This is a genomic window from Microbacterium sp. 67-17 (assembly GCF_001898325.1).
GTDB lineage: Bacteria > Actinomycetota > Actinomycetes > Actinomycetales > Microbacteriaceae > Microbacterium > Microbacterium schleiferi.
In genome coordinates this window covers 57113-114783 of the sequence record NZ_MKTR01000034.1, presented here as the reverse complement: position 1 = coordinate 114783, position 57671 = coordinate 57113, and the positions used below count along the sequence as shown (strand labels likewise).

At 66.1% G+C, this 57671-nt stretch carries 54 protein-coding genes and 3 tRNA genes (2 of these 57 running past the window's edge); 27 read left to right on the top strand and 30 right to left on the bottom strand.

The window, feature by feature from the left end:
* Positions 1–1846, top strand: the 3' portion of a protein-coding gene (locus BGO47_RS13685) for a penicillin acylase family protein (RefSeq protein ID WP_292712738.1). Its footprint begins 746 nt before the window's first position; only the last 1846 of its 2592 coding nucleotides appear in the window; the start codon falls outside the window, past its left edge; it ends in the stop codon at positions 1844–1846.
* Between the two features lie 27 nt (positions 1847–1873).
* On the opposite strand, the gene mnhG is transcribed toward BGO47_RS13685, so the two are convergent.
* The 7 genes from mnhG to BGO47_RS13650 all read right to left on the bottom strand — a co-directional run bounded on the left by mnhG (position 1874) and on the right by BGO47_RS13650 (position 9245).
* Positions 1874–2260, bottom strand: coding sequence for a monovalent cation/H(+) antiporter subunit G (gene mnhG / locus BGO47_RS13680; protein ID WP_292712736.1), 387 nt, complete (start codon positions 2258–2260; stop codon positions 1874–1876).
* A complete protein-coding gene (locus tag BGO47_RS13675; RefSeq protein WP_292712735.1) occupies positions 2257–2532 on the bottom strand; it encodes a monovalent cation/H+ antiporter complex subunit F in 276 nt (91 codons plus the stop codon). The genes mnhG and BGO47_RS13675 overlap by 4 nt, the downstream gene beginning before the upstream one ends.
* Positions 2529–3104, bottom strand: a complete 576-nt coding sequence (locus BGO47_RS13670) for a Na+/H+ antiporter subunit E (RefSeq protein WP_292712733.1) — start codon at positions 3102–3104, stop codon at positions 2529–2531. Before BGO47_RS13670 ends, BGO47_RS13675 begins: the two co-directional genes overlap by 4 nt.
* The gene (locus BGO47_RS13665) at positions 3101–4675 is read right to left on the bottom strand and encodes a Na+/H+ antiporter subunit D (RefSeq protein WP_292712731.1); all 1575 of its coding nucleotides are present in this window, start codon (positions 4673–4675) and stop codon (positions 3101–3103) included. Before BGO47_RS13665 ends, BGO47_RS13670 begins: the two co-directional genes overlap by 4 nt.
* Positions 4672–5139: a Na(+)/H(+) antiporter subunit C gene (locus BGO47_RS13660; RefSeq protein ID WP_292712729.1), complete on the bottom strand. Its 468-nt coding sequence runs from the start codon at positions 5137–5139 to the stop codon at positions 4672–4674. The genes BGO47_RS13665 and BGO47_RS13660 overlap by 4 nt, the downstream gene beginning before the upstream one ends.
* Positions 5136–8054 carry a Na+/H+ antiporter subunit A gene (locus BGO47_RS13655; RefSeq protein ID WP_292712727.1) on the bottom strand — a complete coding sequence of 973 codons (2919 nt, stop codon included), beginning with the start codon at positions 8052–8054 and terminating at the stop codon, positions 5136–5138. The genes BGO47_RS13660 and BGO47_RS13655 overlap by 4 nt, the downstream gene beginning before the upstream one ends.
* A gap of 108 nt (positions 8055–8162) precedes the next feature.
* Positions 8163–9245, bottom strand: coding sequence for a LacI family DNA-binding transcriptional regulator (locus tag BGO47_RS13650; RefSeq protein ID WP_292712726.1), 1083 nt, complete (start codon positions 9243–9245; stop codon positions 8163–8165).
* Between the two features lie 79 nt (positions 9246–9324).
* Between BGO47_RS13650 and BGO47_RS13645 the strand changes: the two genes are divergently transcribed.
* Genes BGO47_RS13645 through BGO47_RS13630 form a run of 4 tightly spaced genes read left to right on the top strand, consistent with a single transcriptional unit; the run spans position 9325 to position 14138 of the window.
* Positions 9325–10599, top strand: a complete 1275-nt coding sequence (locus tag BGO47_RS13645) for an MFS transporter (RefSeq protein WP_292712725.1) — start codon at positions 9325–9327, stop codon at positions 10597–10599.
* Between the two features lie 19 nt (positions 10600–10618).
* Positions 10619–11314, top strand: coding sequence for an endonuclease NucS (gene nucS, locus BGO47_RS13640; RefSeq protein ID WP_292712724.1), 696 nt, complete (start codon positions 10619–10621; stop codon positions 11312–11314).
* 49 nt (positions 11315–11363) lie between these two features.
* A complete protein-coding gene (locus BGO47_RS13635; protein ID WP_292712723.1) occupies positions 11364–12035 on the top strand; it encodes an HAD hydrolase-like protein in 672 nt (223 codons plus the stop codon).
* Between the two features lie 18 nt (positions 12036–12053).
* The gene (locus tag BGO47_RS13630; RefSeq protein WP_292712721.1) at positions 12054–14138 is read left to right on the top strand and encodes a DUF2156 domain-containing protein; all 2085 of its coding nucleotides are present in this window, start codon (positions 12054–12056) and stop codon (positions 14136–14138) included.
* A gap of 167 nt (positions 14139–14305) precedes the next feature.
* Here the strand turns inward: BGO47_RS13630 and BGO47_RS13625 are convergent, their stop codons facing one another.
* Both BGO47_RS13625 and BGO47_RS13620 read right to left on the bottom strand, forming a co-directional pair.
* Complete coding sequence (locus tag BGO47_RS13625) at positions 14306–14878, bottom strand: hypothetical protein (RefSeq protein ID WP_292712719.1); 573 nt, start codon at positions 14876–14878, stop codon at positions 14306–14308.
* A 56-nt stretch (positions 14879–14934) separates the two neighbouring features.
* Positions 14935–15018, bottom strand: a tRNA-Leu gene (locus BGO47_RS13620).
* A 151-nt stretch (positions 15019–15169) separates the two neighbouring features.
* Here BGO47_RS13620 and BGO47_RS13615 point away from each other — a divergent pair.
* The 7 genes from BGO47_RS13615 to pknB all read left to right on the top strand — a co-directional run bounded on the left by BGO47_RS13615 (position 15170) and on the right by pknB (position 24012).
* Positions 15170–15907: a DUF3662 and FHA domain-containing protein gene (locus BGO47_RS13615; protein ID WP_292712717.1), complete on the top strand. Its 738-nt coding sequence runs from the start codon at positions 15170–15172 to the stop codon at positions 15905–15907.
* On the top strand, positions 15904–16422 hold the full coding sequence (locus tag BGO47_RS13610; RefSeq protein WP_292712715.1) for an FHA domain-containing protein: 519 nt from the start codon (positions 15904–15906) through the stop codon (positions 16420–16422). Before BGO47_RS13615 ends, BGO47_RS13610 begins: the two co-directional genes overlap by 4 nt.
* Positions 16423–16435: 13 nt before the next feature.
* Positions 16436–17677, top strand: coding sequence for a PP2C family serine/threonine-protein phosphatase (locus tag BGO47_RS13605; protein WP_292712712.1), 1242 nt, complete (start codon positions 16436–16438; stop codon positions 17675–17677).
* 10 nt (positions 17678–17687) lie between these two features.
* The gene (locus tag BGO47_RS13600) at positions 17688–19076 is read left to right on the top strand and encodes an FtsW/RodA/SpoVE family cell cycle protein (protein WP_292713180.1); all 1389 of its coding nucleotides are present in this window, start codon (positions 17688–17690) and stop codon (positions 19074–19076) included.
* 16 nt (positions 19077–19092) lie between these two features.
* On the top strand, positions 19093–20547 hold the full coding sequence (locus tag BGO47_RS13595) for a penicillin-binding transpeptidase domain-containing protein (RefSeq protein ID WP_292712711.1): 1455 nt from the start codon (positions 19093–19095) through the stop codon (positions 20545–20547).
* Positions 20544–22247, top strand: a complete 1704-nt coding sequence (locus BGO47_RS13590; protein WP_292712709.1) for a serine/threonine-protein kinase — start codon at positions 20544–20546, stop codon at positions 22245–22247. Before BGO47_RS13595 ends, BGO47_RS13590 begins: the two co-directional genes overlap by 4 nt.
* Before the next feature lie 64 nt (positions 22248–22311).
* A complete protein-coding gene (gene pknB / locus BGO47_RS13585; protein ID WP_292712707.1) occupies positions 22312–24012 on the top strand; it encodes a Stk1 family PASTA domain-containing Ser/Thr kinase in 1701 nt (566 codons plus the stop codon).
* A 121-nt stretch (positions 24013–24133) separates the two neighbouring features.
* On the opposite strand, the gene BGO47_RS13580 is transcribed toward pknB, so the two are convergent.
* From BGO47_RS13580 to BGO47_RS13570, 3 genes are read right to left on the bottom strand one after another with little or no spacing between them, the layout of a single operon-like run.
* Positions 24134–24796: a gamma-glutamyl-gamma-aminobutyrate hydrolase family protein gene (locus tag BGO47_RS13580; RefSeq protein ID WP_292712706.1), complete on the bottom strand. Its 663-nt coding sequence runs from the start codon at positions 24794–24796 to the stop codon at positions 24134–24136.
* Positions 24793–24948, bottom strand: coding sequence for a hypothetical protein (locus BGO47_RS13575; protein ID WP_292712704.1), 156 nt, complete (start codon positions 24946–24948; stop codon positions 24793–24795). Before BGO47_RS13575 ends, BGO47_RS13580 begins: the two co-directional genes overlap by 4 nt.
* On the bottom strand, positions 24948–25745 hold the full coding sequence (locus BGO47_RS13570) for a class E sortase (protein ID WP_292712702.1): 798 nt from the start codon (positions 25743–25745) through the stop codon (positions 24948–24950). Before BGO47_RS13570 ends, BGO47_RS13575 begins: the two co-directional genes overlap by 1 nt.
* Before the next feature lie 114 nt (positions 25746–25859).
* Between BGO47_RS13570 and BGO47_RS13565 the strand changes: the two genes are divergently transcribed.
* Positions 25860–26099, top strand: a complete 240-nt coding sequence (locus tag BGO47_RS13565; protein WP_292712700.1) for a cell division protein CrgA — start codon at positions 25860–25862, stop codon at positions 26097–26099.
* 72 nt (positions 26100–26171) lie between these two features.
* On the opposite strand, the gene BGO47_RS13560 is transcribed toward BGO47_RS13565, so the two are convergent.
* Positions 26172–27038, bottom strand: a complete 867-nt coding sequence (locus tag BGO47_RS13560) for a rhomboid family intramembrane serine protease (RefSeq protein WP_292712698.1) — start codon at positions 27036–27038, stop codon at positions 26172–26174.
* 18 nt (positions 27039–27056) lie between these two features.
* On the bottom strand, positions 27057–27629 hold the full coding sequence (locus tag BGO47_RS13555) for a peptidylprolyl isomerase (RefSeq protein WP_292712696.1): 573 nt from the start codon (positions 27627–27629) through the stop codon (positions 27057–27059).
* Between the two features lie 94 nt (positions 27630–27723).
* On the opposite strand from BGO47_RS13555, the gene BGO47_RS13550 reads away from it, so the two are divergent.
* Complete coding sequence (locus tag BGO47_RS13550) at positions 27724–28308, top strand: DNA helicase (RefSeq protein WP_292712694.1); 585 nt, start codon at positions 27724–27726, stop codon at positions 28306–28308.
* 62 nt (positions 28309–28370) lie between these two features.
* Here the strand turns inward: BGO47_RS13550 and BGO47_RS13545 are convergent, their stop codons facing one another.
* Positions 28371–28808 carry an NUDIX hydrolase gene (locus BGO47_RS13545; RefSeq protein ID WP_292712692.1) on the bottom strand — a complete coding sequence of 146 codons (438 nt, stop codon included), beginning with the start codon at positions 28806–28808 and terminating at the stop codon, positions 28371–28373.
* 4 nt (positions 28809–28812) lie between these two features.
* Positions 28813–30168, bottom strand: coding sequence for an NtaA/DmoA family FMN-dependent monooxygenase (locus tag BGO47_RS13540; protein WP_292712690.1), 1356 nt, complete (start codon positions 30166–30168; stop codon positions 28813–28815).
* Between the two features lie 243 nt (positions 30169–30411).
* On the opposite strand from BGO47_RS13540, the gene BGO47_RS13535 reads away from it, so the two are divergent.
* On the top strand, positions 30412–31788 hold the full coding sequence (locus BGO47_RS13535) for an SIR2 family protein (protein WP_292712688.1): 1377 nt from the start codon (positions 30412–30414) through the stop codon (positions 31786–31788).
* A gap of 402 nt (positions 31789–32190) precedes the next feature.
* Here BGO47_RS13535 and BGO47_RS13530 read toward each other — a convergent pair.
* Positions 32191–32263, bottom strand: a tRNA-Ala gene (locus tag BGO47_RS13530).
* Between the two features lie 10 nt (positions 32264–32273).
* A tRNA-Ile gene (locus BGO47_RS13525) sits at positions 32274–32347 on the bottom strand.
* Between the two features lie 145 nt (positions 32348–32492).
* On the opposite strand from BGO47_RS13525, the gene BGO47_RS13520 reads away from it, so the two are divergent.
* A complete protein-coding gene (locus BGO47_RS13520; RefSeq protein WP_292712687.1) occupies positions 32493–33206 on the top strand; it encodes a VIT family protein in 714 nt (237 codons plus the stop codon).
* A 40-nt stretch (positions 33207–33246) separates the two neighbouring features.
* Here the strand turns inward: BGO47_RS13520 and BGO47_RS13515 are convergent, their stop codons facing one another.
* The 7 genes from BGO47_RS13515 to dnaA all read right to left on the bottom strand — a co-directional run bounded on the left by BGO47_RS13515 (position 33247) and on the right by dnaA (position 43089).
* Complete coding sequence (locus BGO47_RS13515) at positions 33247–33648, bottom strand: DUF3566 domain-containing protein (RefSeq protein WP_292712685.1); 402 nt, start codon at positions 33646–33648, stop codon at positions 33247–33249.
* On the bottom strand, positions 33645–36212 hold the full coding sequence (gyrA, locus tag BGO47_RS13510; protein WP_292712683.1) for a DNA gyrase subunit A: 2568 nt from the start codon (positions 36210–36212) through the stop codon (positions 33645–33647). Before gyrA ends, BGO47_RS13515 begins: the two co-directional genes overlap by 4 nt.
* 38 nt (positions 36213–36250) lie before the next feature.
* The gene (gyrB, locus tag BGO47_RS13505) at positions 36251–38290 is read right to left on the bottom strand and encodes a DNA topoisomerase (ATP-hydrolyzing) subunit B (protein WP_292712682.1); all 2040 of its coding nucleotides are present in this window, start codon (positions 38288–38290) and stop codon (positions 36251–36253) included.
* Positions 38291–38411: 121 nt separating this feature from the next.
* Positions 38412–38909 carry a DciA family protein gene (locus BGO47_RS13500; protein WP_292712680.1) on the bottom strand — a complete coding sequence of 166 codons (498 nt, stop codon included), beginning with the start codon at positions 38907–38909 and terminating at the stop codon, positions 38412–38414.
* A complete protein-coding gene (gene recF, locus BGO47_RS13495; protein WP_292712678.1) occupies positions 38906–40075 on the bottom strand; it encodes a DNA replication/repair protein RecF in 1170 nt (389 codons plus the stop codon). The genes BGO47_RS13500 and recF overlap by 4 nt, the downstream gene beginning before the upstream one ends.
* Positions 40076–40121: 46 nt before the next feature.
* The gene (dnaN, locus tag BGO47_RS13490) at positions 40122–41273 is read right to left on the bottom strand and encodes a DNA polymerase III subunit beta (RefSeq protein WP_292712676.1); all 1152 of its coding nucleotides are present in this window, start codon (positions 41271–41273) and stop codon (positions 40122–40124) included.
* A gap of 451 nt (positions 41274–41724) precedes the next feature.
* Positions 41725–43089 carry a chromosomal replication initiator protein DnaA gene (gene dnaA, locus BGO47_RS13485; protein WP_292713179.1) on the bottom strand — a complete coding sequence of 455 codons (1365 nt, stop codon included), beginning with the start codon at positions 43087–43089 and terminating at the stop codon, positions 41725–41727.
* Positions 43090–43439: 350 nt separating this feature from the next.
* Between dnaA and rpmH the strand changes: the two genes are divergently transcribed.
* The 9 genes from rpmH to BGO47_RS13440 all read left to right on the top strand — a co-directional run bounded on the left by rpmH (position 43440) and on the right by BGO47_RS13440 (position 49028).
* Positions 43440–43577 (top strand): 50S ribosomal protein L34, encoded by a 138-nt coding sequence (rpmH, locus tag BGO47_RS13480; RefSeq protein WP_193597422.1) that lies wholly within the window; start codon positions 43440–43442, stop codon positions 43575–43577.
* Positions 43525–43920 carry a ribonuclease P protein component gene (gene rnpA, locus BGO47_RS13475; protein WP_344678532.1) on the top strand — a complete coding sequence of 132 codons (396 nt, stop codon included), beginning with the start codon at positions 43525–43527 and terminating at the stop codon, positions 43918–43920. The genes rpmH and rnpA overlap by 53 nt, the downstream gene beginning before the upstream one ends.
* On the top strand, positions 43917–44267 hold the full coding sequence (yidD, locus tag BGO47_RS13470) for a membrane protein insertion efficiency factor YidD (protein WP_292712671.1): 351 nt from the start codon (positions 43917–43919) through the stop codon (positions 44265–44267). The genes rnpA and yidD overlap by 4 nt, the downstream gene beginning before the upstream one ends.
* Positions 44268–44273: 6 nt before the next feature.
* Positions 44274–45431: a membrane protein insertase YidC gene (yidC, locus tag BGO47_RS13465; protein WP_292713177.1), complete on the top strand. Its 1158-nt coding sequence runs from the start codon at positions 44274–44276 to the stop codon at positions 45429–45431.
* A gap of 15 nt (positions 45432–45446) precedes the next feature.
* Entirely contained in the window at positions 45447–45959 is a 513-nt protein-coding gene (locus BGO47_RS13460; RefSeq protein ID WP_292712669.1) for a R3H domain-containing nucleic acid-binding protein, read from the top strand.
* A gap of 24 nt (positions 45960–45983) precedes the next feature.
* Entirely contained in the window at positions 45984–46610 is a 627-nt protein-coding gene (gene rsmG / locus BGO47_RS13455) for a 16S rRNA (guanine(527)-N(7))-methyltransferase RsmG (RefSeq protein ID WP_292712667.1), read from the top strand.
* 130 nt (positions 46611–46740) lie between these two features.
* A complete protein-coding gene (locus tag BGO47_RS13450) occupies positions 46741–47712 on the top strand; it encodes an AAA family ATPase (protein WP_292712665.1) in 972 nt (323 codons plus the stop codon).
* Positions 47712–48641, top strand: a complete 930-nt coding sequence (locus BGO47_RS13445; protein ID WP_292712663.1) for a ParB/RepB/Spo0J family partition protein — start codon at positions 47712–47714, stop codon at positions 48639–48641. Before BGO47_RS13450 ends, BGO47_RS13445 begins: the two co-directional genes overlap by 1 nt.
* Before the next feature lie 48 nt (positions 48642–48689).
* Positions 48690–49028 carry a tryptophan synthase subunit alpha gene (locus BGO47_RS13440; RefSeq protein ID WP_292712661.1) on the top strand — a complete coding sequence of 113 codons (339 nt, stop codon included), beginning with the start codon at positions 48690–48692 and terminating at the stop codon, positions 49026–49028.
* A gap of 102 nt (positions 49029–49130) precedes the next feature.
* On the opposite strand, the gene trxA is transcribed toward BGO47_RS13440, so the two are convergent.
* From trxA to BGO47_RS13420, 4 genes are all read right to left on the bottom strand, one after another.
* The gene (trxA, locus tag BGO47_RS13435) at positions 49131–49454 is read right to left on the bottom strand and encodes a thioredoxin (protein WP_292712659.1); all 324 of its coding nucleotides are present in this window, start codon (positions 49452–49454) and stop codon (positions 49131–49133) included.
* Between the two features lie 64 nt (positions 49455–49518).
* A complete protein-coding gene (trxB, locus tag BGO47_RS13430) occupies positions 49519–50502 on the bottom strand; it encodes a thioredoxin-disulfide reductase (protein ID WP_292712658.1) in 984 nt (327 codons plus the stop codon).
* Between the two features lie 106 nt (positions 50503–50608).
* A complete protein-coding gene (gene murJ / locus BGO47_RS13425) occupies positions 50609–52207 on the bottom strand; it encodes a murein biosynthesis integral membrane protein MurJ (protein ID WP_292712656.1) in 1599 nt (532 codons plus the stop codon).
* On the bottom strand, positions 52204–54396 hold the full coding sequence (locus tag BGO47_RS13420; RefSeq protein WP_292712654.1) for a DUF6049 family protein: 2193 nt from the start codon (positions 54394–54396) through the stop codon (positions 52204–52206). The genes murJ and BGO47_RS13420 overlap by 4 nt, the downstream gene beginning before the upstream one ends.
* Positions 54397–54495: 99 nt before the next feature.
* Here BGO47_RS13420 and BGO47_RS13415 point away from each other — a divergent pair, with 99 nt between their 5' ends.
* Positions 54496–56046 carry a methyltransferase gene (locus BGO47_RS13415; RefSeq protein ID WP_292712653.1) on the top strand — a complete coding sequence of 517 codons (1551 nt, stop codon included), beginning with the start codon at positions 54496–54498 and terminating at the stop codon, positions 56044–56046.
* A gap of 54 nt (positions 56047–56100) precedes the next feature.
* Complete coding sequence (locus BGO47_RS13410; RefSeq protein ID WP_292712651.1) at positions 56101–57543, top strand: CCA tRNA nucleotidyltransferase; 1443 nt, start codon at positions 56101–56103, stop codon at positions 57541–57543.
* A 97-nt stretch (positions 57544–57640) separates the two neighbouring features.
* Here BGO47_RS13410 and cofD read toward each other — a convergent pair whose 3' ends face one another.
* On the bottom strand, positions 57641–57671 hold the 3' end of the coding sequence (gene cofD / locus BGO47_RS13405) for a 2-phospho-L-lactate transferase (RefSeq protein ID WP_292712649.1). Its footprint extends 980 nt past the window's final position; 31 of the gene's 1011 nt are visible here — the last part of the coding sequence; its start codon lies off the right edge, out of view; its stop codon occupies positions 57641–57643.

The window sequence follows — 57671 nt, the reverse complement described above, 5'->3', positions numbered from 1 at the left end:
GCCGCAGATCACCGACGTTCCGGCGGCTACCGAGCCAGCGCAAGCAGCTGCGGCCGGCATCCGCTGGAGCGAGGTGTCAGACGTCGTGAGCGCCGTCTCGACGCTGATCGGTGATGCGGGCGAGGGTATCGGTTCGAACTCCTGGGTCGTGGCGGGCCACTACACCGACACCGGGATGCCGCTGCTGGCCAACGACCCCCACCTCGGAGCCTCCCTACCGAGCGTCTGGTACCAGACCGGTCTGCGCTGCTCCGCCCCAAGCGACACGTGTCCGTTCGATGTCAGCGGCTTCAGCTTCTCGGGCGTGCCCGGCATCATCATCGGGCACAACGCGTCGATCGCCTGGGGTTTCACCAACCTCACGACAGATGTCGTCGACCTCTACATCGAGAAGCTCGACGGCGACCAGTACTGGCGAGACGGCGGGCTCGTCGACCTCGACACCCGCACCGAGACGCTGAAGGTGGCCGGGGGCGAGGACGTCGAGCTGACGATCCGCTCGACGGTGCACGGCCCGATCATTTCGGGTCTGACCCCGGACTTCGACGCGATCGCCGCCGACCCCGTGGTCGGCACAGCAGGCGCCGCAGCCACCCCGGCGGCTGAGCCCGACGGCGAGACCGCCGTCAGCATCCAGTGGACCGCACTGCAGCCGGGAACGACGGCTACTGCGATCTTCGAGCTGAACGCTGCCACGGATTTCACCGGCTTCCGCGCAGCCGCCGAGAAGTTCGTCGTGCCGGCCCAGAACCTCATCTACGCGGATATCGCCGGCAACATCGGCTACCAGACGCCGGGGCAGCTTCCGATTCGCGGCGCCGGCGACGGGTCGATGCCCCAGCCCGGGTGGGACTCGGCCTACGACTGGCAGGGTTACATCCCGTTCGCTGACCTGCCGGTGGCCTACAACCCGGACGCAGGCTACATCGTGACCGCAAACAACGCGATCGTCGACCAGAACTACCCCTACTTCCTCACGCGGGACTGGGACGACGGATGGCGCGCAGCCCGCATCGATGAACTGCTGCAGCGAGCCATCGCCGAGGGGCCCGTCACCGCCGAGGTGATGCGCGGCATCCAGGCCGACAACCAGTCCGAGATCGGCAAGACGCTCATCACTGCCTTCGAGAACCTTCGCACTGGTGACGAGGCAACGGATGCCGCACTCGACCTGCTGCGGCAGTGGGACGCCCAGAACGACGCCGACTCGTCGGCCGCCGCCTTCGCGAACGTCGTGTGGGACGAGCTTGCGCAGAACCTGTTCACCCGGGGACGCTCCGCGCCCGTGCCCCTGACGAGCCAGTCGCGGCAGTTCCTGGTGGTGCAGAACCTGCTCGCTGAGCCCGGCTCTGCCTGGTGGACGAACACGGAGATCGGCGTGTCGGGCCAGCGAGAGATGCTGGAAACCAGCGCACGAAGCGCCACCGAGATCCTCACCAGGGCGCAGGGATCGAATCCCCTGCAGTGGCGGTGGGGCACCCTGCACGCGATCACACTCACCCATGAGACGTTCGGAACTTCGGATATCGCGCCGATCGAAGCGCTGTTCAACCGCGGTCCGTTCCCGGTGGGTGGCGGCTCCTCGGTGGTCAATGCGACGGGATGGCCGCTCGGTGAGGGCTTCGCGACGACGACGGTGCCGTCGATGCGAATGGTCGTCGATCTGAGTGATTTCGACGCGTCAGGCTGGAATCACCTGACCGGCGCCAGCGGTCACGCGTTCCACGAGAACTACACCGACCAGACAGCAACGTGGCAGGCGGCGGGACTCTCGCCCTGGGCTTTCTCTCCGGATGCCGTGACCGCTGCCACCGAGCACACCCTCACTCTCGAACCGGCGAACTGACCCTCAGCCGAACCGGTGAACTCGGCCTCACCCGGGATCAGCGCCCGTCTCGGGGCGGGAGGTCTCGATCTCGGCGTCGGCGAGTTCGTCGACGACGAGGTCATCGACGTCCATCGTGCGGTTGCGGTAAGCCTGGCGCCCCACCATATGAGCGGCAAGCGGCGATGCCGCGAGCTGGATCAGGATGATCGGCACGATGAACGCGACCACTGCCCAACTGCGCTGCGCAAGGGCGATCGCGAGACAGATCAGAATGACACCCAGGACCTGGGGCTTGGTCGCGGCATGAAGACGGCTCGGGACGTCGCGGAACCTCGCGAGTCCGATCGCTGCCGTCAGGCACAGCACTGCGCCGATCAGGATCAGCACGAGGGCCGTCCCGTCAAGAAGTGCCGCGATCTCAGCATCCGTCATTTCGTCACGTCCTTTCGGGCGACGAACCGAGCGATCGCGATCGATCCGAAGATGCCGACCGCCGCGATGATGAGCAAGACGGGCAGCGTGCGGGTGTGGTGTCCGATCACCATGTCAGCGCCGAGGATGCAGACGACCTCGGTCAGCAGCACATCGGACGCGACAGCGCGGTCGAGGATCGAGGGGCCCGCGACGATGCGCCAGAGCGTGATGAGCGCCGCTGCTGTAAACGCGACATAGATGGCGATGATCAGGATCGTCGAAACCGTCATGACACCTCCGCTTCCTGGGCCTGCCGCAGTCGCTGCAGCTGCTCGCGCGACCCGAACGCCCGGGTCAGGCGCGCCTCCCACAGGAGCGTCTCACGCCGATTGGCTTCGATCTCCTTCTCGCCGCGCACGCCGATGATGTGCAGGTAGAGGATGCGGCGATCGCGGTCGGCATCCAGCACGAGCGAGCCGGGAATTAGCGAGCAGGTGATCGCGGTGTGAGCCATCAGCAGGTCATCGTCGGTACGCAGCTGCACGCCGATCACTGCAGTGCCGGGCTGTCGACGCAGGTCGAGCACCTGCCACGCGACACTCAGCGAGCCGCGCACCAGCCCCCCGAGGAAGGTGACGACAAATACCAGCGCGTACCAGAGGTTCAGCCGCCGCGACAGCTCGACCACCGGCAGGTGGAAGACGGTAGTGACCGCGATGGCGGCGACAAGCCCGGTGAGGAAGGCGAGCACTGTGAACTGTCCCCACAGCAGCATCCACAGCACCGTCAGCCACAACAGGACGGGAAGCTGTCGCCAGATGGCCGTGAAGAAGCCGACGGGCTCGGGGAAGCGATCTGTCACGGCTGCACCTCCCCGCTCATGTCGACCGATTCATCGAGCTGGACGACGGTGATCGGCTCCAGCAGCGCGCCGCCCACACGAGCGCAGATCTCATACAGCGGCCCCGCAAAGACGGTCAGTGCGACGCTGACCGCGACCATCCCCGCGGTGGCTGCCGTCATGATGCGCGGAATCACGCGGCGTTCGGTGATCGTCGTCGCTGCGGGAGCAGCCTGCAGGTAAGCCGTGCGCTGTGAGGTCTCGCTGGAATCGTCATCCTCTCGCCAGAACGAGAGGTTCCACGCTCGCATGAGCGCATACAGGGTGAGCAGGCTCGTCGCGATACCGGCGACGATCAGGGTCATCATCAACGGTGTGCCGACGGCAGCGCCCGCATCGAACAACGCGTACTTGCCGATGAAGCCCGAGAAGGGCGGCAGACCCCCGAGGTTCACCGCCGGGATGAAGTACAGCAGCGCGATGACGGGGGCTGCTCGCATGAGCCCCTTGACCTTGAGGATCGAGGTGCTGCCGGCCCGGCGCTCGACCAGGCCCACCGCGAGGAAGAGCGTGGTCTGCACCACGATGTGGTGGACCATGTAGTAGATGGTCGCCCCGATCGCCGCGGGTGTCGCGATCGCGATCCCGAAGATCATGTACCCGACGTGGCTGACCAGGGTGAACGACAGGATCCGCTTGAGTTCAGCCTGCGCGACGGCGCCCAGGATGCCGATCACCATCGTCGCGAGCGCGGCGATGAGCAGGATCGTATTGAGGTCGTTCTCGAGGAAGATCTGGGTCTCGGTGCGGATGATCGCATAGACGCCGACCTTCGTCAGCAGGCCCGCGAACACAGCAGTCACCGGCGCAGGAGCCGTCGGATAGGAGTCGGGGAGCCAGAACGACACCGGGAAGACCGCTGCCTTGATCGCGAAGGCAAGAAGCAGCATGACGTGCAGCACGTACTGCGTCTCCTGCGGCAGCTGCGTCATCCGGTCCGCGAGCTGGACCATGTTGACCGTGCCTGTCGCGCCGTAGATCATCGCGATCGCCGAGAGGAACAGGATCGACGAGACCAGGGAGACGACGATGTACGTAATGCCCGCACGGATGCGTTGCTCACTGTTTCCGAGGGTGATGAGCACGTACGACGCGACGAGCAGGATCTCGAAGCCGACGTAGAGGTTGAACAGGTCGCCCGCGGTGAAGGCGACGAAGATGCCCGCCGCGAGGATGAGGTACGTCGGGTGGAAGATCGAGACCGGGGTGTCGTCGTCGCCGTCCGCGGCTCCCTGCCCGATCGAGAACAGGAGCACGGCAAGTAGCACGACGCTGGAGACCATGACGAGCAGCGCGGCAAGGCGATCGACATAGAGCACGATCCCGAACGGGACGGGCCAGCCTCCCACCGACACCGCGAAGGGGAGGTTCGACGCGTCGACGGCGACCAGCAGCACTGTCGCGATCGCGAGGGTCAGGACGAGAGTGACGACCGAAACGCCCACCTGAACTCGACGGTGGCGGCCGGCGATGAGGGCGATAGCTGCACCCAGCAGGGGCAGGGTGACCAGAAGCGGAACGAGGGCGGTCATGAACCTGATCCCTTCGTCCGGTCGTCTGCGGCTTCGGATGCGAGGAAGTCGCTTGTCGCGTCGTCGTCTTCGGGTTCGATCTCCTGATCCATCTCGTCGTCGGCTCGCATGCCGCGCTCGCGCAGCGCGACATCCGCTTCGTCTTCGTCGAACGTGTCGGCCTGACCCAGCTGCCAAGAGCGGTAGATCAGTGCGAGAAGGAATGCCGAGATCGCGAAGGTGATCACGATCGCGGTCAACGTCAGCGCCTGGGGGAGGGGATCTGACATCTCCTGGGGTTCACCGTCGCCGTAGAACGGCGCGATACCGGGCCGCCCCATCCCGACCAACAGCAAGAGGTTGGCGGCATTGCCGAGCAGGAGGAAGCCGATGAGCACCCGCGTGAGGCTGCGCTCGAGCATCGCGTACACCCCGGCGGCGAAGAGCACCGCCATGATGACGATCAGAACGATCGAGACGTTCACGATCGGCTCCCCCCCTCACGCGCAGCTACCGAATCCACGGCGGCATTCGCCTGACGGTCGACCTCGGCGCCGAGACTGCGCAGGACATCCAGCACCAGTCCGATCACGACCAGGTAGACACCGACGTCGAAGATCGTCGAGGTGACGAACTCGATGTGCCCGAGCACGGGGATCTCGGCCTCGAAGATCGCACGCGTCAGCGGCTCGACACCGAAAGCGAGCGGGATAATGGCGCAGGCTACGGCGATGCCCATGCCGATCCCGAGGAAGCGCCCGGCATCTGTCGGCGCAGCTGCGCCGAGTTCGTAGCGACCACCCGCGATGTAGCGCATCACCAGGGCCATACCGGCAACGAGACCCGCTGCGAACCCACCACCGGGAAGGTTGTGCCCGGCGAACAACAGATACAGCGACACGATGATGATCGAGTGGAAGAGGATCCGCACCACGATCTCGAGCAGGATCGAGCGATTCTCGGGGCGCACGCGCTGACCTCCGACGAGCCACGCGGTGCGGCTAGGAGCACCTTCCACGTCCGCCTCGGTCAGCGGCGTGCGGCGACGCACCGCGCGCTGGGCACGCTGGATGATCGGCGCCGTGATCTGCGGCAGCGTCTCAGAGCGATTCGTGACGAAGACGAGGGATGCGACACCGGTGGCGGCGAGCACGACGACCGAGAGTTCACCCATCGTGTCCCAGCCACGCAGGTCGACAAGCGCGACGTTGACGACGTTCTTGCCGTGCCCGATCTCGTAGGCAAGTCCCGGGAAGGCCAGCGAAATGGGCACATCGACGCGGGCACCCGTCGCCACGATGGCGACACCGGCCATCGTGAGTCCCACGAGCACGGCCAATATTGCGCGCCCCACGGCAAACGACGAACCGTTATGGGCGCCCAGGCGCGACGGGATGCGGCGCAGCACGAGCGCAAAAGCCACCAGTGTGACCGTCTCGACGAGGATCTGGGTGAGGGCGAGATCGGGTGCACCGCTGGTTGCGAAGAGCACGACCATACCGAGGCCGGTGACCGAGACGAGCACGACACCCGTATAGCGCTTGCGGGCACGGACGGCGATGACTCCTGCCGCGATCATCACCGGAGCAACAGCGAGCTGCACGGGCGTGTGGAAGGCGTCGAGGTCTGCCTGCCAGTCGGATGAGGCCAACAACGCGGTTCCCTCGCCTGCCACGAGCACGAGGAAGATCGTGGCGACATAGACCGGCAGCGATCCGCGCTGGACGAGCGTGGTCGTCAGCACCGAGAGCCGCTCGATCATGCGCAGCGACCCGTTGTAGGCATCCACTGCCGTGAAGGGAAGAACGCGCCGGCGTCCGACTCCCCGCGCCGTGAAAACAAAGAGGACGGCACCGAGCGCGATCGTGCCGAGCGAGATCCACAGGGCAGGTTCGAACCCATGCCACAGCGATAGGTACGCGGGGTGCTCCGGTGTGGGGACGCCGGGGCTGGCCGCGGGGGCGAGATCGGCGTACCGTGCGAAAGCCACATCCAAAAGCGGTGCCGAGAAGCCTGCAGCGAGGCTCAGGACGGCCAGCACCACGGGCGCCGAGGCGAATCCGGCTGACGGAGCCGGCCACGATACCCGAGCAATGTCGCGCTTGGTCCAGAAGGCACCCCAGACGAAACGGATGCCGTAGGCCGCGGTCAGCACCGAGCCGAGAACGACGGCCAGCAGCGCCACAAGACCCCATGCGGAGCCGCCGAGCGCCTCGTAGAGGAGTGCCGCGAGCGCGCCTTCCTTCGCCACGAACCCGACGGTGGGGATGATTCCGACCATCGACGCGATCGACACGATCGCGGCGGTGGCAAGGACCGGCGCCTGGCGCCCGAGTCCGCTGATCTCGCGAAGATCGCGGGTTGAAAGTTGGTGGTCGATGATGCCGACGATGAGAAACAGCGCGGACTTGAAGAGGGCATGACTGAGCAACAGTGCAAGCCCCGCCAGGGCGGCATCCTGCGTGCCATACCCGAGCACGACCATGAGGAAGCCGAGCTGACTGACAGTTCCGTAGGCGAGAAGGCGCTTGAGATCTGTCTCCCGCAGGGCCTGCCACCCGCCGAGCAGCATCGTGAAGCCGCCGAGTCCGATCACGATCGGGTGCCACGCGGGGTTCTCGGCGAAAACGGGCGCCAACACCGCGACCAGATAGATACCCGCCTTGACCATGGCTGCCGCGTGCAGGTACGCCGACACTGGCGTCGGGGCCGCCATCGCACCGGGGAGCCAGAAGTGGAAGGGGAAGATCGCGGACTTGCTGAGCGCTCCGACCAGCAGCAGCACGAGCGCCGCGGTCATGACGGGACTGACCGGTGGGTCGGCGAGGATCTCGGACAGGCTCGAGGTGCCTGACTGAACCACAACGAGGACGACGCCGATGAGCATGACCAGGCCACCGAGAGTCGTCACCAGAAGCGCCTGCAGGGCAGCGCGCCGACTGGCCGCTCGCCGGTTGTAGTAGCCGATCAGCAGATACGACAGAACACTCGTGACCTCCCAGAACATCACGAGCACGACGACATCGTCGGTGAGCACGAGTCCGTACATCGCCCCCGCGAACGCGAGCAACACGGCGGCGAACTGGCCGAGGTCTTCCTTGCCGTCGAAGTACCACCGGCAGTACAGCAGCACGAGAGCGCCGACTCCGGTGACGATCAGCGCGAGCACCCATGACAGCGTGTCCATCCGCATCGACAGCGCGATATCGAGCGGTTCGATCCAGGTGAACGACTCGAACGGGATGTCGCCGGCGAGCACGCGAGGTGAGAGCGCCGCGGTGTACAGGAAGGCCGCGAACGAGACCGCAGCGGCGCCGAAGAACGCCCTCGGCCCCCACGCCCGCACGAGCAGCGGAAGTGCGAGCGACCCGATCGTGAACGCCACGAGAACGAGGAGCATGCAGGCCTCCTCGTGGTCGTCGTCCCGTCGATGCTGCGGGATCGGGCGATCAGGGTGTGGCTTTCATCCTATCCGGGCATTGAGGGGGCGCGGCCGGGGGACGTGGGATCACCCCCGGGGAACGGGTCCTGCAGTGGTGCCGATGCGGAAGGAGCACGTGAATGTGACGGATGCCGCATCCTCCCCCGCCAGCATCGACACGACCGCCGCTCCGGCCGCGCGACCCTTCTCGACGGCCGGCTGCACCAGGGTCGTCAGCTCGTAGGCATCCAGTCCGTCGACCTCGACTCCATCGAAGCCGGTGACGCTGAGATCCTCAGGAACGCGCAGGCCGCACTCTTCTGCCGCACGGATGACGCCGGCTGCCAGCAGGTCGGTCTGGGCGATCACTGCTGTTGGGTGGTCGGGTCCGGCGAGAATCTCGCGGCCGGCAATCAGACCCTCATCGATCGAACTGGTCACCGCCGCGTACGTCGGGGCATCGGGGTAGACAGCCTGGGCGCCGGCCAGTCGCGCTGCAGTCACATCGACCTCGACGGCATCCCTGGGGCCGAACCAGCCACGAGCTCGTGACGGGCGGATCGGGAGGGTGAGGAGCGTCACCCTTTCGTGGCCGAGGTCCCGCAAGTAGCTCGCTGCCCGCTGCTGCGCCGCACTGTTGTCGAGTTCGATCCGCGGGATCTCGGGGCCCGCGTCCCCTTCGATGATGACGACCGGCACGCGGCGAGCACGCAACACGTCGAGCGAGGGCTGGCGGGTTTGGCCGAAGCCGACGAGGACCGCGGCATCGATCGGCGCGGCGGTCACCGCCGATGGCACCTCTATCGCACCGCTGTCGGTGCCGGCTGCCGGCGCCGCAGAGGACGTCTCATCCGGTAGGAGCAGGAGTCCGGCGCGAAGCGGCGACACACCCTCGGCGATGCCGTCCATCATGGCGATCGTCACCGGGTCGTGAAATGCGGAACGCAGCGAGCCCCCGAACACGACGCCGACGATGCCGGACCGACCCCGTCGCAGCGACGCGGCGCGCGGATCGGGACCCGTGTACCCGAGCGCCTCGGCAGCCGCCAGCACCCGACGTCGCGTCTCGGCCGAGGCAGGCGCGTTGCCGCTGAAGACGACGGAGGCCGTGGATGCGGAAACTCCGGCTTCGCGCGCGACGTCAGTGATCGTTGCCCTGCGCTCGCTCATGGTGCCTCGATGCTACTGGCTTGCACACGCCGTTCACCGGGAGATGGTGCGCCTCGAAACGATTCGATACACTCGTCCGGTGGATACCGCTCTCTCTCGCGCTCAGATCGTCCGATGGCGCACGGCTGTCTTCACCATCTTCTTCCTCAGCGGTCTGAGCGTGGCGACGTGGGCCGCACGGGTGCCGGCGATCAAGGCGACGCTCGGAGTCGACAACATTCAGATCGGCTTCATGCTGCTGGGCGCGGGCCTCGCATCGATCATCGGCCTCTCTCTGGCATCCGTCGTTCTCGCTCGGTTCGGTGCTCGCCGAAGCATGCTCGGCGCCATCCTCACTTTCTCGGTCGGTGTCGCACTCGTGGGAATCGGCGTCGACGTCGCGAACTCGTATGTCGTCGTCGTCGTGGGGCTCGCATTGTTCGGTCTGGGCAACGGGTCCGTCGACGTCATGATGAACGTCGAGGGAGCCGCGATCGAGAAGACGATCGGCAAGACGATCCTTCCCCTCTTCCACGCGTTCTTCAGCTTCGGAACCGTCGCCGGCGCGGGGCTTGGAGCCCTCGCTATCGCGATGAACCTCAACGTCCTGACGCACACCGCGGTGATCGCCGGCTTGCTCGTGCTGACAGGTCTCTGGGCAAGCGCCAACGTGCCGGCCCGAGAGATCGCGATGGACCCGGATGCCGACCCCGCACCGGACCAGAAGCCACGTATGCGCGAACGCCTGAGCGTCGCCCTGTCGGCATGGAAGGAACCGCGGACCTACACGCTCGGGATCATCATGCTCGGGATGGCGTTCGCCGAGGGCGGCGCCAACGACTGGCTCGCGCTCGGCGTCGTGGACGGCCACGGCGCAAGCGAAGCACTGGGGGCGATCGGACTTGCCGTGTTCTCGGTCAGCATGACCGTCGTCCGGGTCTTCGGCGGGCCACTCGTCGACCGCTTCGGCCGCGTTGCCACGTTGCGCGTTCTCTCGGTGCTCGCGGCATCCGGGTTGCTGCTGTTCATCCTCGCGCCGAATGTCCCGCTCATCTTCGTCGGGGCCGCGCTCTGGGGCGCGGGCACCTCACTGGGCTTCCCGCTGGGGATGTCGGCCGCCGCCGACGACCCTGCGAAGGCTGCGGCCCGCGTGAGCGCGGCAGCCACGATCGGTTACGTCGCGTTCCTGTGCGGCCCGCCGATCCTCGGGTTCATCAGCTTCCACATCGGCGTGCTCAACACGCTGTACATCCTGGTCGCCCTCGCGATCGCCTCGGGACTCGCGTCGGGTGCTGCCCGGCCGCTCCCGGTGCCGGCCGCGGTTCCCGCGGACGGCGAGCGGCCTGCGCAGCCTGCCGATACCCGCACGGACTGAGGCCCGTTAGGCTCGACGGGTGCGTCTTGTCATCGCCCGCTGCACCGTCGATTACACCGGCCGACTGAACGCGCATCTCGCGCTCGCGACCAGGCTCCTGGTGCACAAGGGCGACGGGTCGCTGCTCGTGCACTCGGACGGCGGCTCTTACAAGCCCCTCAACTGGATGAGCCCGCCCTGCTCGCTGGTCGTGGAAGAGCCGGATGCCGAAGCTGCCGACGTCGGCGTCATCGAGCAATGGCGCGTCACGCATGCCAAGACCGGCGACGCCCTCCTCGTGCGGATCTACGAGGTCGTACACGACTCCACACATGAACTCGGCATCGACCCAGGCCTGGTGAAAGACGGCGTCGAAGCAGACCTCCAGCGACTCCTTGCCGAGCAGGTCGACGTCATCGGCGACGGCCTGAGCCTCGTGCGTCGCGAGTATCCCACTGCCATCGGCCCGGTGGACCTCCTGCTGCGCAACCCCGACGGCGGGACGATCGCCGTCGAGGTGAAGCGCCGGGGCGACATCGACGGTGTTGAGCAGCTCACGCGCTACCTCGAGCTGCTCGGGCGCGATCCGCACCTGGCACCGGTGACGGGAGTCTTCGCTGCCCAGGAGATCAAGCCGCAGGCTCGCGTGCTGGCCACCGACCGCGGCATCCGGTGCGTCACCCTCGACTACGAAGGAATGAAGGGCATCGAGTCCGGCGCGCCCCGCCTGTTCTAGTCGGCCCTCCGGCGACTGCCACCCCGCTGGGTTCCCCTAGCGTGGAGTCATGCGATCTCCCTGGACCTGTGTGCTGTGGGATGTCGACGGTACCGTCGTCGACGCCTCCGACGGCATCCTTCGTCGACTGACCACGACCCTCGAGCACTTCGGCTACCCCGCACCGACCCGGGCCGAGCTCGTCCACTGGATCGGTCCGCCGATGTTCGAGTCCTTCCAGGTGAACCTCGGCATGACGCCGGAGCAGTCGACGGATGCCGTGGCGTACTACCGCGCCCTCAGCAAGGCCGACGGCTACACGACCGGTGCACGGCTGTTCGACGGGATCGGAGAACTCATCGCCGATCTCGACAGCGCCGGCATCCCGCAGGCCACCGCCAGCTCGAAGCCGGAGAACCAGGTCATCGCCCTCATGGAGCACTTCGCCCTATCGCCGCACCTGCGTGCGATCACCGGCGCCACCCCGGACGAGCGGACGCTGAGCGCGAAGGCCGACATCGTCGCTGAAGCACTGCGGAGACTGCGGGCGGTGGGTGTGGACACGTCGCGACCCGTGCTCATCGGAGACCGTCACCACGATGTCGACGGAGGCGCCGCTAACGATGTCCCCGTGATCTTCGTGCGGTGGGGTTTCAGTTGGCCGCACGAATCCGAGGGCGCGCAGGCGACGGTCGATGACGTCGCGTCGCTGCGCGGATTGCTCCTGGCACCGACAGAATAGGTGCGCAGGAGGGCAACGATGACCGACACCGCAGCGACCGAGACCCGCGCGCGCCGGGCGTCCGGGTTCGGGATCCGAACCGCGGTGTCGCGCATGCCGGCCACGATCGTGTTCGTGCTCACGCTGCTCGCTGTGGGCATCATCTCGCAGGGGCTGTGGCGATCGTTCAAGCACAACCCGCTCTTCGCGGAGGTCGCATACGGACTGCCGGCGTTCCTCGAGGGCCGATGGTGGACGCCGATCACGGGAACGTTCTTCGTCGTGCATCCGTGGGTCTACGCCATCACTCTCGCGAGCTTCATCGGCATGGGCTACCTCGAGTGGCGCCGCGGGACGCGAGTTGCCCTCGCGTACTACGCGGTGGGGCAGCTGTTCGCGATCTTCGCCAGCGCACTGGCCCTCTGGCTCCTCGCCTTCACTGCCTGGCCCTGGGCGCAGCGCGAGGCACTCGCCCTGGACGTCGGCCCCTCCGGCGGCACCATGGCCTGCCTGGCGGCCGCGGCTACGCTCCTCCCCTCCCCGTGGCGCTCACGTGCGTGGCTGGTGCTGCTCGGCGGTAGCGCGGTGGCGCTGCTCTATTGGGGCTCGCTGGCGGATGTCGTGCACGCGTTCGCGATTCTGCTCGTTCTGGTCGTGGCCCGGCCGCTACGCCTTCGCCGCGTGAGCGTTCAAGAGCAGCGATTCGTCGCTTTGGTCGCTGTCCTCGCGCTGGCAGCGATCGAAACGCTGACCTCGATCGTTCCGACCGATGGGCCCTTCGGCCGGACCGAGCTCGGCGGCGGATCCTGGATCGACACGGCGATCGACGTCATCATCCTGCTTCTGGTGGCCAGGGGCCTCTTTCGCGGTCGACGCTGGGCATGGGTCATCGCCGTCATCCTCGCAAGCATCAACGTTGTGCTCGGCATCCTGGTCGTCGCCCTGTACGTCAGCTTCCCTGCCGCCGACCTCACGTGGGACGGCGACCCGTCGGTCACCGTCGCGACGGCGGTGCTGTGGGGCATCCTGCTCGTCTACCTGGCCTGGGTCCGCGGAGCATTCCGCGGGCGACGGCGAGCCAAGTTGGGCCTCAGCCCCATCCCCACGGTCGGTGAGGTCCGCGAGATGCTGCACGCTTTCGGCGGCGGCACCCTCTCGTGGATGACGACCTGGGAGGGGCTGTCGTACGCCCGCACGAGGTCGGGAATCGTCGCCTACCAGAGGCGCTCGGGAGTCGCCCTCGTGCTCGCCGACCCTCTGGGGCCGCCGGAGAGCCGCGCAGAATCGGTGCACGAGTTCGTCTCGACGGCAGAGAGCGCGGGACTCATCCCCTGCTTCTTCTCGGCGGATGAAGCTACCCGCGCGCTCGTGCCGGAGGGCTGGCGCAGCCTCATCGTCGCTGACGACACGATCGTCGACCTCGCAGGGCTCGAGTTCACGGGCAAGCGGTGGGCTGCGGTTCGCACCTCACTGAACCGCGCGAGCCGCGAAGCGATGACGTTCCGGATGACGCGCCTGGCCGACGAGCCGTGGGGCATCCAGCAGCAGTTGCGTGCCATCTCGGACATGTGGGTCGGCGACAAGGGGCTGCCCGAGATGGGCTTCACCCTGGGCACGCTGCACGAGGCCGCCGACCCCGAAGTGCGGCTCGCCCTGGCGATCTCACCGCACGGCGACGTCGACGGGTTCCTCTCGTGGCTGCCCGTCTACGGCAAGGGTCGGATCGAAGGGTGGACCCTCGACCTCATGCGCCGCCGCGAGGGCGGGTTCGGGCCGGTGATGGAGTTTCTCATCGGCTCGTCGGCACGGTTCTTCGCCGACGAGGGGGCGGGAATGCTTTCCCTCTCAGGAGCTCCCCTCACGCACGACTATCCGCCGGACGCGGGGATGATCGCCGACATCACCGAGCGGCTCGCCGACATGCTGGAGCCGGTGTACGGCTTCCGATCGCTGCACCGGTTCAAGGAGAAGTTCCATCCCCGCTACGAGTCGCTGTACCTGCTGTATCGAGACGAGGCCGACCTGGCTCGGATCGGAATGGCGTTGACCCGAGCCTTCCTCCCCGACGCGTCGCTGCGTCAGCTCGCAGGATCGAGTCGAGAACTCCTCCGCAGCGGGCGCTGAACACCAGCCCATCGAACACGGTGCCATCGAACGCCCGGGCCGAGCAGCGCTCCAGACCCGGGCGTCGACGGATCCCCCCGGATAGATCGCGCCAAAGCGCGACAAGCCACACTCTATCGACACCGCAACGGCGCGGGTACTAGGGCTGGATGAGTTCTCCGGCCCACTCAGGACGTCGCGAGGAAGACGGCGTCACCGCCGGTGTTGAGCACCGTCCACACGCCGCCGTCGATCTCTTCGACCGGCACGCTCACAGCGACGTTTGCCGACAGGTCCTCGGCCGGCGGATACACCGTTCCGATCGACCAGAGCTGGTTCGGCACGTCGGCTGCGGCGTTCTCGAACAGCTCGTAGCTACGCCCGCTCGCCCCGATGTAGCGGACGACCAATGACGCCCACGGGTCAATCCCGAGGGTGTCGGCATCCGCGGGGTCCTGCCCTGCCTCCGCCAGCTGATCACGGATCGCATCCCAGTCGATGAGGATGCGCATCGGTAGCACGACATACCCGTCGCCGACCTCGGTCGCCGCCGTCGCACCCACCGACCATGCCGACCCGTCGGAGAGTCGAATGGTCTCACCGACCGCGAGCGGGTTGGCGCGGGTTCCCGGCGCCGCCTCGGCGCTCTCACTGACCGAGAGCGTCGGGCTCGGATCGGGCGTCGACTCTGCGGTACACCCTGTCAGCGCGATGCCCACGATCGTGAGTGCGGCCAGGGCCGCGGCAGGCTGGAATCTCATGACGCCTCGAGTCGGGTAGGACGAAAAGAAGGCCCCTCTCGGGACCTTCTCTCCTGTGCGCGAGGGGGGAGTTGAACCCCCACGCCCTTTCGGGCACTGGCACCTGAAGCCAGCGCGTCTGCCTATTCCGCCACTCGCGCGAACCGCGGCGGACCGCGGATCAACTTCCCGAGGATATCACGACAGATCAGCGCGTCGGGCCCCGTATCAGCGCTCCGGCGAAGTCGTCCATGGCCTGTTCAGAGTCTCCAACTAGCATGGTCCCACCGCTCTGCCTGCCTGAGGAGATCCGTGGGACTACTTGACAGCTTCGAGAAGGGGCTCGAACGTGCCGTGAACGGCGCGTTCGCGAAGACCTTCCGTAGCGGGATCCAACCCGTCGAGATCGCATCCGCCCTGCGCAGCGAGCTCGACAAGAAGGCTGCCGTGGTGGCCCGGGACCGGATCCTCGCCCCGAACACCTTCACCGTCCGGCTGGCACCCGCTGACGACGAACGGATGCAGGCGATCGGTCAACCGCTCGTCGACGAACTGGGCGAGCTCGTCACGAAGCACGCTCGGTCGCAGGGATACACCTTCGCCGGCCCGGTTTCGGTGACCATTCGCCGAGACAATGCCCTCTCGACCGGAACGCTGCAGGTCGACTCATCGACCGCGCAGGGGTCGGTTTCGTGGCGCGGTGTTCTGGACATCGCGGGCCAGCGGCATCCGCTCGTCAAGGCCCGCACCGTGATCGGCCGCGGTAGCGACGCAGACATCACTCTTGCGGATGCCGGCACGAGCCGCAGGCACGTCGAGGTTCTCTGGGACGGCGAGCGCGCGATGGTGCGCGACCTCGGGTCGACCAATGGCACGCTGCTGAACGGTCGCAAGATCAGCGAGTCTCCCCTGCCGCCGGACTCCACCATCACGATCGGCCGCACCGACATGGTGTTCCGCATCGTCGCGCAGGCCTCCGCGCCGGCCCGACAGCCGGCATCCGATGCCACGCGGGCTTTCGACGTGTTCGACGGGGGCGGACGCGCATGAGTGAGCTGACACTTCTGCTGCTGCAGATCGGGTTCCTGCTGCTGCTGTGGTTCTTCGTGTTCGCCGTCGTCTATGCCCTGCGCGCCGACGTGTTCGGCGTGCGAGTTCGACGGATGCCGGAAGCTGCAGCTCCGGTCGGACCTGTTCGGCGCGAAACGGCACCGGTCGCACCCTCGGCACCGCCGGCACCCTCCGGAGATGCCGGGGGACCCGCGACGAAAGACACGGTCTCGCGCATCGTGATCACGAGTGGCCCCAAGGCCGGTCTCGAGCTCCCCCTGGGAACCGAGCCCCTCACGATCGGGCGCTCGAGCGAGTCGGGCCTGGTCATCCGCGACGACTACACCTCGAGCCACCACGCCCGCCTCCTGCTCTGGGGAGAGCAGTGGATGCTGCAGGACCTGGATTCGACCAACGGCACCTGGCATGACGGGGCACGCGTGAGCGCGCCGGTCGAGGTGAAGATCGGCGCCCCGATCAAGGTCGGCGCCACGACCTTCGAACTGCGGAAGTGACGGCCGACCCGTCATGGTCTTCGAAGGATCCAGCGCGGCGCTGTCGCACACCGGCAAGGTGCGATCGAACAACCAGGATTCCGGGTACGCCGGATCCAACCTGTTCATCGTCGCCGACGGGATGGGCGGCCACGCCGGCGGTGACGTGGCCTCGAGCATCGCGATCGCGCAACTCGCGGACCTCGACCGCCCCTTCGAGTCGCCCGCGGCAGCCGAACGGGCGCTCGGTGAGGCGATCACCGACACCGCGGCTGCCCTGATCGACACCGTCGCCGCACGCCCGGAACTTGCCGGCATGGGAACGACGGTCAGCGCCCTCGCGATGGTCGACGACTACGCCGTCATCGCCCACATCGGCGACTCCCGCGTCTATCTGTACCGCGACGGAGCACTAACGCAGATCACCACCGACCACACGTTCGTCCAGCGTCTTGTGGATTCGGGTCGCATCACCCCCGAGGAAGCGCGCTACCACCCGCGCCGCTCGGTACTGATGCGCGTGCTCGGCGACATGTCGCCGAACCCCGAGATCGACACCTTCGTCATGCCGACTCAGCCCGGCGACCGTTGGCTCCTGTGCTCCGACGGACTGTGCGGCGTCGTCCCCGACACACAGACGGCCAAGGCGCTCGGGGCAGACCTTGCTCCGGCCCGCACCGCTGACGCACTGCTGAAGATGGCCCTGGATGCCGGAGCCCCCGACAACGTCACGATCGTGCTCGTGGATGTCGGGGGGCAGCATCCGCTGTTCTCGGGAACCCCGACGGTCGTCGGTTCGGCGTCCAACCCCGCCGGCATCGACATTCCTGCCGCCCGCAGCTCCCGCACGAGCTGGCTGCACCCCGCAAGGCAGGCAGCCAACGAGCCCACGCACTTCGAGCCGGCGCCGGAATTCCTCGAGGAGCTCATCGAAGAGGACCGACGTCGATCGCGCCGACGCCAGCTCGCCTGGATCGCGGGCTTCGTGATCGTGCTCGCCATGATCGGCGTCGCGCTCTTCGGCGCCTACCAGTGGACGCAGACGCGCTTCTTCGTCGGCGCCGACGAAGACACCGTCGTGATCTACCGCGGCATCCAACAGAACATCGGTCCGATCTCGCTCTCGACCCCGTACGAAGACACCGGCATCCTGCTCGCCGATCTGCAGTCCTTCGACCGCGCAACCGTGGAGCGTACGATCTCGGCACGTTCCCTCGCCGACGCGCAGGCCATCGTCGACAGGCTCGAATCCCGGGCGGAGGTGCCCAGTGGCTGATCCCGCCATCATGCGCGAACCGGCGTCGGAGATCTCGGCCGATACAGCTGTCGTCCGCGCGCTCAAGAGGTTGCGGACCCCGCAGAAGCAGCGCAACCGCGAACTCGGCCTGCTGCTGTTCGCGCTCGTGCTCTCCCTCGGTGCGCTCGTACTCGTGCAGCTCGGCGTCATGGGCGAGATCGCGCCCGGCTACCTCATCGCCTTCGGTGGACTGTTCACCACGGTGATCGCCGTCCACATCGCGCTGCGCGTCTGGGCGCGCGACGCCGACCCGTTCGTCGTGCCGATCGCGACCCTCCTCACAGGCCTGGGTATCGCGATGATTTACCGCATCGACCTCGCGATCGGTGCGGAGGGCTGGGATGCTGCGTCGGTTCGCCAGCTCGCTTGGGCGGGCATCGCGATCCTCGGATGCCTCGCCGTTGTGATCGCGCTGCGCAACTACCGCGTGCTGTTCCGGTACACCTACATCTTCGGGTTCGTGGGAATCGCGCTGCTCCTGCTTCCGATCGTGCCGGGCCTTGGCACCGACGCGAATGCCGATGTGTGGGTGTCGCTCGGGATCTTCTCGTTCCAGCCGGGTGAGCTCGCGAAGATCTCGCTCGCGATCTTCTTCGCCGGCTACCTCGTGCGCACCCGCGAGAGCCTGAGCTCGGTCGGTACCCGGTTCCTCGGCATGACATGGCCGCGAGCACGCGAACTCGGACCCCTCCTCGTACTCTGGCTGATCTCGCTCGGCATCATCGTGCTCCAGCGTGACCTCGGCACCGGACTGCTGCTGTTCGGCATGTTCGTCGCGATGCTCTACGTCGCCACGGGCAAGACCTCGTGGGTCGTCATCGGTCTCGCCCTGGCAGGCGCCGGTGCATTCTTCGCCTCGCGCGTCCTGTCGTACGTGGGTGGACGCTTCGACAACTGGCTCGATCCTTTCAACCCGGACCGCATCGAAGCCACGGGCGGAAGCTTCCAACTCGTCCAGGGCATCTACGGCCTCGCCCACGGGGGACTCATCGGCACCGGGCTCGGGCAGGGTCGCCCCTACATCACCCCGCTCTCGCAGAGCGACTACATTCTGCCGAGCCTCGGCGAAGAGCTCGGCCTCGCCGGTGTGTTTGCGATCCTGCTGCTGTACATGGTGTTCGTCGCACGCGGCATCCGGATCGGCGTCGCGGGCCAGGATGATTTCGGCAAGCTGCTCGCGACGGGCCTTGCCTTCACGATCGCCCTTCAGGTGTTCATCATGGTCGGCGGTGTCACCCGCGTCATCCCGGTGACGGGCCTGACGACACCGTTCCTTGCGGCGGGTGGATCCTCGCTCGTTGCCAACTGGATCATCGTGGCGCTGCTGCTTCGCATCTCGGATGCCGTCCGCAGCCGCCCGCGCGCGGTGATCGGATGATGGGGGTGATGGCTCGATGACCAAGGAGTTGCGGCGGCTCAGCGTCCTGGTGCTGATGATGTTCCTCGCCCTGTTCGCCTCGACGACGTGGATCCAGGGCATCCAGTCGGCGGATCTCGCCGACTACCCGCGAAATACCCGCGCGTTGTACGACTCCTACGAAGTGCAACGCGGCTCGATCATCGCGAGTGGCTCGGCGATCGCGTCCTCAGTCCCCTCGAGCGACGTCTTCAGCTGGCAACGCGTCTACGTCGACCCCGACATGTGGGCGCCGGTGACCGGCGTCATCCCCGTCGTCGGGCAGGCCACCGGCATCGAGCAGGCGATGAACGACGAACTCAGCGGCACAGCGAGTTCGCAGTTCCTCTCCCGCATCGAACAGATCCTCACCGGTCAGCCGCCGCGCGGTTCGAACGTCGTGCTGTCGCTGGATGCCGACGTTCAGCGGGCCGCGTATGAGGCGCTCGGCGACCTGCAGGGAGCAGTCATCGCCATCGAGCCCGATACCGGTCGCGTTCTCGCGATGGTCACGAGCCCCAGCTACGACACCAACCTGCTCGTGTCACACGACACCGCTCAGGTGGAAACTGACTACGCCGCGCTGCTCGCCGATCCGGCGAACCCGCTGTACAACCGCGCGATCGCGGGGGATCTCAACCCGCCGGGGTCGACGTTCAAGGTGGTCGTCGTCGCCGCGGCTCTGGCGTCAGGGCAGTACACGCCCGAGTCGCAGATCCCGAACCCCGCCATCTGGCAACTGCCCCAGTCGTCGAACACGATCCGCAACTCCAGCGGTGGCACGTGCGGTCCCGGGGACACCGTATCCATCGCCGACGCGCTGCGGCTCAGCTGCAACATCCCGATGGCTCAACTTGCCGTGCAGCTGGGGGACGAGGCGATCCGTCAGCAGGCCGAGAAATTCGGCTTCAACCTGTCATTCAGCATCCCTCTGGACTCGACTGCCTCGAGCTATCCCCGCGGGCTCGATGCCCCGCAAACCGCCCTCACCGGGTTCGGCCAGGGACAGGTGACTGCGACTCCGTTGCAGATGGCGATGGTCTCTGCCGGAATCGCTAACGGCGGGATCGTGATGAACCCCCGAATGGTCGATCAGGTCATCGGGCCCGACCTGTCGGTGCAACAGACGTTCGAGAGCACCGTCTTCGGTGAGGCACTGAGCCCGGAACTGAATGAGGAGATGGTCGCCATGATGGTCGCGAATGTCGAAAACGGCGCCGCCTCGAATGCAAGAATAGAGGGCGTCGACGTGGCCGGTAAGACGGGTACGGCGGAGAACGGACCCGACAAGCCGTACACCCTCTGGTTCACCGGGTTCGCGCCCGCCGCCGATCCCGAGGTGGCGGTGGCCGTGGTCGTGGAGAACGGTGGCGGAATGGGTCAGTCGGGATACGGGGACCTCATCGCGTCCCCGATCGCGAAGAAGGTCATGGAGGCGGTGCTGAACAAATGAGACCGACGCAGGGTGTGACCTTCGGCGGCCGTTACGAGCTGGATTCGCGGATCGCGATCGGCGGCATGGGCGAGGTCTGGGAGGCAACAGACCACGTCATCGGACGGACGGTCGCGATCAAGATCCTCAAAGACGAGTACATGGGAGACCCCGGGTTTCTGGAGCGCTTCCGCGCCGAGGCCCGGCATGCAGCCCTCGTCAACCACGAGGGCATCGCCAGCGTCTTCGACTACGGCGAAGAGAACGGCAGCGCGTTCCTGGTGATGGAGCTCGTTCCCGGTGAGGCCCTGTCAACGATCCTTGAACGGGACGGCTCACTGTCGACCGATAAGACGCTCGACATCATCGCCCAGACCTCGGCAGCCCTGCAGGCGGCACATGCCGCCGGGCTCGTCCATCGCGACATCAAGCCGGGGAACCTGCTGATCACCCCGGATGGCCGCGTCAAGATCACCGACTTCGGCATCGCGCGCATCGCCGACCAGGTGCCCCTGACTGCCACCGGCCAGGTCATGGGTACCGTGCAGTACCTGTCGCCCGAGCAGGCATCCGGTCATCCGGCATCCCCCGCTACCGACATCTACTCGCTCGGCATCGTCGCGTACGAATGCCTGGCAGGCAAGCGCCCGTTCACCGGCGAGTCGCAGGTCGCGATCGCGATGGCCCAGATCAACGAGCAGCCGCCGCCGCTGCCGCCGACCGTCGCCGTGCCGGTGCAGAACCTCGTCATGGCGATGATCGCCAAGAAGCCCGAGGACCGCCCCGCCACCGCTGCTGCCGTCGCTCGAGCCGCAACAGCCCTGCGCCGCGGCGACGTCGCCGCGGCAGCTGCAGCGATTCCCGCGATCGCCACGGGCGCCATCGCGGCCGACGACGCAACTGCCCTGCTGACGTCCGCCGCGACATCCGCAGAGACGCGGCTGATGCCGGCTCCGGAGACCCCGGCCGAAGAGCCCGCGCCGCGTAAGCGCAGCCCGTGGACCTGGCCGCTCGTTGCACTCATCGTGCTGCTGGTTCTTGTTCTCGGCGGCACGATCTGGGCTCTCGTTGCCAACCAGCAGCCAGCGCCCGAACCGACCAGTTCGTCGTCGGCGCCGTCGCCCAGCGCATCGACTCCGACGCCCTCGCCCAGCGAGACGCGCATCAACATCGACGCACTGAACCTGGTGGGCATGCAGTGCGAGCAGGCAGTGCAGACGGCGAAGAGTGCAGGTGTGCTCGAAGTCGTCACAGACACGGGCACGCCGGCTCCGGATGACTCGCAGGTCGGTGTCGTCTGGCAGGTCAACCCGACCGGCAACATCGAGCCGACGAAGGCGCTCACGATCTCGTGCTACGGCCAGGTCACACCGATCGGCGGACCGAGCAATCCGCCCGCTATCCAGGGCGGTTCGCCCGCCGTCGCCGGCTCGACCGTCACCCTGACGTGGGACAGCTTCACCTGCCCGTCGGGCACGGGAACCCTCAGTGGCTACACGGTCACGCTGCAGAATGCGGTCTTCACCGTCGACGGCACCTCGCAGCGAACGTTCACCCCGAACGACCGTGAGGAGGCGATCCTCATCGCCAACGCCGCGGGTCAGACCCTGACGGCGTCCTACACGGCACTGTGCAGCGGGTCGGAGCAGCGGACATCGGATGCCTCGCCGAAGATGCAGGTTCAGATCCAGCCCGCCTCTACCCCGTCCCCCACGCCCTGACCGGGGGGTTCACAGGAAGCGCTCGACTAGGCTCAGAAGACTGGCTCAGTCAGGGAGGGGTAGTGTGACCGACGATTCTCGCGTGCTGTCGGGCCGCTACCGGATCGACGAGTCGATCGGCCGAGGCGGCATGGCTTCGGTGTATCGCGGATACGATCTGACGCTCGGCCGCGACGTGGCCATCAAGATCCTCAATCCCGAATTGGCCCGCGACGCCGGTTTCCGCACGCGCTTCCGCCTGGAGGCTCAGGCTGCGTCGCGGATGTCGCACCCGACCATCGTGCGCGTGTTCGACGCCGGCGAAGAGACCGAATCCCTTCCCGACGGGACGACCCAGCCCGTTCCGTACATCGTCATGGAGTTGGTGACGGGGCGCCTGCTGAAGGATGTCATCGAAGAGGGCCCTGTCGACGCCGAACGTGCCGTCGCCTATGCCGACGGCATCCTCGAGGCTCTCGAGTATTCGCACCGCGCGGGCGTCGTGCACCGCGACATCAAGCCCGGCAACGTCATGGTCACTGCCGACGATCACATCAAGGTGATGGACTTCGGAATCGCTCGCGCGGTGTCGGATTCGTCGTCAACCGTTGCCGAGACCACCGCGATCCTCGGCACCGCTGCCTACTTCTCGCCCGAGCAGGCGAAGGGGGAACCGGTCGATGCTCGTGCGGACCTGTACTCCACGGGTGTCGTGCTCTATGAGCTGTTGACCGGTCGTGCGCCATTTCGGGGTGAGTCCCCGGTCGCCGTCGCCTACCAGCACGTCAGCGAGACACCGCTCACACCGTCGGAGATCAATGAAGAGATCCCGCGTGCATTGGATGCCGTCGTGCTTCGCGCTCTCGCGAAGGATCCCTACCAGCGGTACCAAGACGCTGCATCCTTTCGGGCCGCACTGACTCATGCCCTGACCGGCAAGGCGCCCTCGCGTCGGCAGTTGGGAACGCTGACCAGCGAGCTCTACGGCCCTAACCCGCGGCAAGCCGCGGAGACCGCTCGGTCGCTCCGACAGCTTTCGACCGATACGACGATGCGACGCACACAGTCGGGTCCCCCGGTGGCGTGGGTGTGGGCGGGCGTCGCGATCCTCGCCGTGTTGCTGATCTCGGTACTGTTCTGGGTACTCACCATTCCGCGCGGCGGCGAGAATGTCCCGAGCAACTCGCGGATCGTCCCCGACGTGACTGGCATGACCTACGAACGCGCCGCGGAGGAGCTGACCGCCAACGATCTGGTTCCGGTGCGCGTCGAAGAATCAAGCGTCACGGTGGCCGAAGGAAACGTCATTCGCACCGATCCCGGCACGGATGTCTCCGTCGAGGTGAACCAGCAGATCAAGGTCTACGTTTCGACGGGGCAGGAGCTCGTGGCAGTGCCGGCGCTCACGGGCCTGACCCAGGAGACTGCCGCGCAGGCCCTCGAGCAGGTCGGTCTGAAGGTGGGCACGGTGACCTCGCGCAACGATCCCGCCCTCGACGCCGGAATCGTGATCGCTGCAGACCCAGCAGGCGGCGACGAGGTCGCAGTCGGCAGCAGCGTCGATCTCGTCGTTGCGACGGGACGTGTCTTGATCAACGACGTCACCGGGTACACCGTCGAGGCAGCAACGCGGGAGCTCGAAGCCCCCGACACCCAGTTGACGGTAGAAACGCAGGAAGACACGTCGTGCCCCGCGGCCACCCCGCCTGTCGTCATCGCGCAGTCTCTCGCGCCCGGTGAGGTGCCGGTGCGCTCGACGATCACCTTGACCTACTGCGCGGGCTGATCCGCCACTCCTCCCGCACGCTGACCTCGGCTCACCAGGCTGCCGAGACTGCATCCTGCCCGCGAGAGAGCTCGTAGAGCGCGCGGCCTCGCGGGCAAGGTGCAGTCTCGCGACGGGTTACTCAGACGCCGGCGGCGACGTGTGGACGGAGCCTGCCCGATCGTTCGACGGCGTCCGGGTAGCCGACCCTTTCCAACCAGTTCGCCAGCAGCCGGTAGCCGCCTTCGGTGAGCACGCTCTCGGGGTGGAATTGCACACCCCACAGCGGCGCGGCGCGGTGGGCGATACCCATCACGATCCCGTTGTCGGTGCGGGCGGTGATGACAAGGCTCTCGGGAATCGTGTCGGGATCGACCGAGAGTGAGTGATACCGGTTGGCGATGAACGGCGACGGGATGCCGGAGAACAGCATCGACGCGTCGTGGGTCACCGGCGAGGTGACACCGTGGAACAGCTCGGGAGCGACGGTCACCCGAGCACCCAACGCCTCGGCGATCACTTGGTGTCCGAGGCACACCCCGAGCACGGGAACACCCTGCTCGAGGGCCTCCCGAACGAGATGCTGGGATGCCGCGGTGTCGGCGGGACGCCCGGGTCCGGGGGAGATGAGGATGCCAGCGTGATCACGGACGAGCCGCGCAACGGCATCCGCGCTGATCTGGTCAGCCTCCACCATCACGGTCGCGGCCCCCAACTCGTGCAGATAGCCCACGAGCGTATGGACGAAACTGTCGTGGTTGTCGACCACGAGTACGGGGCCGGCGCTCGACGAACCGGCGCTCACCCGACCGTCGCGTCCTGCGGAGTGGTCAGCTCACTGATCCAGGGGAAGACATAGAAGACCAGGCCGTACAGAATGGCGGCAGCAATCACGGCGAGAATCGCGACCTTGGCCCACCATGGACCAGGCAGCACGTGCCAGAGAGCGGCATACATCAGGCGACTCCTTCCGTAAGGGATGCCGGCGGGCCGGCCTCGCGCGGCGTGAACGACTCGAACACGCCGTACGCGACGATCCGCTCCGTCATGCTCCACCGCGGACTGCAGCTGGTCATCGTGATGTAGGCGTCGCCGGCCGCGACATCCATCTGCGGAACGGCATCAAGCACCGACGTCTCGGTCGGCTTCACGTACTCAAGAGTGCGGAACCTGTAGGTGTACCACCCGGCTTCAGTCTCGACGACGATCGCGTCACCGATCCGCAGCGTCTCGATGTCGGAGAACGGCTTTCCGTAGGTCGTCCGGTGGCCGGCGACCGCAAAGTTCCCTGTCTCGCCCGGCATCTGCGTTCCGGGGTAATGGCCGATACCGATCGGATCGAGCGTCCGTGCTCGCGTCACACCGCCCGCGATCGTGACACTGTAATCGGGCCCCCAGCGGGGCACGCGCATGATGGCGAAGGCTTGCGCATCGTCGGGCTGACCAAGAATGGGGATGGTCACGTCGGTCTCGGTCGTCGCTGTCGGATCCGGCGAGGCCGACGCATCCGGCGTAGGAGATGCAGTCTCCGTTGCCTGCGCCCACTGCTGCGACAACTCGCTGCCGGCGGCGTTCTTCTGGGCACCCTGGATCACATCCCCGAGCCACAGCTGCCACCCGACGTACAGGAACGCCAGCACACCCAGAGTGATGAGCAACTCCCCGATCACACCGAGGACACTCACCCGCCGGCGGCGCTTCGCTGGGCGACGCGACCGGCGGGTCGGGTGCGGCGTCTGCTCCGCATCACCCACGGGCATCCCCTTCGTCTGGAGTCCTCGACGAGGCCCAGGTCCCCGGGCGTCGTGCATCTCGGGCGATTCTATTCGTCTCCTGCTGGAGGAGCCCTGGCAGTTAGACTTGTGCGCATGGCACGCCAGAGCAACGACGACGACCCGATCGTCGAGAGCAGCAGCGCGGACTCCGCACCGAACCCGGTTTGGTTCAAGCCGGTGATGATCGGACTCATGTTGCTCGGACTGGTGTGGGTTCTCGTCTTCTACATCAGCGGCATGCAGTTCCCGATTCCCGGGATCGACGCGTGGAACCTCGTGATCGGTTTCGGCATCGCCTTCGTCGGGTTCCTGATGACCACGCGCTGGCGCTAGCCGTGCGGATTCGTCCTCACCGAATTACACGGCTGTGATTCATCCCCAGGTGTGGATGAATCTGTGGATGAATCACACGTAGAACACGGCAGGGATGGCGAGCAGGGCCAGCAACCCCAAGCCGATCGCGATGAGAAGTCCGATCTGCAGCGGCTGTCGGGCCTTCGTGCGGGTGCGGGCAAAGACCAGCCCGATGAGTGCCCCGACGACCAGGCCGCCAACGTGCGCCTGCCATGCGATGTTGTAGCCCGGAACGAACCCGATCACGAGGTTGATGCCGAGCACGATCAGGATGCCGGTGATGTTCGCTCCGATGTGACGGCCGATCACCAGCAGCGCACCGAGGAGCCCGAAGACCGCGCCCGAGGCTCCGACAACCCAGATCCCAGGCGCGATCAACGCGACGCCCACCGATCCGCCGAGTCCGGAGAGCAGGTAGAGCGCGACAAATCGGCCATGCCCGAGCAGCGGCTCCAGCGACCGCCCGATCATCCAGAGCGCGAGCATGTTCAACCCGACGTGGAAGAAGCTCGAGTGCAAGAAGACCGCGGTGAGCAACCGCCAGGGCTCGAAAGCGATGGATGGGATCACGTAGGCGCTGTTGAAGGCGAACATGCCCTCGAGCGCAGGGATGAACAGCTGCAGAACAAAGACCGCCGCGGTGATCGCGATGATGGCGTATGTCGCGGTGGGGCGCTGCGTCCCGACCGCCGTCACCGGCGCGCGCGACCAGCGGCGCTCGGCCTTCTTCTGCGCGCTCGACTGCGTCGCTCGTTGCTCTCGCATGCACTCCGGGCAGATGACCCCGACCGCGGCCTGCGTCTGACACTCCGGACAGATGGTGCGCATGCAGCGCTGACACAGCACGAAGCTCTGCCGGTCAGGATGCCGGTAGCAGAAGTTGTCCCGGTTGCTGCGGAACGCGTCGGAAGTCGTCACGGCAGACGCCGCCCCCCGTCAGACCGAAGCGATGTCGATCGACGAAATGACGACAGGCTCGATGGGGCGATCGCCCGGGCCGGTGGCAACGGCGCTGATCGCGTCGACGACACGGCGCGAGTCCTCATCCGCGACCTCACCGAAGATCGTGTGCTTGCCATGCAACCACTCGGGACCACGACCGCCCTGACCGGGAACCGTGATGAAGAATTGGGAGCCGTTCGTCCCCTCAGGCTGACCGGTGATCGCGTTGCGGCGCAGGCCCGCGTTGGCCATGGCCAGCTTGTAGGGCTCGGTGAAGGTGAGCTCCGGGCTGATCTCGTCGTTGAAGCTGTAACCGGGACCGCCCGTACCGACGCCCAGCGGGTCGCCGCCCTGGATCATGAAGCCTTCGATGATGCGGTGGAAGATGACATCCGTGTAGAGCGCGCCCTCACCCGGCTTCCCGGTGGCCGGGTGAGTCCACTCGCGGCTTCCGTCGGAGAGACCGACGAAGTTCTGGACGGTGCGCGGGGCCTGGTCCCCGAAGAGGTTGACGACGATGTCGCCGTGGTTGGTGTGGATCGTGGCGACCGCGGTGTGCTGAGGCATGCGGCCATTCTTTCAGAGTTCGCCGGGAACACTTCCCGTCTGCGGCTCACATGGCAAGATGGGAAGACCACGTCGACACGACAGGGAGGGCCCCGTGAGCCTCAGCCGCAAGCGCAAGAAGGAACTCCGCAAGCTCCAGAAGCACGCGAACGACATTTGGGAGTCGCAGCAGGTGCTGGTCGGCGAAGCCGCTGACATCGCCCGGGAAGCCGGTCGGCAGCTGGGCAACTACGGCCGAGAGCAGGTCGTTCCTCAGGTCCAAGAGGCCTACGGTCGCTACGCGCAGCCGTATGTGCAGCGCGGACTCGCCTCCTCCAAGTCGTTCCTGACCAACCGCGCCATCCCCGCGACGGGAGCCGTCGTCGGTTCCGCGCTCTCGGCCTGGGATGCCGCGAACGAGACGCGAGCGAAGCTCGCCGCGGGCCGTGGACTGTCGGCGCCCGACGCCAAGAAGTACGCGAAGCTCGCCGACAAGTACGGCAAGGATGTCTCGAAGAAGCTGTCCAAGAGGCTCTCGGCACTCGAGCCCCAGAAGCAGGGGATCGGCGCCGGTGGCGTCTTTGCCATCATCCTCGGTGTGATCGCCGCAGCCGGTGTGCTCTACGCCGCGTGGCAGACGCTGCGAGCCGACGACGAGTTGTGGGTTGCCGACGACCCGCTGCGCGCTCCCGACGCCTGATCCAGATCAGCTTCACTGCGGCGCTCGGCTTCCGGGCGCCGCAGTCGTTTGTGAGGATGCGCTCAGCGCGTGAAGGAGCCGAGTCCCGCCATCCGCAGGCCGATGTTCACGAGACTGACCCGCTTGAGCCTGCGCACCTGCGTCAACGGAAACCAATCCGCCCGATCTGTTGTGCCGTCGGTCTCGTTGCGCAGCTCGCCGCCGGTGACGTGGGCGCGGTACACGATGCGCAGTGCCTGCAGCGGCAGGTCGGATCCGGGCACAAGGCGCCGGTGAGCGGGAATCACCCGTGAATGGATGCCGAGAAGTTCGTCGAGTGCCACACGGTAGCCGGTCTCTTCCTGAACTTCGCGCCGGGCCGCGGCATCCGGGCTCTCGCCCGGCTCGAGGCCACCGCCCGGAAGTGTCCATCCGGATGCGCCGCCCTCATTCCAGTGCGCGAGCAGCATGCGCCTGTCATCGTCGATGACGATCGAGTACGCCGCGACCCGCAGATCCATGTGTTCACGATACGGGAGCTGCCGGCGGCAGCCCCTGCATGCGCGACCGGAAGGTCGCATCCGATCGGCGCGGCGCAAGCCGCCCTCGCTCACGCAGGATCGGCAGGACGAGGTCACCGAAAGCGGCGACATCCCTCGTCCCGAAGACCGGCTCGATGAGGAATCCGTCGAGCCCCGTACTCGCCGCAAGCTCCTCCACACCGTCCGCGACCTCGGTCGGATCTCCGACGAGGCGGAACCCTCGCGTGCCGCGGCCGCGCAACTCGTCGAGGATCTCCCTCACCGTCGGAGCTGGTCGATCGGCGCTGCCGAGGAACCGCTCGATGTTGCTGGTGCCCATCTGTCCGACCGGTCCACCGGCATCGAGCACCTGGTGGAGGGTCTGGTCGGGATCGAGTGTCCGCAGATCGATGCCGGTGTTTCCCGCGTAGAGGGTAGCGACCACGTCGTCGGTCTGCATCCGGTCGAATTCTTCGGCGAGTTCATGCGCGTCAGCGGAGGTCTCGGAGACGATGGCGGTCAGTCCCGCCATCGTCACGAGCGGCGTGGATCGCCCCGCTTCGTTCGCGCGACGGTGCAGGTCGGCAACTGCGGATGCCGTGTGGGCCGGTGTGGTCGCCTGCACGAAGACGCACTCGGCATGCCGAGCGGCGAAGGCCCGTCCGGCCGGAGAGGTTCCCGCCTGGAAGAGCAGCGGCGTGCGCTGGCGGGTGGGCGGGGCGCCGTAGTATCCGCGCGAGCGGTAGTGGTCACCCTCGAACACCACGCGATGGATGCCGGACCGCTGCCCGTACACGCCGGACTCGCGGTCGGCAACAAGCGCGTTATCACTCCAGGCATCCTCCCAGTACCGCCGCGCGAGGGAGACATACTCCTCGGCCATCGCGTACCGGGTGTCGTGCGCGACCATCTCGTCGTGCCCGAAGAGTTCCGCCACCGCGTTCTGGGACGCACCGGTGACGATGTTCCAGCCGATCCGCCCGCACGAGATCGCATCGAGCGTCGAGAAGCGGCGGGCAAGTTGCACAGGGTGGTCGATACCGGTGGTCGCGGTCACGACGAATCCGAGGTCGGATGTCTCGCGCATGAGGACCGGGAGGAGCGTCGCGGGGTCGTAACCCGAAAAGTTGATGCCGTGCGCGACGGCGTCTGCGCTGATGTCATCGCCGACGATCGGGTAGCCGTACCCGTCGGCGAAGAACAGGAAGTCGAACCCGGTGGCATCCATCACCCGCGCCAGGCGAACCCAGCGCTCGGGGTCGGCGAAGTCGATCGAGTCGCTGAGCGGATGCGGCCAGCTGAGGGTCCCGCCCACTTGCGGGCCGTAAACCTCGAAGACCCCAAACCGCAGCGCAGACACGTCAGCTCCCTTCGCCGCGCACACGCGTGCCGCGGTGACGCAACGCTACGCGCCAGCTGTTTCACGCACATGACGCTGCCAAGAGGCAGGAGTGCCTCGGGGGTTCGGCAGATGAGTGCCAATCTCACGGTGAAGGAGTCTCCCCGATCTTCGAGGGCCTCGGCCGTCGGTGCGGTGGTGCCGTATGTCTGGGGCCATCGGTAACGTGAGATCGTGAGTGCACCCGACATCGACCGGAAGGTCATGGAGAGTTTCGCCGCGCTTGCTGGTGACACCCATCTGACTGTCGTGCTTGGGGCGGGCGCGTCAGCACCCTCCGGTCTCCCGACTTGGGACGACTTCGCCACGCGAATCGCGGTTCTGAGCGGACTCGTGACGACCTCCACTGCAGCCGAGGTGCTGCTCAGCAAGCAAGATCCCATGATCGTGCTAGAGGCGGCGCACGCACGCTCTGGATCGAGCTGGGCCGCTCACCTAAATGAGGCGCTGTACGGCCGACCTCCTAGTAGCGCCGACCCCTCGCCGCTTCACCTTGCGGCAGCGGGTCACTTTGCTGCAATGCCGGGGGCAACCACGCTCGCCACCCTGAATTTCGACGATCTCTTGGAGTCGGCGGCGCTAACTAGCGGCGCACCTGTAGTAGTCATGGATACTGGGGGTCAAGCAGAGCCCGGCGTGCCAACTATTCACCATCTTCATGGGGCGGTGTTCGGCGGGAACGAGTACTCAGCTGTCGTTGGCTACAACGACTTCGCAGAGCTTGTCGCCGACCCTCACGCATGGCAACGACAGTTCTTGTCCTCGGCTCTCGCACGCGGCCCTCTACTCCTTGCCGGGACGTCCTACCGCGATCCGGACATCCGCCATTGGCTGCATCTCATTGTTCGCGACGAGAAGCCGAGATACCGTGCCCTAGTAACAATTGTGCGCGAGGGACTCGGTCTTGACCGTGAAACGTTCGAAACAATCGAGGATGCGCTCACCTCAGAGTGGGAGTCAATCGGTCTACAGGCACTAACCCTGCACGACCTCGCCGATGTAGCCCTCGTGATCCGAGAACTGAGGCACGCAGGGAGTGATAGCTACCTAACCCCGGCTGAGCGATCACGCCGCACATGGGACGCCCACACTCGGAGATTCGGAACACTTCAACGCGAGTATGTTGAGCAACTCGAAGCAGATGCAGAGATGATCGCGGCAGCGCTCGGCAGTCCCGCGTACCGGGCCACATTTTGGTTGGCCAATGCACGAGGCAAGCTCGCTCGATGGGCATCGGAGGGCACGTATTACGCCGGTGTGCGGCAGCTGAAGCTCGTGCCGACCGGACACGATAGTCCATGGATCGCGGGCGAGGCGATCGGATCCGAAGAGGTCAAGCTCAAGGACGTGGAGCGCGCCGCGGGTGTTAGTCCAACGTGGCGATCAGTATTGGCTATCCCCGTCTTTGCTGGTGACGGAACCCACCCCGACTTCGCAACGGGCGTCCTCACGTTTGGACTAGCTCAAACAACATCGGCGCTGCTTGCGCGCCAAGACGAGTGGATCAATGCTGCCTCCGAGTTGAGCGCAGCGTGGGGAACACGCATCAACGGTGTCGCGTTCTCGACGAAAGATAACTAGCCTGAGGAAAAGAGTAGGAGTCGCCCATGGCCGCCAAGAAGAGCACTGCCGCGCGTAACGCAAAGACGGGTTCCTACACTGTGCACGTGCCGAAAAGCGCCGCGACTGGAAAGTTCGTGTCGGAGTCCAGCGCCACGGGACGCATAGTAGTCCGTGGGTCTGCGAAGAAGGCATCCTAATAAGTCCGTGCGCTGCTTCGGCGCAAAGGGCTCAGCGACCCATTTCACCTCGCGGCAGCGCCCATGTTGTCCAACTAAGTTCGAGGTGCGAACGGATCGTGGCCCAACAACACGGACACTGAGCTTTCCTAGCGGGCGATCTACGACATAGATGCCCGCCGAGGCGGGAATGATTCAGCACAACGCATCAGTCAAAGGATGCGCGCGATCTATCAAAAATGCGTGGAGCCTAGGAGATTCGAACTCCTGACATCCTGCTTGCAAAGCAGGCGCTCTACCAACTGAGCTAAGGCCCCGGGGCTTGCGTGGGGCTACCAGGACTTGAACCTGGGACCTCTTCATTATCAGTGAAGCGCTCTAACCGCCTGAGCTATAGCCCCGTGTGGTGCCGGCACATCGCACCGTCAACCTCCAAGACTTTACCCGAAGCGACGCGGTTTCCACGAATCCGGATGCACGCTGGCCGGAGTTCGCTTAGCCGATCCTTCATTGCGCGCCGTCATGGCGAGTTGTTGACTGAGCGGCGTGACCGATGCAACGCACGCCCACGAACCGCACGCGACCGGCGTCAGCCAGAAACTGAACTGGCTACGTGCGGGCGTTCTCGGTGCCAATGACGGCATCGTCTCCGTCGCCTCGCTCGTCGTCGGTGTCGCGGGCGCTACGACAGATACGCCGGCCCTCTTACTCGCGGGTGTCGCGGGTCTCGTGGGTGGGGCGATCTCGATGGCCCTCGGCGAGTACGTGTCGGTGAGCAGCCAGCGCGACAGCGAGAGGGCGCTGATCGCCAAGGAGCGGCGCGAACTTGCCGAGATGCCCGAGGAAGAACTCGAGGAGTTGACGCAGTTGTACCAGGAGCGGGGTCTCAGCCGGGACACTGCGGTCAAGGTCGCGAAGGAACTCACGGACCACGATGCCCTCGCGGCTCACCTCGAGGTGGAGCTGCATATCGACCAAGACGATCTCGTGAGCCCGTGGCAGGCAGCGTTCTCCTCTGCCGTCGCGTTCACGTTCGGCGCGCTCCTCCCCCTGTTGGCGATCCTGCTTCCGCCGCCGCAGTGGCGGGTTCCTGTCACCGTCGTGGCAGTTCTCATTGCGTTGGCGGTCACCGGTTCGATTTCGGCACGCCTGGGAGGCGCATCGCAGGGACGCGCTGTCCTGCGCCTGGTCATCGGCGGCGCGCTGGCGCTAGCTGCGACCTATGCGATCGGCACGTTCCTCGGAACCACCGTCGTCTAGCGCCGGCCTTCGGCCGACGAGGTCCTGAACGCGCTCCGCGTCAGTTCGAGGTGAATCCGACGAGCAAGCCGCCGGTTACCTTCACCGCGAGGTTGTAGATGCCGGCAACCACGGCGCCCATGACGGTGACGACCACGAGGTTCAGGATCGCGACGATCGCCGAGAACGCCAGCACCTGCGGGAGAGACAAAACTGCCGACAGCGAGAACGTGCCGTCGGTGAAGCTACCGATGAACGCGTCAGCCTGGCTGATCAGACCCGTCGTCTGCAGGATGAGGAAGATCAGCACGAAGAAGACGACGGTTGCGATGGCGATCGCCACGGCAGCCAAGAACGACAGCTTCACGGCCGACCAGAAGTCAAGGTAGACCAAGCGCAGGCGCACCTGCTTCGTCGTGGTCTTGCTGGATTTCTTGGCGAGTTTGTCGGCTACCGTCGTCATGCGTCGGGACTTCCTTCAACGATCTGGGGGGAGGCGGCGTCATCCGACGCATCCGTGGCCGCGGCATCTTCTGCCACAACCCGCTCTCCGTTACGCGCGACCGCGATGATGCGATCCTCGTCATCGGGGCGGGCGAAGACGACACCCATGGTGTCGCGACCCTTGGCGGGGACCTCGGCCACGGCAGAGCGTACCACCTTGCCGCTGGCAAGAACCACCAAGACCTCGTCGTCCTCCGAGACGATCAAACCGCCCGCGAGGACCCCGCGATCCTCGGTCAACTTCGCGACTTTGATGCCGAGGCCCCCTCGGCCCTGCTCGCGATACTGGGCGACATCCGTGCGTTTCGCGTAGCCGCCCTCAGTCACGACGAACACGTATCCCTCGTCACGAACCACGGATGCCGACAGCAGGCAATCGTCGCCGCGGAACGACATTCCCTTGACTCCCTCGGTAGCCCGACCCATCGGGCGAAGCGCAGAATCCGTGGCCGTGAACCGCAGCGACATGCCCTCGCGGCTGATCAACAGAATGTCGTCACCCTCGTCCACGAGCATCGCGGAGGTCAGTTCGTCTCCGGCATCGTCACCGTCGCCGCCGCGCAGCTTGATGGCGATCACGCCGCCCTGGCGGTTGGTGTCGTACTCAGTCAGGCGCGTCTTCTTCACCAGTCCGCTGCGGGTGGCAAGCACGAGGTAAGGCGCTGCCTGGTAGTCACGGATGTCGAGGATCTGGGCGATCTCTTCCTCGGGCTGGAGCGCGAGGAAGTTCGCGACGTGCTGACCCTTCGCGTCGCGGCCGGCCTCGGGAAGCTCATACGCCTTCGCGCGGTAAACGCGGCCCTTGTTCGTGAAGAACAACAGCCAGTGGTGGGTCGTCGTCACGAAGAAGTGCTCGACCACGTCGTCAGCCCGCAACTGCGCGCCCCTGACGCCTTTGCCGCCGCGGTGCTGTGACCGGTAGTTGTCGCTGCGCGTGCGCTTGATGTACCCGGCGCGGGTGACGGTGATGACCATCTCCTCTTCGGGGATGAGGTCTTCGACCGACATGTCGCCGTCGTAGCCGGGCAGGATTTCGGTACGTCGGTCGTCACCGAAACGGTCGACGATCGCTGTGAGTTCCTCGCGGATGATGGAGCGCTGGCGCGCCGGGTCGGCGAGGATCGCCTGGAAGTCCAGGATCTGAGCCTCGAGCTCGGTGGCTTCGTCGATGATCTTCTGTCGTTCGAGGGCGGCGAGGCGGCGCAGCTGCATCTGCAGGATCGCATCGGCTTGCACGTCGTCGATCTCGAGCAGGTCCTTCAGGCCCTCGCGCGCGTCCTCGACGGTCGCCGAGCGACGGATGAGGGCGATGACCTCGTCGAGCGCGTCGAGCGCCTTGAGGTACCCGCGCAGGATGTGCATCCGCTCTTCGGCCTTGCGCAGGCGGTATCGAGTGCGCCGAACGATGACCTCGACCTGGTGTTCGATCCAGTAGCTGATGAATCCGTCGAGCGGCAGCGTGCGCGGCACACCGTCGACGATCGCCAGCATGTTCGCGCCGAAGTTCTCTTGCAGCTGCGTGTGCTTGTACAGGTTGTTCAGTACGACCTTCGCGACGGCGTCGCGCTTGAGGACGATGACCAGGCGCTGGCCGGTGCGACCCGAGGTCTCGTCACGGATGTCGGCGATGCCGGTGATGCGGCCCTCGCGGGCGAGATCGCCGATCTTCACGGCGACGTTGTCGGGGTTGACCTGGTAGGGCAGTTCGGTGATCACCAGGCACGTGCGGCCCTGGATCTCTTCGACATTGACCACCGCGCGCATCGTGATGGATCCGCGGCCGGTGCGGTAGGCATCCTTGATTCCCTTGGTTCCCAGGATCTGCGCGGCAGTGGGGAAGTCGGGACCCGGGATGCGCTCCATGAGAGCGTCGAGGAGTTCCTCGCGGGTGGCCTCGGGGTGCTCGAGCGCCCAGAGGGCGCCAGCGGAAACCTCGCGGAGGTTGTGCGGCGGGATGTTCGTTGCCATGCCGACCGCGATACCCACGGAACCGTTGACCAACAGGTTCGGGAAGCGGGCAGGCAGAACGATCGGTTCCTGCGTCTGTCCGTCGTAGTTGGGCTGGAAGTCGACGGTCTCTTCTTCGATATCCCTGACCATCTCCAGCGCAAGGGGCGCCATCTTGGTCTCGGTATATCGAGGCGCGGCCGCGCCCTGGTTTCCCGGGGTCCCGAAGTTCCCCTGGCCGAGCGCGAGTGGGTATCGCAGCGCCCAGGGCTGCACGAGCCGGACGAGGGTGTCATAGATCGCCGAGTCACCGTGCGGGTGGTACTGACCCATGACCTCGCCGACGACACGCGAGCACTTCGAGAACGACTTGTCGGGGCGGTATCCGCCGTCGTACATGCCATAGATCACACGGCGGTGCACGGGCTTGAGGCCATCGCGCACGTCGGGAAGGGCGCGACCGACGATGACGCTCATCGCGTAGTCGAGGTAGGACCGCTGCATCTCCAGCTGCAGGTCGACCTGGTCGATTCGACCGTGGTTGTGCTCCGGCTCGGGACGTTGTTCGTCTGCCATGTCTGTCTCTACTTCGTCGTTTCGATGTGCTCGCGTACTCAGATGTCCAGGAAGCGGACGTCTTTCGCGTTTCGCTGAATGAACCCGCGGCGCGACTCCACGTCCTCACCCATGAGAATCGAGAAGATCTCATCGGCGGCGGCGGCGTCATCGATCGTGACCTGACGCAGCGTCCGGGTCTGGGGATCCATCGTGGTCTCCCACAGCTCCTCGGCGTTCATCTCACCGAGACCCTTGTAGCGCTGGATCGCGTTGTCCTTCGGGATGCGCTTGCCCGCTGCGGCTCCCTCGGTCAGAAGCGCGTCACGCTCGCGGTCCGAGTACACGTACTCGTGGGCAGAGTTCGACCACTTGATCCGGTACAGCGGGGGCTGGGCGAGGTAGACGTAGCCGGCTTCGATGAGACCGCGCATGTAGCGAAACAGCAGGGTCAGCAGCAGCGTCGTGATGTGCTGACCATCGACGTCGGCATCCGTCATCAGCACGATCTTGTGGTACCGCGCCTTCGCAATGTCGAAGTCCTCACCGATGCCCGTCCCGAAGGCCGAGATCATCGCTTGCACTTCCTTGTTGCCCAGGGCGCGGTCCAGGCGTGCCCGCTCGACGTTGAGGATCTTTCCACGAAGGGCAAGGATCGCCTGCGTGTGAGGATCGCGACCACCGACAGCCGAACCACCGGCCGAGTCGCCCTCCACGAGGAAGATTTCGCTGATCGACGGGTCCTTCGAGACGCAGTCCTTGAGCTTGTCGGGCATCGCCGCCGACTCGAAGACGCTCTTGCGTCGTGCTGTCTCGCGCGCCTTGCGCGCAGCAAGCCGCGCGGTCGCGGCATCGATCGCTTTGCGGATGACGTTCTTGGCCTGCGCGGGATTGCGATCCAGCCAATCCGTCAGCTGGTCACCGACCACCTTCTGCACGAAGGCTTTGGCCTCGGTGTTGCCGAGCTTCGTCTTGGTCTGGCCCTCGAACTGCGGCTCGGAGAGCTTGACGGAGATGACGGCAGTCAATCCTTCTCGGATGTCTTCACCGGTGAGGTTGTCGTCTTTCTCCTTGAGCATGCCCTGAGCCCGCGCGTACCGGTTCACGAGCGTCGTCAACGCCGCCCGGAAGCCTTCTTCGTGGGTTCCACCCTCGTGGGTGTTGATCGTGTTGGCGAAGGTGAACACGTTCTCGGTGTAGCTCGTGGTCCACTGCATCGCCAGCTCGAGTGAGATGTGACGCTCGGTGTCTTCGGACTCGACCTCGATGATCTCGTCGTTGACGACCTCTGTCTTGCGCACCTTGTTGAGGTACTCGACGTAGTCGACGAGTCCGCGCTCATAGAGGAAGTCATCGTGGGGCTGGGTAGCAGCAGTACCGCTGGACTGGTCGTCGACGACGTAGGCGGACTCCGGGCGCTCGTCTCGAAGCGTGATACGCAGCCCCTTGTTGAGGAAGGCCATCTGCTGGAAACGGGTGCGAAGGGTGTCGTAGTCGAAGTGGACGGTGTCGAAGATCCCGGCATCCGGCCAGAAGGTGATCGTCGTTCCGGTCTCGTCGCTTGGCTCGGCCTTCTCCAGCGGCGCGAGCGGAGTTCCCCCGTCACGGAAGGACTGCCGCCAGACGAATCCCTGGCGCTTGACCTCCACCTCGAGGCGTGTCGAGAGGGCATTCACCACCGAGGATCCGACACCGTGCAGACCACCCGAGACCGCGTATCCGCCGCCACCGAACTTCCCGCCGGCGTGAAGCACCGTCAGCACGACCTCGACGGTCGATTTTCCCTCGGTTCGGTGCATATCGACGGGAATTCCGCGGCCATTGTCGACAACGCGCACCGCGCCGTCTTCAAGGATGGTGACCGTGATCGTGTCGCAGTAGCCGGCGAGGGCTTCGTCGACCGAGTTGTCGACGATCTCGTAGACGAGATGGTGAAGGCCGCGTTCGCCGGTCGAACCGATGTACATGCCGGGGCGCTTACGGACCGCCTCCAGTCCCTCGAGGACCTGGATCGCGTCAGCTCCGTACTCGTTCTGGACCTTGCCGGCGTTTGCGAGCTGCGGATCTTCGGGAACGCTTTCAGGGACTTCTGAGGGCATGGTGAGAGGCGCTCCACATCGACGATAGGACTGTGGGCCAGTCTATCAAGTCCAGACTCTGTTCGAGCGCTCTACGGTCCTGTGGCGCGATGAAATTCGTCGCGACGTCCCGGGAGGTGGTTCAGCCGTAGGTATCGCGCGGACCGCGGCCTGGAACGGCTCTCGGCCCCCATTTCCAGGAGGGGACGTCCGGCCCGATGAAGCGGACGCTCTCGACCCCGGCGTCCGGGAACCGACGAATGATCTCGGTGAGGATCTGTGAGCGCATGTTCTGCAACTGCCGAGCCCACGCCGTCGAATCAGCCTGGACGGTGAGGATGCCGTCGACAAAGCCCACCGGACGGGTATGGCGCGCCGTCTCAGCCCCGGCCACCTCGTTCCAGGTGAGAACCACATCTTCCCGGGCAAGCTGTGCGTCCCATCCCGCTTCCCGCGTGAGGTCGGTGAGGACGTCGCCGACACCCTTGGGATCGCGGCCTGGAGTGAACGGCTCGTTCTCGTCATCCGTTCGACGCCGGCGTCGCCGCGCAACGCGGGCCGTCGGGGCAAGCCCGCGCAGGCGCAGGTACGTCGCGATCGTTTCGGGTACCGAGGATGCCTGATCCGCGTCCACGGTCATGACACTTCTCGATCAACCGGACCGCTACCACTCAGGGTGCCCGCCTCGACACGGACGGTGCCGACGCGAAGCTCAGCAGGAACATCCTGCTCAACTGCGGCAGTCACGATCACCTGTTCGAACTCGCCCACGATGTCGGCCAGCCGCACCCGGCGGCCCGCGTCGAGTTCGGCAAAGACATCATCAAGGATGACGATCGGGTCACCGAGCTGCGACTCGGCTCGGAGCAGATGAGCCGACGCGATGCGCAGCGCCAGAGCCAGAGACCAGGATTCGCCATGCGAGGCGTACCCGCGCGCCGGCAGACCGCGAAGCGAGAGCACAAGGTCGTCGCGGTGCGGACCCACGAGGTTGACCCCGCGTTCCAGCTCTGCGCTGCGCTTCTCACGCAGCGCCGCGCGGAACCGCTCGAACAGGTCGCCGGATTCGGTGACATCAACACTGCGCTCATCGTCATCAGGGTCGGCGCCGTCCACGGAAAGCACCCACCGCGCGTCCGGAGCGTGATCGGCCCCGGCGATTGACGCGTAGGCATCAGCGATCGGTCCCGCGAGATCCCTCACGAGTGCTTCGCGCGCCCGGATGATCTCCACCCCGAGAGCCACGAGTTTGTCATCCCATACGTCCAGGGTTGGCAGGGCATCCGAGTCCAGGCGCCTGGCGCGCGCCGATTTCAGCAGCGCCCCGCGCTGCTTGAGAACGCGATCGTAGTCGGCGAGCGTGGCCGACAGTCTCGGGTATCGCTGCACGAGAAGCTGGTCCGCGAAGCGGCGCCGGGCACCCGGATCACCGCGGACGATCTGCAGGTCTTCCGGCGCGAACAATACGACATGCGCATAGCGACCGAGTTCGCCCGTACGGATGCCGGTTCCATTCACCTGTGCGCGGTTCGATCCCTGGCGGTTGATCTGGACATCGACGTTCAACCGACGCTCCCCGTGCGCAAGGGTTGCCCGAACGATGGCGAAGTCGGAACCGTCTCGCACCAGTGGTGCGTCTGAGGAGACCCGGTGTGAGCCGGCCGTGGCGAGATACGCGACGGCCTCAGCGAGGTTCGTCTTGCCCTGCCCGTTGCTTCCGACCAGAACGGTCGGTCCGCTGGAGAGCTGGAGATCGGCGCGCGCGTAGTTGCGAAAGTCGGTGAGACTCAGCCGCTCGACGATCATCGGTACAGGCTATCCGCCACGACTGACGCCTGACCCGCGCCAGAACTCAGCGCAGCAGCAGGTTCGGCTGCAACAGGTACTTGAAGGAATCCTCGCCCGACCGGTCGACCGAGGTCTGCGCCGTGATGAGCACGGGGCTGAGCTTGTTGGCGTTGTCGCTGGAGGTGAAGGTGACCCGTGCGAACTCGCTGCGAACTGCACCGAGCGCCTCGAGCAGATACTGGGGGTTCAGGCCCAGCGTCACATCCTCCCCGCTCAGCGTCGCATCGACGGACTCAGTTGCCCGGGCCTGTTCGGTGCCCGCGGCATCCATCGACACGCCCTCTGCAGTGAAGGTGAATCGCAGCGGTGCGGACCGATCCAGAACCAGCGAAACGCGCCGGACGGCTTCGGCGAATTCGGAGGTGCTCACGACAGCGTGGTGTTCGGTCTGCTCGGGGAAGAGCCGTCGCACCGGGGGGAAGTTGCCCTTGATCAGCAGCGACGTGACCGTCTTGTTACCCGCGGTGAACGCAATGATCTCGCGGTCACCGCTGCCCGAGAACGCAATGGAGATCTGTCCCGAGTGCGCGAAGGTCTTGCCGACTTCGGTCAGTGTTCGCGCCGGGACCAGCGCGGTTGCGCCCTCCTGGGATGCGCCGCTTGCCGGATCCCAAGGGATCTCACGCAGGGCGACCCGGTAACGGTCGGTGGCAACGAGGCTCAGGCGGTTACCCGAGACTTCGAGCTGAACACCGGTGAGAACCGGCGTGACATCGTCGCGTGATGCGGCGAAGGCGACCTGGGCGATTGCGGTTGCGAAGTCTTCGGCGGGGACGAGACCCGACTCGCCGGTGACTTCGGGAATCGCGGGGTACTCAGCAACCGGCATGGATGCCAGGGTGAAGGTCGCCGACCCACAGGTGAGCAGGATGCCGCCGTCATCGTCGACGCGCACAGTGACCGGGGCGTTCGGCAACCGGTTCGCGATCTCGGACAGCAGTCGTCCGTGGACGAGGATCGTGCCCGGGTCATCGACAGTCGCCTCGATGAGGGTTCGCGCCGACGCCTCGTAGTCGAAGGCCGACAGGGAGAGGCCGTCTGCGCTGGCCTCGATCAGGATTCCCGCAAGGATCGGCTGCGGGTTGCGTTGTGGCAGGAGCTTGACGACGAACGACACAGCCTCGCTGAACACATCGCGGTTGACTTCGAACCTCACGCGCGCTCCCTCGATCCGGTTGGGCTCTCCCATGCTAGTGCCCACATGTCTTGTGACCTCAAGAGATCCGCTGGGCTCACGCTGAGCCCCGAGCCGCACTTAAGGTCATCGAACCGGATTCATTTCAAGAAGTTCTTTGTCATGGTGTTAACGCCTGTGGAAACTGGGGATGAATCTCCCGATCCCTTGTGCCGAGCCGAAACCACATTCGTGTCATTTGTGGAGGGGCTGCGGATGAGTTGCGTGAAGCGGTGTGCTGGAGCTCACCGCTTCCGCCCGTGTTCCACAACCGAGAGTCGCTTCACTCACAGCTGAGAGCGCTGCTTCCACACTTATCCACAAGTTATCCACACTGTGGGGAACGCGTATTTTTGTGCCCGCGATAGCGCTGTGTCAAGTGAGAATCCATGAGGCTCCTATGAGCCCCAGATTGCGCGTGTGAGAGGACGCCTCAGCGACCGTTTCGACCGAGCTGAGCGGTGATCTCGGAGACCTGGTTGTAGATCGAGCGCCGCTCCTTCATGAGGTCGCTGATCTTCTTGTACGCGTACATGACCGTCGTGTGGTCGCGGTTTCCGAAGAGTTGACCGATCTTGGGGAGCGAAAGACTCGTGCGTTCGCGGCACAGATACATGGCGATCTGTCGAGCGGTGGCGACTGCCTGCGAGCGGCTCGATCCGTACAGGTCATCGACCGAGAGCTTGAAGTAGGTGGCGGTGGCCGCGATGATGTCGGTCGGCGAGACGACGTTGGCGTCATCTTGATCGATGATGTCGCGCAGCACGGTTTGGGCGAGCGAGATGTCCAGGCTCGAGCGATTCAAGCTGGCAAAGGCCGACACCCGGATGAGCGCGCCCTCGAGTTCACGGATGTTCGACGAGACCGCGGTGGCGATGTACTCCAGCACGTCGTCGGGAATGTGGAGCCGCTCGCTCTGCGCCTTCTTGCGCAGGATCGCGATGCGGGTTTCGAGGTCTGGTGCTTGAACGTCTGTGATGAGCCCCCACTCGAACCGGCTCCGCATCCGATCTTCGAATCCGGTCAGGTGCTTGGGTGGCACGTCGCTGGTGATCACCACTTGCTTGTCGTGATCGTGGAGCTGATTGAAGGTGTGGAAGAAGGCTTCCTGGGTCTCTGCGCGGCCCTGCAGGAACTGGATGTCATCGATGAGCAGGATGTCGACATCCCGGTACCGAGCCTGGAAGGCAGCGCCGCGGTTGTTGGCGATCGAGTTGATGAAGTCGTTCGTGAACTCTTCGCTCGAGACGTACCGAACTTTGATGCCGGCATAGAGGCTGATCGCGTAGTCGCCGATTGCGTGCAGGAGGTGGGTCTTGCCGAGGCCTGAGTCGCCATAGATGAACAGCGGGTTGTACGCCTTCGCGGGAGCTTCCGCGACGGCGACTGCCGCTGCGTGGGCGAACCGGTTGGACTGGCCGATGACGAAGTTGTCGAAGGTGTACTTCGGGTTCAAGCGCGTGTCGGTGCGTGAGGAGGTACTCGTCGATTCGACGGGTTCCTCGGCAGCGCGGTGCACGGATGCCGAGGGCGGTGCCGCCAACGGCATGACCGCCGTCAGGTGAGACTCGGCAAGGTCAGGATTCACGACGACACGGAAGGCCGACACGCTCTCACCCCTGCCATCTTCTGCGTGCGCGAGCGCCTCGAGGATCGGCGCGCGCATCCTCTTGTTGATCTGCGCGGCGGTCAGTTCGTTCGGAACATCCAGGTAGAGGGTGCCCCCCATGACGCCCTGAGCTACCGCGAGATTGAGGAACCCCTCCAGCTGCGGGGTGATCCGATCGTCTCCACGCATGATCTCTAGCGCGGCGGTCCAGACCGGAACATCCGGAATCTCCTGGGTCGACATGGCCCCCCTCAGGCTTCAGCGGCATCGGTGCGGCGAGCCCGTCCCCGGCTGTGGATAACTTTCGGAGCAACGGTAGTCAGCGGCATCCGTCAGCGCAAAATCAACTGTAGACGCGACTCGCGTGTCGTCTCCAGATGGTGGATGACGCTGGGGATAATGTCCCTTTGCCTCTGCTCGGTTTGAGTTCGAGCGCTGCGCGACGTACCCTTAGTCGGTTGACTTGTGCCCTCGTGGCAGTCCCCGATTCATCGTCCCGGTGTGAGCATCCCGGCGACACCTCATCCGGAAGTGATCTCATGAGCAAGCGTACGTTCCAGCCCAACAACCGCCGCCGCGCCAAGAAGCACGGCTTCCGCGCCCGCATGCGCACCCGCGCCGGCCGTGCCATCCTCTCGGCTCGCCGCGCCAAGGGTCGCAGCGAACTCTCGGCCTGACCTCACAGTGCTTGCGCGCGCCCACCGGATCACCCGGGGCGCGGACTATCGTTCCGTCGTCCGCAGGGGCCGCCGGTGTGTGGCTGCGCACCTCATGAGTTACACGACGGTGTCAGTGGATGCCGGTCCCGCTCGGTTCGGCTTCATCGTGAGCAAGCAGGTGGGTTCAGCGGTGGCACGCAATACCGTGCGTCGGCGGCTGAAGGCAATCAGCGCGGGTCTCGTGGATGAGATTCGCCCGGGCTCGCAGGTCGTCATCCGCGCCTTGCCCGCTGCAGCCGACGCGCCGTACGAGGTGCTCGCGGGCGAGGTCAAGCGATGCCTCACCGGAGAGCACCGATGAGTGAGTTGCCCTCGTACGCCCTCGGTCATGCGCACCTTGATGCTGTCGATGCAGCGCGTGCGCTCCCGCTTGTTCCTCGTAACGCTGTGCTCGCTTTGCTACACGGGTACCGCGCGACGATTTCCCACCTGTACGGCGATGTGTGCCGGTACTATCCCTCGTGCTCGGCCTATGCCGTGGGTGCTGTGCAACAACACGGCGCTCTCAAGGGAGCGGCGCTCGCGGCGGCACGGCTGAGCAGATGCCACCCGTGGGCCCAGGGCGGCGTCGACGACGTTCCGCCCCACGAGCACTTCCGATTCGATCTCACCCGGCACGGGTTCGTCGTGCCACGCAGAAAGGACTGATCCTTGCTGGATCTCCTCGCCAGTGCGACACCCTCCCCGTCCCCCACCGCGGCGGCTGGAGGCGGCTTCGACCTGTTCGCGATCATTCTGTGGCCGCTGAAGTGGGTCGTCGAACTCATCCTCGTCGCGTGGCATTGGCTCTTCACTGCGATCGGACTGCCACCGGCGGACGGCATCACCTGGGTACTCGCGATCGTCGGGCTCGTCGTGGTCGTGCGCGCCGCGCTCATCCCGCTGTTCGTCAAGCAGATCAAGTCGCAGCGCAAGATGATGGAGATCGCTCCGGAGCTGCGGAAGATCCAGGACAAATACCGCGGTAAGAAGGACCAACTCTCGCGAGAGGCCATGAGTCGCGAGACGATGGCGCTCTACAAGAAGCACGGGACGAGCCCCGTCTCCGGTTGCCTTCCACTGCTGGTGCAGATGCCGGTCTTCTTCTCGCTGTATTCGGTGCTCAGCAGCGTGAAGGTCAACGCGGAGCTGGGTCTCGGTGGCGTCGGAGCCCTCAGCCCCGAACTTACGAAGCAGTTCTATGACGCTTCCCTCTTCGGCGTCGCATCGCTCCACGAGACCCTCATCGATGCCTGGAACACGGGTAACACCCCGGCGGTCATGATCCTCGTGGTGCTCGTGGTGCTGATGATCGCGTCGCAGTTCTTCACCCAGCTGCAGATCATTTCGAAGAACCTCTCCCCCGAGGCAAAGACCGGCCAGGCCTACCAGATGCAGCGCATCATGCTGTGGGTACTTCCGTTCGCGTTCGTGTTCTCGGGCGTCTTCTTCCCGCTCGGTGTTGTTCTGTACTGGTTCACGAGCAACATCTGGACGATGGTTCAGCAGTTCATCGTCATCCGTGAGATGCCGACCCCGGGATCCGAGGCCGCGAAGCAGCGCGAGGAGCGACTGGCTCGGAAGGGCAAGGCGATCGACTCCAGCGGCAAGGTCGTTCCGATGGACAAGTACCTCGCCGAGCAGCAGCGACTTCTGGAAGAGGCCGAGAAGACCAAGGCTCAGGCCCCGAAGCGTGAGCAGCCGATGAGCAAACAGCGCGCGAAGAAGCAAGGCCAGCGGCCGACGGGCGGGACGAATTCCCGGCCACAGAACCAGCGTCCACCAGGCAGTGCGGCGGAGGGCTCATCACCCACCCCGGAACCGAACAACTAGGAACAGAGGGTGGAGATGACAACGACCCCCGACACCGCTTCGTCTCGCGCAGAGGCGACCATCGAAGACCTGGAGCAGGAGGGCGACGTCGCCGCCGACTTCCTCGAGGGCCTTCTCGATATCGCAGACATCGATGGCGACCTCGCATTGGATGTCCGTAATGGTCGCGCGTACGTCTCGATCGAGCGGGACGGCGGAGAAGGAACCGCCGGCCTCGGCGCTCTGTCCGACCCGACGACCGTGCAGGCGCTCCAGGAGCTCACGCGTATTGCGGTCCAGAATCAGACGGGTCGTTTCTCCCGCTTGATCCTGGACATCGGCGGGTCGCGCGACACGCGGCAGCGAGAGCTCGACACTCTTGTCGACCGCGCCGTAGCTCGGTTGGACGAAGGAGCCTCGCAGGCTTCACTTCCGCCGATGTCCAGCTATGAGCGCAAGCTCATCCACGACCTCGTTGCTGAGCGTGGCTTGGTCTCGGAGTCGTACGGCGAGGGCGCCGAGCGGCACACCGTCATCCGCCGCGCGTAAGTGCATGTTTCACGTGAAACATCGATGAGCACCCTTGAGGCCGAGCCTTCGGCAGCGGCAGACCTGTTTGGCGACCGGATCGGCCTCGCGCGCGCATTCACCGCTGCGCTGGCAGACCAGGGCGAGACCCGGGGACTCATCGGTCCCCTCGAACTGCCGCGGCTATGGACGCGACACGTTCTGAACAGTGCGATCGCAGCGCCGCTCTTCGAGGGGCACGCCGCGGACATCGGTTCGGGTGCGGGACTCCCCGGGATCGTGTTGGCCATCGCGCGTCCCGATGTCAGGTGGACGCTGGTCGAACCGATGGAGCGTCGCGTGGCCTGGTTGATGGAGCAGGCCGATGTACTGGGGCTCGGCAACGTCGTGGTCGTTCGCGCACGCGCCGAAGAGTGGACTCCCGAGGAGCCGGTGGATGTCGTCACGGCTCGTGCCGTGAGCGCACTTCGCACACTGATCCCGATGACAGCTCCTCTCGTGCGTCCCGGGGGCAAGCTGATGCTGTTCAAAGGTCGGGGCGCTGAGGCGGAGATCGATGCCGCGCAGAAGCAGATCCGTCGATACGGACTCACCGAGGTCGGGGTTCTCACCCTCGGCGAGGGTGTCCTCGACGAGACGACTCGTGTTGTGCATGCCACCGTGGGTGGTTGAGGGCGTGAAGCCGTGACGAACTCAGCCCGCATGTTTCACGTGAAACGTTGAGTCCCCGAGACCGGCCCGGGGTCGAGTCGTAAGCCGCACATAGAGTAGAGAAGCCCATGACCCGATCGGAGCGTTTCACGTGAAACACGACGAGGATCCCGCGACGGACTCGTTCTATGACACCCCCTTGGCGCGCGAACTCGCAGACCTCACGGCACGCCGCCGAGCCCTCGATTCCATCCCGATGGCGTACTCGGGTAGGCGACGCATCTTCACGGTGTCGAACCAGAAGGGTGGGGTCGGTAAGACCACGTCAACCGTCAACCTCGCAGCCGCGTTCGCGCACATGGGCGCCACGGTGCTGGTCGTCGACCTCGACCCGCAGGGTAACGCGTCCACCGCGCTCAGCATCCCGCACAACGCGGAGACTCCGAGCGTCTACGACGTCCTCGTCGAGGAGCGACCACTGTCTGAGGTCGTCCAGCAGAGCCCCGAGTCCCCCAGGCTCTTCTGTGCTCCGAGCACGATCCACCTCGCGGGAGCGGAGATCGAGCTCGTTTCGCTCGTGGCTCGCGAGCGGCGGCTGCGGACGGCATTGGAGAAGCACCTGTCCACGACGGGCACGGATATCGACATCGTGCTCATCGACTGCCCGCCCTCCCTCGGGCTGCTCACCATCAACGCGTTCACCGCGGCCGATGAAGTCCTCATTCCCATCCAGTGTGAGTACTACGCGCTCGAGGGGCTCAGCCAGTTGATGGGAACGGTGTCGATGATCCAAAGACACCTGAACCCCACACTCACGCTCTCGACGATCCTGCTCACGATGTACGACGGCCGCACTCGCCTCTCACAACAGGTGGCTGATGAGGTTCGTGCGCACTTCGCGGATCAGGTGCTCACCACGGTCATCCCAAGGTCGGTTCGCATCTCGGAGGCGCCGAGCTTCGGGCAGACTGTGATCGCCTACGATGGGCAGTCCGTCGGGGCAGTGGCGTATCGCGAGGCTGCCGTCGAGATCGTCCGGCGCGATCAGCGCCCGGATGTCGCGAACGGGGAAGCCGCTGGGATATCTGCGCGCGACCGTGGCGCTGAAGAGAGGGACGCGTGATGGCCAAGCGAACGGGACTCGGTCGAGGAATCGGCGCTCTCATCCCCACCACCGATCAGGGCGAGAGCCGCCCCGTGGACGTCTTCTTCCCCGAAGCACCCCCTGCCGAGGATCTCGTCACGGTGCCAGGAGCCCGACTGATCCACGTCGACCCGAACGCGATTGTCCCCAATCCGCGGCAGCCACGCACGAACTTCGACCCGGATGAACTCGCAGAACTTGTGCACAGCGTGCGTGAGTTCGGCGTGCTCCAGCCCGTCGTTGTCCGCGATCGTGGCGATGGGACCTATGAGCTCATCATGGGTGAGCGTCGCACCCGGGCCTCTCGGGAGGCGGGCCTTGACTCCATCCCGGCGATCGTCCGCGACACCGCAGACGAGAACCTGCTGCGAGACGCTCTGCTCGAAAACCTGCACCGCTCGCAGCTCAACCCGCTCGAAGAAGCCTCTGCCTACCAGCAGTTGCTCGAGGACTTCGGCATCACGCAGGAGGAGCTCGCGGGGCGGATCGGTCGGTCGAGACCCCAGATCAGCAACACGATCCGCCTGCTGAAGCTTCCGATCCCCGTGCAGCAGCGCGTGGCGGCCGGTGTGATCAGCGCAGGTCACGCCCGCGCGATCCTGTCGGTCGAAGGCGATGATGCCATGGCCCGCCTCGCTGACAAGATCGTCAACGAAGACCTTTCGGTGCGAGAGGCTGAAGCTGCAGCGAAGGGCGCGGCATCCGCCGGACGAAAGGCGGCCAAGCCACAGGCTGGCGGCCGCCGTGGTCACCTCGACGAACTCGCCGAGCGGCTCGGTGACCGCCTCGACACCCGCGTGAAGATCACTCTGGCCGCGAAAAAAGGGCAGATCAGCATTGATTTTGCAAGCATCCAGGATCTGAACCGCATTCTCGCGGAACTCGGTGTCGATGGCTTCGGGTCCTGATCATCCACATCCGGGCGGCCGGGGCTCAGGGCGACGTACGCTGGAGTTATGACGCGCGAGAATTCGGCCCCGACCCGTCGGGCGAGTCTCGAGCTGCTGCGCGCTGAAGCGGCTGACGAATTGTCGGTGCTCGTCGAGGAAAGGCTGCGAGCGGGTGAAGATCCGTGGGAGTTCATGGAGGATCTCCCCACGGTGGACGAGCTCGTCGTTTTGATGCTGCGGGCCGAGAACATCCTGACCACAGGGTTGCCCTCCACCGGCATCCGGCATTACCGCGTACTCCGGCAGATCGCACTGGACTATCCACCACTCACCCGCGCCGTCTGGCGCCTGCTGGGCTCGTCGCGGCACCGTACCTGGGATTCACTGCTTCCCGACGTTCCCTGAGGAAGTGCGTCCTCGCGTGAGGCGCAGAGCGCAGATGTGCCCAACAATGACGGATGCCGCAGCCCCGTGAGGGAACCGCGGCATCCGTGTCAGAGCGGCAGATCAGCCGATGAACTCGGCGAGATCTTGCTCGAGTGCGTACTTCGGCTTCGCGCCGATGATCGTCGTCTTGACCTCGCCGCCCTGGAAAACCTTCATGGCGGGGATCGAGGTGATCTGATACTTCATCGCGAGGTCGGGGTTCTCATCGACGTTGAGCTTGAGGATGGTGATCTTGTCGGGGTGCTCGGCCTGGATCTCGTCCAACACCGGGGCGACCATGCGACACGGGCCGCACCAGGCTGCCCAGAAGTCGACAAGAACGGGGCCATCGGCTTGCAGGACATCCTGGTCCCACGTTGCCGAGGTGGTTGCAGCGGCAGTCATGTGTTCTCCTTCGTCAAAGCTTTCGGTTGTGAAAACGCGTCAGTGGCGACGATTGTTCCGGCGCTCAGGCCAGAGCCTCGCTGGGGACGTCGACAGGCTCGTCAGGCAGCGGGTCGGTGGCGTCCTCGAGCAGGGCGGCGAGGTAGTGCTCAACGTCCAGGGCAGCAACCGCGCCCGATCCGGCGGCGGTGACTGCCTGCCGGTAGGTGGGGTCGATCACGTCACCGGCCGCGAAGACACCGGGAAGCGACGTGCGCGAAGAACGGCCTTCGAGCTGGATGGTGCCATCTTCTGTGAGTTCGAGCACGCCGTGAACGAGGTGCGTGCGCGGGTCGTGGCCGATCGCGACGAAGATCCCGTCGAGCGCGAGCTCGGACGTCTCGCCGGTGGCGGTGTTGCGCAACGTGGCACCGGTTACCTGGTCGCCGCCGCTGATGTCGATGATCTCGCTGTTCAAGATGAACTCGATCTTCTCGTTCGCGAACGCGCGATCCTGCATGATCTTCGATGCGCGCAGCTCATCGCGGCGGTGAATGATGTACACCTTTGAGGCGAATTTGGTGAGGAACGTCGCCTCCTCCATGGCGGAGTCGCCACCGCCGACCACCGCGATCACGCGCTCGCGGAAGAAGAACCCGTCGCAGGTCGCGCAGTACGAGACTCCGCGGCCCGAGAAGGTCTTCTCGCCCTCGATGCCGAGCTTGCGAGGCGCGGAGCCTGTTGCGAAGATCACGGCGTGAGCTTCGTGCACCGCTCCCGACCCGAGGGTCACGGACTTGACCGGGCCGTCGAGTGACGCGGAAACGACGTCGTCGTAGACGATCTCAGAACCGAATTTTTCTGCCTGGACCTGCATTTTTGCCATGAGGTCAGGACCCATGATGCCTTCGGGGAAGCCGGGGAAGTTCTCGACCTCAGTGGTGTTCATGAGCTCACCGCCGGCCTCGACCGAGCTTGCGATGACGAGCGGCTGGTGCCCACCACGGGCCGCATAGATTGCTGCGGTGTATCCGGCAGGGCCGGACCCGATGATGATGACGTTGCGCATGAGCGACCCTTCGTTGCGGTTCCGGATGCTTCAACACATGCTATCCGCGCGACATTCCCCAGGCCCGGTTACCGGGAGCGTCACCCACCGTTCAGGTGAGAGACGGTCACCGTCGCGAGCTGATCCGCCGGATCGTCTGCCATGCCGCGGTGAGCTCGGGAACGCGCAGCAAAGCGAGGATGCCGATATAGACCGCCAGGGCGACGACGCCGATCAGAGCCGAGCCGAGTGCGCCGGTGAACTGATTCTGGAGCATCCAGCTGGTTTCAGCGCCGGACAGAAGGTACACACCCCAGCCCACCAGTCCGGCTGGCACGGCAGCCGCGGCAAAGAGCGCAAGGGACGGCATCCATCGTCTGATTCCGATGCGGGAGAGGCGGCGACGGAGGAACCAGGTGGCCAGGGCCAGCTGGACGCACACCGCGAGAGACTGACCGAGCGCGATCCCGGCGGTGACGAACGCTGTCGGCAGGTTCAGTGCGAGCACCGCCGTGATGATGACGATGCTCGCCTGCACGAGGGTGAAGAAGAACGGGGTTCGGGTGTCGTTGTAGGCGTAGAAGACGCGCCCGATGATGAACAGCACGGTCTGGGGGATGAGCCCGACGAGGAAAGCGAGCAGCACCCACGACGCATCCACTGCGTAGTCCGCCGTGGTGGTGAAGATTCGGGAGGCCGGTACTGCGGCGGCGGCGAGGACCGCGGTGGAGATCACCATGAACAGGCCGAGAAGACGGATGCTGCGCGCGATGTCGGCGCGGACCTCTTCGTCACGGCCGGCGGCTGCGTGCTCGCTCAGCTGCGTGAAGTAGGGGGTACCGATCGACAGGACGAACACCGAGAAGGGCAGCATGTACAGCAGCCACGCGTTGGCGGCGACGGTGGCGGCCGGAGCGTCACCCGACACGACCGACATGATCTGGCTCTGCACGATCCCCGCGACCTGACCGACCACGACCATGAGGAAGGTCCAGCCTGCGAGGCGTCCGATGTTGCGAAGGCCCACGCCTCGCCACGCGAAGTCGGGGCGCAGGTGCAATCCGGCCCGCACCCAAAAGACCATGAGTACGGCCGCCTGCACCACGATGCCGAGGGTGGCGGTGCCTGCGAGCAGCGCGATCATCGTCGGTGTCCAGTCGGCGACCTCCGTGACCGGGCCTCCGAAGATCACGATGAAGACACCGAAGCCCGCGATCGAGATGACATTGTTGGCGATCGGCGCCCACGTGAACGGGCCGTAGACGCGCCGGGCATTGAGAATCTCGCCGAGGAGGGCGTAGAGCCCGTAGAACAGCAGCTGCGGGATGCACCAGTAGGCGAACGCGGTAGCGAGAGCCAACTGGTCGGGCGTGAACTGTGACGCGTACAGCTGCACGAGCAGAGGAGCTGCGATCGTGCCGATGGCAGTGGTCGCAACGAGCGCGACGGTGCCGAGAGTGAACAGCTTCGAGATGAACGCGCGACCGCCGTCGGCATGCGCGGCGGCCTGCACGATCTGTGGCACGACGACCGCTGTCAGCAGGCCCGTCGAGATGATCGCGTAGAGGTTGTTGGGCAGCTGGTTCGCGATTGTGAAGGCGTCGGCTGCGCGGCTGCCCACGGAGCCGACGGCTGCGACCAACACGACCGAGCGAAGAAACCCGGTGAGCCGCGACACGAGCGTACCGGCGGCGATGAGGGTGCTCGCACGCCCAATGGAACTCACGACTGCTCCTCCGCTGCGGTGCTGTCGGCATCCGTCGCAGCCTGAGCATCGTCTGTTTCGGGGCCCTCTGCTTCAGGGCCCTCTGCTTCGGGACGGCGACGGATGCGACGGACCGTTCGGATCGCGCCGAGAGCGAGGAACGCAGCCGCCAGAACCGACAGGATGATGAGCCCGATCGTCTCCCAGTCGGCGCGCACGTTGACTTCCAGCGACTGGTCATCGCCGATGGGAACGCCCGTGGGGCTCGTCAGCGACAGATCAACCTGGACGGTTCCGCTGCCAACCCGTGCTTTAACCGGGAGCGAGGCCCGCGTGCTCTGCTGCGGTCCGATCTCGACCTCGATGCTCTCGGTGACCTCGAGCCGCAGGTCGTCGCTGTTTGCGTGCAGGGTGACGGTGACGGGGTAGGGCAGGTCATTCTTGATACCTACGGGGATCTCGGCGTCGGCGGCGACCAGTTGAATCGGGCTCGGCGGCAGGATCGCAACCGACGACAGAGTAGCCTCGGTGGCCGCGGCGTGGGCATCGAGAGCTTCCTCCCACGCGGCATCCTGCCCCGCCCAGCCGAGGCCCAGGAGCTGCAGGATCTCAGCGCGTTCGACGCCGGTCAGCAGCAACGGGTCGGCGATGACACTGGCGAAAGACTCGACGCGTTGCTCACCGTCGAGCAGCGCGGGCACGGCCTCGACCCGCGCTGTCTCGAGGGGTTGGTCGGCGATGGACACCTCGCTCGGTTCGCTGCCGATGAGGGTGTTGAGTCCGCGGGGCTGGGCACCCGGCAAGGTCTGAGCGCCGTCGATGGCGGCCCGCAGCGCAACGGCATCGCGGGTCGGGTCGCGGTCGAGGGCGACGACCGTTGTCGTTCCGGTCAATGGGAGAGTCTCGAGGGCGGACGCTTCAGCAAGGGCTGCCGCGCGGTCCAGGGCGTCGGGGCTGGCCGCCGCCGCCGATAGTGCGGCGCTCACATCGGCATCCGCGACCAGCAGGCCGGCGTTACCTGCGCGGGCGTGAGCCGTGGGCGAGGAGGTCGCGATGGCCGTCGTATCGGTGAGCGTGATCGCGCCACCGGTGCCGAGTGCCGCGACGACGTCGGCAGTTACCGCGTCGGGCCACCAGATGTCGGTCGTCGCGCCGACGTCCAGGAGCTCATCGAGGGTGGGTAGCCCCGACTCGTCATCCGTGTCGGATCCGGACGGCGTCGCGGCGCCGGTTGGTGTGGGGTTTGGCTTGGGATCGTTTCCCGAGAAGCCGGCCGGGTCGATGTACGCGGCAAGCGAGGTCGGTGCCAGCGGCGGCACAATCCCGGCGGCGACCTGGGCGGAGGGGTCGGCGTCGCCGAACTGCAGCGCGAACCGATCGTTGGGGAGCGCGTCGAAGCGTGCGAGCCAGTCCCGCGCCGTCGCCGGGGCGGTCGTGCCGAGGACGCGGATCGCGGCGAGGATCGCGGGATCGATCGCGATGATCGCGTTGGTCCCTTGGATGCCGGCGAGTGCTGCCGTCAGTGCGCCGTGCTCCGCGGTCAGTGATGCCAGTGCGTCGGCGCTGAGCAGACCTCGTCCTGTCGGCGGGGCAGTAATTGGCACGATGACCGCGACATCCGCCGCAGCTCCGGTGGGGACGACGAACACTGACGACGACTGCAGTGTTCGCCCCGCGACCGTGGCGCTCGCGAGCACGGGGTAGACGCCGGGGGTGCGGTCGGTGAGCACCGGGTCGCTTGCCGGGACGCGCACGATGGCGCTTGCTCGCTCGCCGGCCGCGGCAGGATCGAGCGAGGCGGTCCCGACGGTCGTCGTCGCGCGCTCTTCGAGGGGCGAAGTGAGCCAGTTGTCGACATCCGTCCTGGTTGAGAGGGGTTCCGTGCCGATCGCGACGGACACCTGCGTTGCAGCCAGGGGCGCGGACCCGGCCGTGAGACCGAGCGAGATAGCCAGGGAGTCGCCGGGTGAAACGACGCCGCCCGAGAGGGGAGCTGCGACCAGCTGAGGATCGACGGCCGTTGCGGTCGGGGTCGGCGTTGCGGCGGCGGCAGCGGGTGCGGTATCCGTTGCGAGTCCGCCAGCTGCCAGAAGCACCCCGATTGCGACCGTTGCCGACAGGCGCCGAACGAGTCGCGCAAGGCCGGTGCGGCGGCGCGGCACAGGGCGGCCGGGAGGCACGGATGCGGGGAGCGGGGTGGGCGCGGTCATGTCGTGTCGCGGGACGACCGCTGATCGTGCGGATCCCGCCGGAATTCTACGGTCCGCGGCTCGGAGCATCCCGCAGGCCGTCCGCGCTTGAATGGATCCGTGACGTTCCCCCTTCATCCCAACCCCACGATCTGCGCCGCCCTGGCGTCTGACCTGACCGCCGCCGGCTTCACCGCTGAGGCCCTGCGTAACGCCTGGGGTTCTGTCGGTGACGCCGCAATCGGGCGCGGGCTGCGCGGGCCAGCAGGGCGTGCGCTCGCGGGACGCGACGACGCTCTTGCGACGCTCGCGCGCCTGCTTGGCCTCGGGATGCCGCAGCCCGTGACTGCCGTCGATGCCGCACTCCCGCGGACCGGCGCGGCAGGACTCGTCTTGCTCGGCCTCGCGATGGTCGACGGTGACACTGCCACGCCGATCGCCCTCATCAGACCGCAGGAGTGGGGTGGCGAGGCGGATGCCGGTGCCGGCGAGTGGTGGATAGCGAGCGATCTCGACGAAGCTGCCCTCGAGGGCGCGTTGCCGACCGACCACGTGCTCGGAGTCGGTGGAGCGTCACTGACCCTGGCGGGCCTGCAGCTGCCTGCGCCGGCGGGGCGCGTGCTTGACCTCGGCGCCGGATGCGGCATCCAGGCCCTTCGTGCCCGCCTCTACGCCGACGAGGTCGTCGCCACTGACATCTCGACCCGCGCGCTGGGATTCGCCAGCCTGACTGCCGCGCTCAACGGCGTCGACGGCATGGAGGTGCGCCACGGCAGTCTCTTCGACCCGGTTGCCGGCGAGCGGTTCGACCGTGTGGTCTCCAATCCGCCGTTCGTCATCACGCCACGCGGTGCAACCGCCGACGGTGTGTCGGCTCCCGCCTACGAATACCGCGACGGCGGCGCGGTGGGTGACGACCTCGTCCGACAGGTCGTGACAGGAGTGGCCGATGTGCTTGCCGACGGCGGGATTGCGCAGCTCCTGGGTAACTGGGAGTACCGCGACGGTCGCGACGGCCTCGATCGTGTGCGGGAATGGGTGGCGGCGGCATCCGTGCCGATGGATGCCTGGGTCATCGAACGCGAGATCCTCAGCCCCCTCGATTACGCGCAGCTGTGGGTGCGGGATGGCGGCACGCCGCCGGGCTCACCGGAATACGCTGCGCTCATAGACCTGTGGCTGCAGGACTTCGAGGGCCGCGGAGTGACCGGCATCGGTTTCGGCTACATCCTGCTGCGCCGGCCCGGCTCGGGCACTGCGCCCCTGTCACGTTTCGAGCGCGTGAGCTCGCCCGCTCCGCAGGAGGGGCTCGGCGCGGATCTTGCCCGGGCCCTCGCGGTGCACGATGTGCTGGGCGCCCGCGATGACGTCGGGCTTGCGGCCTCAGCGTTCACGACCGCGCCCGATGTCACGGAGGCGCGCCACTTCGTTCCCGGCGCCGAGGACCCGACAGTCATCGAGCTGCGCCAGGGGCGGGGTTTCGGTCGAACGCTCACCGTCGACCCGGGTATCGCGGCGCTCGTCGGCGCGTGCGACGGTGAGCTTCCGGTCGGGGTGCTGATCGATGCGATCGCTGAGCTCCTCGAGGTGGATGCCGCGGCACTTCGCGCCGACCTGCTGCCCCGCGTCCGCGAACTCGCCTTCCTCGGCTTCCTCGACCCCGTCGCCTAGGCCGCCGCGCAGCGGACTCCAAGACGCCGAACCCCCACCGGTAGGCTCGAAGCCATGCTGAACATGGCTGAGGGTGTCGCGCGCCTGGGCGCCCTCGCCACCTCTCCCGTCGTCGCTGCCGTTGCGGTGGCGTTCGAGGAAGCGGGCTTCGAGCTGGCGATCGTCGGCGGTCCCGTTCGCGATGCGCTGCTGGGCCGAACCACGCATGATCTCGACTTCACGACGAATGCGCGACCCGACGACATCCTGCGCATCGTCGCACCGCTGAGCACCGCCCACTGGGACATCGGGCGCGACTTCGGCACGATCGGGGCGCGGATTGCGCTTCCCGGTGGCGGTGCTGAGCAGGTGGAGATCACGACGTATCGGGCCGACAGCTATGACGGCGTGACCCGCAAACCGACCGTCGAGTTCGGTGACACGCTCGAAGGCGATCTGGTGCGGCGCGACTTCACCGTCAACGCCATGGCGCTGCGGGTTCCGTCGCAGAAGCTTGTCGACCCGTCCGGCGGAGTCGAGGACCTCCTCGGGCGGCGACTGCGAACGCCGGCCGATCCCGCCGTGAGTTTCGGCGACGATCCGCTCCGGATGCTGCGCGCCGCCCGGTTCGCGTCCCAGCTGTCGTTCGACGTCGATTCCGAGACGGTTTCGGCGATGCAGCGGTTGCGCGAGAGCATCCGGATCGTCAGCGCTGAGCGGATCCACGGCGAGCTCGTGCGTCTCATGCAGACCGATGACCCGTTGCGCGGCATCCGTCTGCTGGTCGAGACGGGGCTGATGGAGCAGTTCCTGCCCGAGGTCCCGGCGCTGCGGCTCGAGATCGACGAACACCACCACCACAAGGATGTCTACGAGCACTCGCTCACGGTCGTGCGTCAGGCGATCGAGCTCGAGCACGAGCGGCATCCGGATGCTGCCCCCGACGTGCCGCTGCGGCTTGCTGCGCTGCTGCACGACATCGGCAAGCCCGCTACGCGCCGCCTGGAGCCGGGCGGCGGGGTGACGTTCCACCACCACGACATCAAGGGCGCGCGGATGGCGCGTAAGCGCCTGAAGGAGTTGCGGTTCGATGCGGCGACGATCGACACGATCACGACGCTCATCGAGCTGCACCTGCGGTTCTTCGGGTACGCGGAGGGGGCGTGGACCGACTCCGCGGTGCGGCGATATGTGCGGGATGCCGGCGATGAACTCGAGCGCCTGCACATCCTGACCCGCGCCGATGTGACGACCCGCAATAAACGCAAGGCTTCGCGTCTGGCATCCGCGTACGACGACATCGAACGACGAATCGCTGAACTTGCCGCGCAAGAGGAGCTCGACGCGATGCGCCCCGAGCTCGACGGGAACCGCATCCAGGAGGTGCTGGGCATCGGTCCCGGCCGGGAGGTCGGCGAGGCTTACCGGTTCTTGCTTGACCTGCGGCTGGACGAGGGAGTGCTCGGCGAGGCCGAGGCCGAGAAGCGCCTACGCGAGTGGTGGTCAGCCCGGGGCTGATCCCGGACCAAAGCTCCCACCGTTCGACTGTCACAGAACGCTGATTTCGAGCCCCGCAAGACGCAGTCTGTGACAGCGGAACCGGGCGATGAGGGCGTCAGCGGAGGTCGCGCGCGAGCGCGATGGCG

Coding starts and splice junctions, on each gene's coding strand:
- mnhG (WP_292712736.1), bottom strand. CDS start 2,260: ATGACGGATGCTGAGATCGCGGCACTTCTTGACGGGACGGCCCTCGTG.
- BGO47_RS13675 (WP_292712735.1), bottom strand. CDS start 2,532: ATGACGGTTTCGACGATCCTGATCATCGCCATCTATGTCGCGTTTACA.
- BGO47_RS13665 (WP_292712731.1), bottom strand. CDS start 4,675: ATGACCGCCCTCGTTCCGCTTCTGGTCACCCTGCCCCTGCTGGGTGCA.
- BGO47_RS13655 (WP_292712727.1), bottom strand. CDS start 8,054: ATGCTCCTCGTTCTCGTGGCGTTCACGATCGGGTCGCTCGCACTTCCG.
- BGO47_RS13650 (WP_292712726.1), bottom strand. CDS start 9,245: ATGAGCGAGCGCAGGGCAACGATCACTGACGTCGCGCGCGAAGCCGGA.
- BGO47_RS13635 (WP_292712723.1), top strand. CDS start 11,364: ATGCGATCTCCCTGGACCTGTGTGCTGTGGGATGTCGACGGTACCGTC.
- BGO47_RS13630 (WP_292712721.1), top strand. CDS start 12,054: ATGACCGACACCGCAGCGACCGAGACCCGCGCGCGCCGGGCGTCCGGG.
- BGO47_RS13625 (WP_292712719.1), bottom strand. CDS start 14,878: ATGAGATTCCAGCCTGCCGCGGCCCTGGCCGCACTCACGATCGTGGGC.
- BGO47_RS13610 (WP_292712715.1), top strand. CDS start 15,904: ATGAGTGAGCTGACACTTCTGCTGCTGCAGATCGGGTTCCTGCTGCTG.
- BGO47_RS13605 (WP_292712712.1), top strand. CDS start 16,436: ATGGTCTTCGAAGGATCCAGCGCGGCGCTGTCGCACACCGGCAAGGTG.
- BGO47_RS13600 (WP_292713180.1), top strand. CDS start 17,688: ATGCGCGAACCGGCGTCGGAGATCTCGGCCGATACAGCTGTCGTCCGC.
- BGO47_RS13595 (WP_292712711.1), top strand. CDS start 19,093: ATGACCAAGGAGTTGCGGCGGCTCAGCGTCCTGGTGCTGATGATGTTC.
- BGO47_RS13590 (WP_292712709.1), top strand. CDS start 20,544: ATGAGACCGACGCAGGGTGTGACCTTCGGCGGCCGTTACGAGCTGGAT.
- BGO47_RS13575 (WP_292712704.1), bottom strand. CDS start 24,948: ATGTATGCCGCTCTCTGGCACGTGCTGCCTGGTCCATGGTGGGCCAAG.
- BGO47_RS13565 (WP_292712700.1), top strand. CDS start 25,860: ATGGCACGCCAGAGCAACGACGACGACCCGATCGTCGAGAGCAGCAGC.
- BGO47_RS13555 (WP_292712696.1), bottom strand. CDS start 27,629: ATGCCTCAGCACACCGCGGTCGCCACGATCCACACCAACCACGGCGAC.
- BGO47_RS13545 (WP_292712692.1), bottom strand. CDS start 28,808: ATGGATCTGCGGGTCGCGGCGTACTCGATCGTCATCGACGATGACAGG.
- BGO47_RS13535 (WP_292712688.1), top strand. CDS start 30,412: ATGGAGAGTTTCGCCGCGCTTGCTGGTGACACCCATCTGACTGTCGTG.
- BGO47_RS13515 (WP_292712685.1), bottom strand. CDS start 33,648: ATGACGACGGTAGCCGACAAACTCGCCAAGAAATCCAGCAAGACCACG.
- gyrA (WP_292712683.1), bottom strand. CDS start 36,212: ATGGCAGACGAACAACGTCCCGAGCCGGAGCACAACCACGGTCGAATC.
- gyrB (WP_292712682.1), bottom strand. CDS start 38,290: ATGCCCTCAGAAGTCCCTGAAAGCGTTCCCGAAGATCCGCAGCTCGCA.
- BGO47_RS13500 (WP_292712680.1), bottom strand. CDS start 38,909: ATGACCGTGGACGCGGATCAGGCATCCTCGGTACCCGAAACGATCGCG.
- recF (WP_292712678.1), bottom strand. CDS start 40,075: ATGATCGTCGAGCGGCTGAGTCTCACCGACTTTCGCAACTACGCGCGC.
- dnaA (WP_292713179.1), bottom strand. CDS start 43,089: ATGCGTGGAGACGATCGGATCACCCCGCAGCTGGAGGGGTTCCTCAAT.
- rpmH (WP_193597422.1), top strand. CDS start 43,440: ATGAGCAAGCGTACGTTCCAGCCCAACAACCGCCGCCGCGCCAAGAAG.
- yidD (WP_292712671.1), top strand. CDS start 43,917: ATGAGTGAGTTGCCCTCGTACGCCCTCGGTCATGCGCACCTTGATGCT.
- BGO47_RS13460 (WP_292712669.1), top strand. CDS start 45,447: ATGACAACGACCCCCGACACCGCTTCGTCTCGCGCAGAGGCGACCATC.
- rsmG (WP_292712667.1), top strand. CDS start 45,984: ATGAGCACCCTTGAGGCCGAGCCTTCGGCAGCGGCAGACCTGTTTGGC.
- BGO47_RS13445 (WP_292712663.1), top strand. CDS start 47,712: ATGGCCAAGCGAACGGGACTCGGTCGAGGAATCGGCGCTCTCATCCCC.
- BGO47_RS13440 (WP_292712661.1), top strand. CDS start 48,690: ATGACGCGCGAGAATTCGGCCCCGACCCGTCGGGCGAGTCTCGAGCTG.
- trxA (WP_292712659.1), bottom strand. CDS start 49,454: ATGACTGCCGCTGCAACCACCTCGGCAACGTGGGACCAGGATGTCCTG.
- trxB (WP_292712658.1), bottom strand. CDS start 50,502: ATGCGCAACGTCATCATCATCGGGTCCGGCCCTGCCGGATACACCGCA.
- BGO47_RS13420 (WP_292712654.1), bottom strand. CDS start 54,396: ATGACCGCGCCCACCCCGCTCCCCGCATCCGTGCCTCCCGGCCGCCCT.
- BGO47_RS13410 (WP_292712651.1), top strand. CDS start 56,101: ATGCTGAACATGGCTGAGGGTGTCGCGCGCCTGGGCGCCCTCGCCACC.